42 protein-coding genes and 2 pseudogenes are annotated in these 50,141 nt (G+C 65.8%); 13 read left to right on the top strand and 31 right to left on the bottom strand.

Features of this window, described 5'->3' with window-relative positions; all coding sequences use genetic code 11:
• Both ACFXIV_RS41275 and ACFXIV_RS41270 read right to left on the bottom strand, forming a co-directional pair.
• Positions 1–869: cytochrome bc complex cytochrome b subunit (locus ACFXIV_RS41275; RefSeq protein WP_379402208.1), on the bottom strand; the 869-nt coding region annotated here is incomplete at its 3' end.
• Between the two features lie 158 nt (positions 870–1,027).
• Positions 1,028–1,285: an FAD-dependent monooxygenase gene (locus ACFXIV_RS41270; RefSeq protein WP_379402209.1), complete on the bottom strand. Its 258-nt coding sequence runs from the start codon at positions 1,283–1,285 to the stop codon at positions 1,028–1,030.
• Positions 1,286–1,585: 300 nt separating this feature from the next.
• Between ACFXIV_RS41270 and ACFXIV_RS41265 the strand changes: the two genes are divergently transcribed.
• The gene (locus ACFXIV_RS41265) at positions 1,586–2,005 is read left to right on the top strand and encodes a hypothetical protein (RefSeq protein WP_379402210.1); all 420 of its coding nucleotides are present in this window, start codon (positions 1,586–1,588) and stop codon (positions 2,003–2,005) included.
• Here ACFXIV_RS41265 and ACFXIV_RS41260 read toward each other — a convergent pair.
• From ACFXIV_RS41260 to ACFXIV_RS41250, 3 genes are all read right to left on the bottom strand, one after another.
• Positions 1,996–2,433, bottom strand: coding sequence for a hypothetical protein (locus ACFXIV_RS41260; RefSeq protein WP_379402211.1), 438 nt, complete (start codon positions 2,431–2,433; stop codon positions 1,996–1,998). The genes ACFXIV_RS41265 and ACFXIV_RS41260 overlap by 10 nt on opposite strands.
• 353 nt (positions 2,434–2,786) lie before the next feature.
• Complete coding sequence (locus tag ACFXIV_RS41255; RefSeq protein ID WP_379402212.1) at positions 2,787–3,251, bottom strand: hypothetical protein; 465 nt, start codon at positions 3,249–3,251, stop codon at positions 2,787–2,789.
• Positions 3,252–3,268: 17 nt separating this feature from the next.
• A complete protein-coding gene (locus tag ACFXIV_RS41250; protein ID WP_379402213.1) occupies positions 3,269–3,970 on the bottom strand; it encodes a hypothetical protein in 702 nt (233 codons plus the stop codon).
• A gap of 485 nt (positions 3,971–4,455) precedes the next feature.
• On the opposite strand from ACFXIV_RS41250, the gene ACFXIV_RS41245 reads away from it, so the two are divergent.
• On the top strand, positions 4,456–4,677 hold the full coding sequence (locus ACFXIV_RS41245) for a hypothetical protein (protein WP_379402214.1): 222 nt from the start codon (positions 4,456–4,458) through the stop codon (positions 4,675–4,677).
• A gap of 56 nt (positions 4,678–4,733) precedes the next feature.
• Here the strand turns inward: ACFXIV_RS41245 and ACFXIV_RS41240 are convergent, their stop codons facing one another.
• The 4 genes from ACFXIV_RS41240 to ACFXIV_RS41225 all read right to left on the bottom strand — a co-directional run bounded on the left by ACFXIV_RS41240 (position 4,734) and on the right by ACFXIV_RS41225 (position 10,651).
• The gene (locus tag ACFXIV_RS41240; protein WP_379402215.1) at positions 4,734–5,411 is read right to left on the bottom strand and encodes a hypothetical protein; all 678 of its coding nucleotides are present in this window, start codon (positions 5,409–5,411) and stop codon (positions 4,734–4,736) included.
• 329 nt (positions 5,412–5,740) lie between these two features.
• Positions 5,741–6,976: an MFS transporter gene (locus ACFXIV_RS41235; protein WP_379402216.1), complete on the bottom strand. Its 1,236-nt coding sequence runs from the start codon at positions 6,974–6,976 to the stop codon at positions 5,741–5,743.
• Positions 6,973–8,241, bottom strand: coding sequence for a DUF3089 domain-containing protein (locus tag ACFXIV_RS41230; RefSeq protein ID WP_379402217.1), 1,269 nt, complete (start codon positions 8,239–8,241; stop codon positions 6,973–6,975). The genes ACFXIV_RS41235 and ACFXIV_RS41230 overlap by 4 nt, the downstream gene beginning before the upstream one ends.
• A 22-nt stretch (positions 8,242–8,263) precedes the next feature.
• Complete coding sequence (locus ACFXIV_RS41225) at positions 8,264–10,651, bottom strand: alpha-L-rhamnosidase N-terminal domain-containing protein (protein WP_379402218.1); 2,388 nt, start codon at positions 10,649–10,651, stop codon at positions 8,264–8,266.
• Between the two features lie 57 nt (positions 10,652–10,708).
• Here ACFXIV_RS41225 and ACFXIV_RS41220 point away from each other — a divergent pair, with 57 nt between their 5' ends.
• Complete coding sequence (locus ACFXIV_RS41220) at positions 10,709–11,338, top strand: TetR/AcrR family transcriptional regulator (RefSeq protein ID WP_379402219.1); 630 nt, start codon at positions 10,709–10,711, stop codon at positions 11,336–11,338.
• A 586-nt stretch (positions 11,339–11,924) separates the two neighbouring features.
• On the opposite strand, the gene ACFXIV_RS41215 is transcribed toward ACFXIV_RS41220, so the two are convergent.
• Genes ACFXIV_RS41215 through ACFXIV_RS41180 form a run of 8 tightly spaced genes read right to left on the bottom strand, consistent with a single transcriptional unit; the run spans position 11,925 to position 19,541 of the window.
• Entirely contained in the window at positions 11,925–12,623 is a 699-nt protein-coding gene (locus tag ACFXIV_RS41215; protein ID WP_379402220.1) for a hypothetical protein, read from the bottom strand.
• A 20-nt stretch (positions 12,624–12,643) separates the two neighbouring features.
• Positions 12,644–14,014, bottom strand: coding sequence for an MmgE/PrpD family protein (locus tag ACFXIV_RS41210; RefSeq protein ID WP_379402221.1), 1,371 nt, complete (start codon positions 14,012–14,014; stop codon positions 12,644–12,646).
• Positions 14,004–14,846, bottom strand: a complete 843-nt coding sequence (locus ACFXIV_RS41205) for a cyclase family protein (protein ID WP_379402222.1) — start codon at positions 14,844–14,846, stop codon at positions 14,004–14,006. The genes ACFXIV_RS41210 and ACFXIV_RS41205 overlap by 11 nt, the downstream gene beginning before the upstream one ends.
• The gene (locus ACFXIV_RS41200) at positions 14,843–15,874 is read right to left on the bottom strand and encodes an ABC transporter substrate-binding protein (RefSeq protein WP_379402223.1); all 1,032 of its coding nucleotides are present in this window, start codon (positions 15,872–15,874) and stop codon (positions 14,843–14,845) included. The genes ACFXIV_RS41205 and ACFXIV_RS41200 overlap by 4 nt, the downstream gene beginning before the upstream one ends.
• 10 nt (positions 15,875–15,884) lie before the next feature.
• On the bottom strand, positions 15,885–16,718 hold the full coding sequence (locus ACFXIV_RS41195; RefSeq protein ID WP_379402224.1) for an ABC transporter permease: 834 nt from the start codon (positions 16,716–16,718) through the stop codon (positions 15,885–15,887).
• Entirely contained in the window at positions 16,715–17,524 is an 810-nt protein-coding gene (locus ACFXIV_RS41190; protein ID WP_379402225.1) for an ABC transporter ATP-binding protein, read from the bottom strand. The genes ACFXIV_RS41195 and ACFXIV_RS41190 overlap by 4 nt, the downstream gene beginning before the upstream one ends.
• Positions 17,525–17,526: 2 nt before the next feature.
• Positions 17,527–18,384 carry an HpcH/HpaI aldolase/citrate lyase family protein gene (locus ACFXIV_RS41185; RefSeq protein ID WP_379402226.1) on the bottom strand — a complete coding sequence of 286 codons (858 nt, stop codon included), beginning with the start codon at positions 18,382–18,384 and terminating at the stop codon, positions 17,527–17,529.
• Positions 18,381–19,541 carry a CaiB/BaiF CoA transferase family protein gene (locus ACFXIV_RS41180; protein WP_379402227.1) on the bottom strand — a complete coding sequence of 387 codons (1,161 nt, stop codon included), beginning with the start codon at positions 19,539–19,541 and terminating at the stop codon, positions 18,381–18,383. The genes ACFXIV_RS41185 and ACFXIV_RS41180 overlap by 4 nt, the downstream gene beginning before the upstream one ends.
• Before the next feature lie 199 nt (positions 19,542–19,740).
• Between ACFXIV_RS41180 and ACFXIV_RS41175 the strand changes: the two genes are divergently transcribed.
• From ACFXIV_RS41175 to ACFXIV_RS41135, 9 genes and pseudogenes are all read left to right on the top strand, one after another.
• Complete coding sequence (locus ACFXIV_RS41175; protein WP_379421432.1) at positions 19,741–20,424, top strand: GntR family transcriptional regulator; 684 nt, start codon at positions 19,741–19,743, stop codon at positions 20,422–20,424.
• 213 nt (positions 20,425–20,637) lie between these two features.
• On the top strand, positions 20,638–23,910 hold the full coding sequence (locus tag ACFXIV_RS41170; protein ID WP_379402229.1) for a protein kinase: 3,273 nt from the start codon (positions 20,638–20,640) through the stop codon (positions 23,908–23,910).
• 99 nt (positions 23,911–24,009) lie between these two features.
• Positions 24,010–24,216 (top strand): annotated as a pseudogene (locus ACFXIV_RS41165) (transposase); the annotation flags it as partial.
• Positions 24,217–25,131: 915 nt separating this feature from the next.
• Positions 25,132–25,845, top strand: coding sequence for a VIT1/CCC1 transporter family protein (locus ACFXIV_RS41160; RefSeq protein ID WP_379402315.1), 714 nt, complete (start codon positions 25,132–25,134; stop codon positions 25,843–25,845).
• Between the two features lie 318 nt (positions 25,846–26,163).
• A pseudogene (locus tag ACFXIV_RS41155) lies at positions 26,164–26,262 on the top strand (peroxiredoxin); the annotation flags it as partial.
• A 135-nt stretch (positions 26,263–26,397) separates the two neighbouring features.
• Complete coding sequence (locus ACFXIV_RS41150) at positions 26,398–26,598, top strand: hypothetical protein (RefSeq protein ID WP_379402319.1); 201 nt, start codon at positions 26,398–26,400, stop codon at positions 26,596–26,598.
• A gap of 531 nt (positions 26,599–27,129) precedes the next feature.
• Entirely contained in the window at positions 27,130–29,448 is a 2,319-nt protein-coding gene (locus tag ACFXIV_RS41145) for a nitric-oxide reductase large subunit (protein WP_379402316.1), read from the top strand.
• A gap of 2 nt (positions 29,449–29,450) precedes the next feature.
• Complete coding sequence (locus tag ACFXIV_RS41140; RefSeq protein WP_379402230.1) at positions 29,451–30,005, top strand: hypothetical protein; 555 nt, start codon at positions 29,451–29,453, stop codon at positions 30,003–30,005.
• Positions 30,005–30,766, top strand: a complete 762-nt coding sequence (locus tag ACFXIV_RS41135; RefSeq protein WP_379402231.1) for a slipin family protein — start codon at positions 30,005–30,007, stop codon at positions 30,764–30,766. The genes ACFXIV_RS41140 and ACFXIV_RS41135 overlap by 1 nt, the downstream gene beginning before the upstream one ends.
• A gap of 547 nt (positions 30,767–31,313) precedes the next feature.
• Here ACFXIV_RS41135 and ACFXIV_RS41130 read toward each other — a convergent pair.
• The 4 genes from ACFXIV_RS41130 to katG form a co-directional block, all read right to left on the bottom strand.
• Complete coding sequence (locus tag ACFXIV_RS41130; RefSeq protein WP_379402232.1) at positions 31,314–32,741, bottom strand: amidase; 1,428 nt, start codon at positions 32,739–32,741, stop codon at positions 31,314–31,316.
• Complete coding sequence (locus ACFXIV_RS41125; RefSeq protein WP_379402233.1) at positions 32,738–33,592, bottom strand: GntR family transcriptional regulator; 855 nt, start codon at positions 33,590–33,592, stop codon at positions 32,738–32,740. Before ACFXIV_RS41125 ends, ACFXIV_RS41130 begins: the two co-directional genes overlap by 4 nt.
• 133 nt (positions 33,593–33,725) lie before the next feature.
• Positions 33,726–33,926, bottom strand: a complete 201-nt coding sequence (locus tag ACFXIV_RS41120) for a hypothetical protein (protein WP_379402234.1) — start codon at positions 33,924–33,926, stop codon at positions 33,726–33,728.
• 323 nt (positions 33,927–34,249) lie between these two features.
• Complete coding sequence (katG, locus tag ACFXIV_RS41115; RefSeq protein WP_379402235.1) at positions 34,250–36,478, bottom strand: catalase/peroxidase HPI; 2,229 nt, start codon at positions 36,476–36,478, stop codon at positions 34,250–34,252.
• A 224-nt stretch (positions 36,479–36,702) separates the two neighbouring features.
• On the opposite strand from katG, the gene ACFXIV_RS41110 reads away from it, so the two are divergent.
• Positions 36,703–38,463, top strand: coding sequence for a sigma-54-dependent Fis family transcriptional regulator (locus ACFXIV_RS41110; protein WP_379402236.1), 1,761 nt, complete (start codon positions 36,703–36,705; stop codon positions 38,461–38,463).
• A 252-nt stretch (positions 38,464–38,715) separates the two neighbouring features.
• On the opposite strand, the gene ACFXIV_RS41105 is transcribed toward ACFXIV_RS41110, so the two are convergent.
• From ACFXIV_RS41105 to ACFXIV_RS41060, 10 genes are all read right to left on the bottom strand, one after another.
• Positions 38,716–40,071, bottom strand: a complete 1,356-nt coding sequence (locus ACFXIV_RS41105) for an FAD-binding oxidoreductase (protein WP_379402238.1) — start codon at positions 40,069–40,071, stop codon at positions 38,716–38,718.
• A gap of 55 nt (positions 40,072–40,126) precedes the next feature.
• Positions 40,127–40,453: a putative quinol monooxygenase gene (locus tag ACFXIV_RS41100; RefSeq protein WP_379402239.1), complete on the bottom strand. Its 327-nt coding sequence runs from the start codon at positions 40,451–40,453 to the stop codon at positions 40,127–40,129.
• Between the two features lie 82 nt (positions 40,454–40,535).
• Positions 40,536–42,185 (bottom strand): chaperonin GroEL, encoded by a 1,650-nt coding sequence (gene groL / locus ACFXIV_RS41095; protein ID WP_379402240.1) that lies wholly within the window; start codon positions 42,183–42,185, stop codon positions 40,536–40,538.
• A gap of 37 nt (positions 42,186–42,222) precedes the next feature.
• Entirely contained in the window at positions 42,223–43,248 is a 1,026-nt protein-coding gene (locus ACFXIV_RS41090) for an NAD(P)-dependent alcohol dehydrogenase (RefSeq protein ID WP_379402241.1), read from the bottom strand.
• Positions 43,245–43,991: an iron-sulfur cluster assembly protein gene (locus ACFXIV_RS41085; RefSeq protein ID WP_379402242.1), complete on the bottom strand. Its 747-nt coding sequence runs from the start codon at positions 43,989–43,991 to the stop codon at positions 43,245–43,247. Before ACFXIV_RS41085 ends, ACFXIV_RS41090 begins: the two co-directional genes overlap by 4 nt.
• Positions 43,992–43,993: 2 nt before the next feature.
• On the bottom strand, positions 43,994–45,019 hold the full coding sequence (locus tag ACFXIV_RS41080; RefSeq protein ID WP_379402243.1) for an amidohydrolase family protein: 1,026 nt from the start codon (positions 45,017–45,019) through the stop codon (positions 43,994–43,996).
• 99 nt (positions 45,020–45,118) lie between these two features.
• Complete coding sequence (gene mimD / locus ACFXIV_RS41075; protein WP_364617787.1) at positions 45,119–45,454, bottom strand: propane 2-monooxygenase effector subunit MimD; 336 nt, start codon at positions 45,452–45,454, stop codon at positions 45,119–45,121.
• 5 nt (positions 45,455–45,459) lie between these two features.
• Positions 45,460–46,566 carry an aromatic/alkene monooxygenase hydroxylase subunit beta gene (locus ACFXIV_RS41070; protein WP_379402244.1) on the bottom strand — a complete coding sequence of 369 codons (1,107 nt, stop codon included), beginning with the start codon at positions 46,564–46,566 and terminating at the stop codon, positions 45,460–45,462.
• 46 nt (positions 46,567–46,612) lie between these two features.
• A complete protein-coding gene (locus ACFXIV_RS41065; RefSeq protein ID WP_379402245.1) occupies positions 46,613–47,662 on the bottom strand; it encodes a 2Fe-2S iron-sulfur cluster-binding protein in 1,050 nt (349 codons plus the stop codon).
• Between the two features lie 76 nt (positions 47,663–47,738).
• Positions 47,739–49,370: a methane monooxygenase gene (locus ACFXIV_RS41060; protein ID WP_379402246.1), complete on the bottom strand. Its 1,632-nt coding sequence runs from the start codon at positions 49,368–49,370 to the stop codon at positions 47,739–47,741.
• Positions 49,371–50,141: the final 771 nt, after the last annotated feature.

The following is a 50,141-nucleotide window of genomic DNA, read 5'->3' as shown; positions in this document are numbered from 1 at the left end:
TTGTAGGGACCCAGGTTCCAGATCGGGTTGATCTGGAAGACGCCACCCATGATGGCGACGACGCCCAGGGTGAAGGCGAAGAACGCACCCTGGTCCAGGGAGAACACCGGCACAATGCGCGCTCCGACGCTTCGATCTTCGGTCCGCGCAGGTCCCGGGAACTGGGTGTGCTTCTGGTACCAAACCAGCCCAAGATGCGCAGCAATGAGCGCCAGGATGATCCCGGGCATGAGTAGGACGTGAATGACGTACAAGCGTGGAATGACGATCTCGCCCGGGAAGTCTCCCCCGAATATCATCCAGTGCATCCAGGTGCCGATGACAGGAAGGGAAATAAGGATGCCAGAGAAGGCGGCCCGCAGACCGGTACCCGAGAGCAGGTCGTCCGGCAGCGAGTAGCCGAAGAAGCCCTCGAACATAGCCAGAATGAGCAGCAGCGAGCCGATCACCCAGTTGGCCTCACGCGGCTTGCGGAAAGCGCCGGTGAAGAAGATGCGGAACAGGTGGATGATGATCGACGACGCGAACAGCAGCGCCGCCCAGTGGTGCACCTGGCGCACGAACAGACCGCCGCGCACCTCGAAGGAGATGTTCAGCGCGGTCTCGTAGGCCCGCGACATGGTGACACCGCGCAGGGGCTGGTAGGCACCCTGGTAGACGGTCTCCGACATCGACGGGTCGAAGTACAGCGTCAGGTAGATACCCGACAGCAGCAGGATGATGAACGCGTACAGCGCGATCTCACCGAGCAGGAACGACCAGTGGGTCGGGAAGACCTTGTTCATTGCCCCGCGTACCATCGCAGCGGGGCGAAAACGCTCATCAACCTCGTTTGCGAGATTGCCTAACTGATCTGGCTTTGTACGCATTGCAGCGTCCTTATTTCTCAGGAAACTGGATTAATCAGGCCGGCGACTGCGGTGCGCGCGAGACGAGTGGATTCAAGACGCTTGACTACACTGCGACATACTGCAAGTGCAGGTCTGGTCCGCCGATGAACCATCCATCCGTACTGGTAAGACTTGCGCTACATGTCCCGTACTCGCCTGCTCCGCTTGGTTTGATACTCGTGAAGTGCACCGACGATTTCTGGCGAATTATTCAAGGTTCGCACGAGTGTAATAGCGTCCCAGATTGCCATCGGGGCACCCTGCCCGAGGTCTGGGCACATAGCGTGTGCCGCATCGCCAGTAAGAGCAACCCGTCTCGTAACCCACGTCGGTAGGATTACCTCCTCGATATCTCTGGAGCATCCGGAGGCATCTACTCTTCGCGGTATCGCCACCGTCGCCCCTCTTCGAGTCAGACCAAATTGCTACACTCTGAGCAGTTATTGCTACAGTTGTAGATGCCTCTGCTGATCCTGTCAAGAGCCGATACGGTCAACACCTGGAACGCGCGACGCGCCGCAGTGGGCAAGTGGCTGAGCTGGTGCCGCGAGCAGGGCTGAGATGCGCCGGCCGTTCCCGCCTCGGCGGGCCGGTCGACCCCGCCGGACTCCGACACCGCGGTTCGCTCGTGCACCGCGATCGACCGGCTCATCGCCCGCCGCGACACACGCACCCGGGAGAAGACGCTGTGGCGGATGCTGTATGAAACCTGCGCTCGCGCAGACGAACTGCTTCAAGTCAACATCGAAGACCTGGCCGGGCGTTGCTGCCCGGTGAAGTCCAAAGGTGCGACACCACGGACCCACCGTCGCGGCGCCACCCACCACGAACACGTCCTGGGGACCGTGCACTGGGACGCCGGCACCGCCCGACTGCTGCCGAGGCCGATGAAGGACTGCAGCGCCGGGCAACTGTTCGTCACCCACCGCCGTCGCAGGCCCGGCAAACTGGTCGGGCGCTGTGAACCGCACCAGGCGCACTGCGCACTCTCGGACTTCCGGGGAAAACGTGCTTGGCTTCTTGTTGATCTCTCGATCAAGCGTTCGCCGCACGAGACTTCAAGCGGGATCCTCTTCATAACATCCGTCTCGTGCCGCAGGCAAGTTCAGCGTTGAGTCTTCTTCAAATAGAAATCCAGATACTTCTTCGGAAATCCCTGAAAGGCACGCCGCGATCCAATCGCGTACGCCTTGCCGAACCAGTCGAATGCCCCATCCATGTCACCGAGCTCATAATTTGCTGCCCCAAGTTGCATCATGGACGCCGTGTCGTCTTCCCTGGGGCGGGCCATGTAGGACATCCCGGCCCATTTCCTGGCGTCGGCATAGTCTTTCGATTTCATGCTGTTGTTGAACAAGCAGATCGGTATCCACTGGCCGAACAGACTCCATTCGTGCTTCGGGGCCGGCAACCGGTCCCATGCTTCGATATAGATCTTGCGCGCCTCCGCGGCCTCGCCGCGTTCGTCAAGTGCGTTGGCACATTCAACCGTCCTAATCAACTCTTGTGCCAGTTCGGGGCTTTCCGCCATCAAATCTCTCATCTGCAATCCTTGAAAAATCAATAGTCGGTCGCCTCGTAAGGACTATGGATACTCGGGCGCCCGCGAGGGACCTATGAAATGAAGTGGGTCCTCGCAATTCAGAGGAAGCAAAGCGCCAGCAGACCGGTTGTGTGAGAATTGGTCCAACACGCCCGGCGTATGCAATCCGACCGTTTGTAGCAGACGTGCGGCGGCGCCGATCAAATACAGGGCAAGACGGGCCTTCAATGCTTGCCGGAACATGATTCTCCCCGATCGGAGGCTGCCGCGCCGATCATATCGGCACCGGTAGGGCGGAGCTTTGTTCCGACATAGTTGCGGCGAACCATTCGTTCGCACCCCATGGCCAAACCTCACTCTTTTCGATCATATGTTATCTTGACTTTCTGATAGTCGGATTCCCTCATTTCCACCACCCTCTCCCAATCTTCCGGAGTATCCGCAAGCCAGACCGGATTACTCCAGCCCTGCCCTGCGACATCGTAAGAAATGCGAAGATAGCTATTGCCGGAATTGGACCGCAGCCCCATCCTTTTTCCAAACGTAAAAACAAGCACTTCGGCATCGATCAACGGAAGCGATTCATCGGGGTGAATATCGAAAAGCAGGCTGCCTTCAATCTGGATGGCAAGCGCCTTATTAACAGCACCGTCGGATCTAAAGGTCAGGGCGAAGCTTCCCTCTTCAACATAATGTTCCCTGAAAATCAAAAGCCCAGAACCCAGGTAGGCAGAAAGATTCGACAACAGGAATCCTCCAATCTCACTCATTTCGTCGAAATCCGGCACGCGGGACTTCCCGAATAATGAAATATCCATCTCCGAGAATTATCTTTCTAGGCGTGGATTCGTCGCGCGATGGCCGGTTTCATTCGGCCGGTGGCCGATCTCGGGATGCGCTTAAGAATGCCGTCACGGTCGCGCATCGCGTCGACCTTTTCGCCGCAGGTTCCGCCACATGATTGTGCCGACACTGACGCAGAGGTCGCCGATTTGTAGTGGACACTCCAGGAATTCAGTTGGCCCGCTTCGGCTGCTGTTCGCCCGCAGCCTGCGCAGATTGCGTGCTCGTAGCCGCCGCGGTGGATGATGGGGCGGTCGTATTGATCGCAGGCGTAGCAGTGAACGCGTGAGGTGCGATTGACCGGTAGTCCGTCCTCGGTGGTCGGGCTGATATCGCATCCGTGACATGTGGTGATGTAGTCGGGATCCAGCCCCGCGGCGGCGCGTTCATTCAACCCGCAGGCGCAGATGACTTTGCCGGTGTCGGGGTGGGGCTGGAAGTCGTGGACGTGGCTGCGGTGGGGATCGCGGCTCATGATGATGGCGATGAGTGCGGTGTGCCTGGCATGGGCGATCGCCGCGGTGTGTCGCCATTGCTTGGCCTGCACCACCAATCGCACGATGCGCTCCGGGTCGCTCGACTCGAGTGCTTCCTGTTCGGCGGTGACGGCGCGCTTGGTGGCAGCGGAGGCGGTCTCGAGAACGCTGTGAAGGCCGCGCTCCTGGCGCACGGGGGTGAGGTCGATGTGCGCCATTCGTTCGGTGAATTCGGCTACCGAGGAGGCGATTTCGGCATCGTGGTTCGGCGCTGGCGTCTTGGTCATCCGGTGCTTCCTGAGCGGCGTTCGTTGGCGGGGCGCGATGCCGCGCCCCGCCGTAGGTGGGTTAGAGCGGGCTGGGTCAGTCGGAGACTTCGGCGCGGATGGTTCGCCTAACGTCGTCTTCGGGGAAGGCGGTCAGGGCCTGGATCTGGTGGTCGCGGTCGCGGGCAGTGATCTTACTCGCCCGGTGAACGAACAGGCTGTGCACGATCCGCGTCAGTCGCCCGCATGCGCCGCCACGATGGCGGGAACCGGTGTGCTGGAACGGTCTCCGGGCAGGTAGACGTCGATGCGCAGCGTTTGTCCACCCGGTGCGGCGTAGGTTTCCACACGGTCGAGCGCGGGCAGGCGGCGGCGCGACCGCCCCGCATGCCGCGATCAATGCCATCAGCCCGGACGGCACCTCCACCAATGTCAGCGTGCAGCGCGAGGACGTCACGCTGCCGGTGTTCGCGATGTACTCGCGCTGCTGCACCTTCCACACCGGCCGCGCGCACGTCCGCCCTGCCATTCCGGCGGTTCTGGACCTCGTTGCCACCGGCAGGTTCGATCCCTCGATCATTACCACCCGCGCTGCGGCCTGGGATGACTCCATCGATGCCCTGCTCGACACACCGATGAAACTGGTGGTGACCTGCTGACTTCCAACCGACGCGCCGGGCGCCCGGCTACTCCGGTACCCGTCCGCTGCCGCGATTCACTCGCCGGGATCGACCAGGCACAGAATCGTCGGATCGGGTTTCGGGTAGACGACCGCGTTGTGGGCGTCGGTCGCGTCGCCGCACGCGGTGGGGTCGGTGGGGCCCTTGATGATTCGGCCGATCTTGAAATAGGTCAGTTGCGCCTGGTGCCCACTCTGCGCCGCGGCAGTGCCGCAGTCGACCGGCTGTGCCGAGTTGTCGAGGCTGTTCTGGGCCACGCATTCGCCCTCGCGCACCTGCAATTCCAGGCACAGGGTGGTGTTGCGCATGCCGCCGATGGAGCGCACGGTGTCGTAATCGGTGCCGGGACACGAGCCGCCACCCGGATCCTTCAGCACCACACCGACGCGGTAGATCGTCGTCGGGTCGTCACAGGACACTGTCGTCACGTCGACCATGGCGGGCCCGCCGCTGACCTTCACACAGTCACCGGCGGACACCTTCCGTAGCGGATCACGGCCACTGTCTCGAACATGTCCATGATCGGTGACGTGCTGCCAGCCGTACACGACGGTAATCGACAGCGCCACGCCGACCAGACCGCCGACCCCACCCAGCCACCTCCGGTGTCGCCTGGGTGGCTGCGGCGGCCACGGGGGCGGATAGCCAGTGACGGGCTGCTGCGTCGCAGGCCCATAGCCCTGCGGCGCGCGATGATCGGACGAACTGGTCATGAAAAGCCTTCCTGCTCAATGATTGTGGATTTGCCTGAGCGCGACCGGAATCCGTCGCGAAACCTGCGCTCGCATCATGAGTTTTACTTACCACTAGGTAAAATTCAAGGCCTTCAGGCCGGTGAAACATAGGCGGGAGCTGCCTGAACACTTGCTCGACAGTGCCGGCCTCGAAGCCGCTCCCCCGGGTCGCGAGGTCGTGAACCTCCAGACCTGAACTCCTAAGCACCCTCGGCGGCGAAGCCACCGGACAGCTGCGCGCCACGCTGACCCGCCCCTGGCCGGACAGCCGACAGTGACGATCCCGTCGAGCCCGGCGAGGGATTCGATTACGGAGCGTCGGATTCCAGACGGGCGTCGATGGATTCGATGCTCTCGCCCCGGCCGCGCGGGCGGAAGGTCACACCCACGAGGCCGGACATCGCGGTGACGACCACCATCATGGCCACCAGGACAGCGAAGCCGCGGTGCAGCAGGGTCGGCACGAAGACCAGCATCATGGCGGAAGCGATGCGGGCGAGACCGAAGCTGAGGCCGATCGCCGTGCTGCGCAATCGGGTTGGGAAACTCTCCTGGCACCACAGCTTGTAGTGCGCCTCACCGGCCAGGGTGTTGCCGATGCCGTAGACGATGAACGCGGCGACGAGCGTGGGTGCGCCGGTGTCCACCACGAGCAGCGCAGCCCAGGACAAGGTTTGTGTGACCGCGCCCGCGACGAAAACCGGTGTCCGGGCCCTGGTATCCATCAGCGGCATCATCGCCAACACCGTGACCGCGATGAGTGGGACCACCAGCAGCGAGGCCTTCAGCGCTCTGGACGAGTCGAGATGGCCCACGGTCTCGAGTGCGTAGAGGCCGAAGGATCCGTAGAAATTGGTGCCGAGGGTGACGGTGACATAGAAGACGAGCAAAAAGATACTGCTGCGCCTCAGATTCGGCGCGAGCAGCTCCCGGGGGCTGCTGTCCGACGGTTGCCAACGCAGGGATTCGACCATGCGCCGCCGCAGCTGCCAAGTGATCAGCGCGAGCGCAAGCAGGTGCGCGAAGATCGCGCGGGGCAGCTGATCGCCGAGCCGGGAACCGCACAATTCCAGCCCGATCACGGCCAAAGGTCCCAGTGCCCACAGTAATTGGGTGAAGGTCACCAGCCGCCCCCGCTCCGACGCCGGAGCATTCTCGCCGACCAGCGCCAGCGCCGCGGGCACATCCGCGCCGATTGCCAGGCCCACGGTCACCACGCCGACGAACAACATGACCGGGTGGACGGCCAGCACCAGCCACAGCAGCCCGACAATGTACACCAACAGGTCCGCGGCGTAGACCCGTTTGCGGCCGTAGCGGTCGCCGATACGCCCACCAGCGATGGATCCGAGACCGATACAGACGGTCAGCGCGGCGGAAAGAAAACCCAACTGCCACTCCGACATTCGAAAACTCGACTGCCAATGCGAAAGCGCCGCGGACACGGCGATGATGGTGCCGGCATCCAGATAGGACGCCATACCCGCCAAGGCCGCCAGCGACCAGGGCCGCGCCACGGCGACGTGAGCGGTCGTCGCGGTCATCGGCGAGCGCGCCAGGTGGCGAACTGCAGATCCAGGACGGCTGCCAGATCACCCAGCGCGACACTGTAATCGGCCACGTGCAGGCCAAGTTGCATGTCGCCGACAGTGCCGAGGACGGCATCGAGATCGCCGCCGATCTCCAGCCACGCGGCTGAGCCGTCACTACCCGGACCGTAGCGGCAGGTGGCCGTCAGCACGCCGGGATAGCGGGTGAAACCCGTTGCGGTGCTCGGCACCCGGTAGTCGCGCAGCACCACCGTCAGATGCCCGGCGGGCGCAATATCGCTGCCCTGCAGCAGATTCCGTGTCGGCATGACCGTGTCGAGTAGGGTGCGCGCGGCCGGATCGGCAGCGTGGCGCAGCGCGGCCGGATCGACGCAGGCGATGCGGTGGCCGGGGGCCACGCTCCAGGCCAGGCTCTTCGACCCCGGCTCATGCCCCGCAGCGTAGGCGGAATACGCGATGACGCATCCGGCTGGAACGGGTGCGCTCGCGCCGCACAGCGGCAGGTGCTGGAAGGTGGAGTCCGGGTCCGCGCCGCCGCCCGTTGGACGATCGTCGGGCACCTGCACCTTTCCGCCCAATAGCACAGCACTGACCAGCTGTGCAGTGGTGTCGGGCCGCCCGTCAATCCGGTCGCGAATCAACTGTTCCAGCGCCACGCTGCCTTGCGAATGGCCGAGCAGGATCACCCCGCGCCGGTCGCCACCCGGCCCGATATTGTCGTGGGCCCAGTAGTCGTCCCACGCCGCGAGCACGTCGGCGAATCCGGGTCCAGCGTAGCCGTCGGAGCCGGTGACAACATGCTGAGCCAGCTGCGGCAGTGTGTCCTGCCGGTAGAGCGGGGCGAACATACGGCAGCGACCGAGCAGCGGCCCCACCTGTGCGAGCAACACCGCGAGTTCCTCGGCCCGAGGCTGCGGCCGATCTCCGCGCACAGGGTTGGGCACCAGGTCCACCGTGGGATAGACGTAGAAACAGTCCACACCCGGAAGTGCTGAGGCGGTAGCGGTTTCGTCATCGAGGTCGCTGTGACCGACAGTGGTGACGGACAGTGCGGCTCGGCTGCCATCCGGATAACGTGCCAGCCCGGGCTGGGCCCCTGGCATGCCGTCGACATCCTGGTCGCAGGGATCGAGTGCCATGCCAGGTTTGCACAACCAAACCGTCCCGGTCATGGTGTCGGGTGGGACGGCCACGGCCATCCCCGATACCGAGCCGACCGCGAGCGCGGCCGCCGTGATCATACGGATCACGTGTTTCATCGGATACTCCAGAAGATTGATTTCAGAAGCGCGCGGTGATCTTTCCGGCAGCGTGCGGGGTCGCCGTACCCGACCTGCCGACGATCTCCACCGGAACCGGCGAGTCGACCACGACACGGTCACCGTCTATCTCCACCGACACGACGCCATACGGCGTCGGCGCGGCGCCCGCCGCCGCGGTCAGCACGCCCGGGCGCGGCGCGATGCGGACCCGCGTGAATCCGGGTTCGGCCGGAGTGATCCCGAGGGTGTAGCAGACCAGATCCCGGGTGGGCGTGGACGACCACCCGTGACAGTAGGATCCGCCTTCCCAGCACTCCCGGAACGCGGTCGGGGCATCGGCGCGCAGGCGATCCCAGTCCAGGCACAGTTCCGCGATCCGGTCGGCCGCACCCAATCGTGCGATGGCATCGTGCACGACATAGCGGAAGAACGGCTGCGCCCCGACCACCGAACGCTCTGTGTCCCAATCGGGTTCGGGTCGCACGGACACCGGCTGACCGGCGCTGGGACCCAGTGCGTCGCCACCGTGATCGGCCAGTGGGCTGGCGGTGAACATGGCCGATCGGTCCAGCAGCAGCCGCAAGATCTCTGGCTTGCGTTCGGGCGGGACGAGATCCGCGCAGACCGCCGCAGCCGCGACGTGCTCGCTCACCGATGTGCCACGGCGGCCATCGGCCAGATTGTCGCGATAGGCACGCCGCGCCGGGTCCCAGAAGGACTCGAACCCGCGGAGCAGGCGATGCTGGAAGGCGGCCGCCCAGGTGGCCCGGCCATGATCACCGACCCAGCGCGCCATCTCGGCGAAATCCCGTAATCCCCGCGCCAGCAGCGCATTCAGTGCCGCGCTCGCGCCCGATACCTGCACCGGCGACCAGTCGATGAGGACCCACCCGGGCACCTCCTCCACGAGACCGGCAGGACCGCAATAGGGCTCGAAATAGCGCAGAATCCCTTCGGCGGTGGACAACAGACCGCCGACCAGTTCCCGATCGCCGGTGTAGCGAAACAGGTTGTGCACGGAGCGAATCCAATGCAGCGACCAGTCCGGAATCGTCGGCACCTGCGTGGTCGCGAAATCACCGGCTACCACCATGGGCAGCAGGCCGTCTGCGCGCGGCTGCGCCGCCAGCTGCGGGTTCCATCGAGCCAGCCGCCAATCCTGGTTGGCGATCAGATCGACGGACTGATGCACCACGGCATCCCCGGTCCAGGACCGCTGTTCCCTTGTCGGGCAGTCGATGTAGGCATCGTGCGAGGTCAGGTCCACGGTGCGCAGACCCGTGCGGTAGACGGCGTCGAGACGTGGGTCACTGGAGTCGAACGGGGCGACCGGGTCCCGAGGGCGCAGTAGTTCACGGATCCGGAGCGCGACCGGCGTCGTCGCGCCCTCCAGTGCGAGAACAAGGTAGCGTCCGCCGACCGAGTCAGCCGAAAGATAGGTGTCAGCCGAGCCGCGGGCCACGTACCGGAAAACTGGAGCACTGTCGAGCGCGGCCACTGTGGGCACCTCGATCAGAGCGCCGTCGATGACCTGACCGCGGGCTGCCTCGAAATGCAGTTCCAGCCTGCCGCTGACGATCATCGCGAAATCGGCGATCAGCAGCGCGCGATCGCCGGCCGCCCCGCCCAGGGCCGCGACCAGGGCGGCGCGTGGATCATCGCCGGAAGGCGGGGCCGCCCTCTTGTCCATGACTGTCGCGGTGCGAATTTCACCGGTCAGAGCCGGAATAGGTCTGGGCCGCAGGACACCCCACGGCTCGGTGGGCGGCCGCGTCCCACCGCGCGGGCCCACCACCGAGTATTCAGCCAGCACTCGCGCGTACGACCAGGACGAATCGTCGAAATCCGGTGCCATCCAACGTGGTTCGAGTAGCCGGGCATCGAGGATCTCGGGCAGCTGGGTCAGTAGCATGCCAGGCGGATGACCGGGGCGCCATGCGTCCCCGGGTGCGAACCGCCAAGAGGGGTCGGTCGCGATGATCTCCTCGTCGAGCCGGATCTCCGCCGCCATTGCGCCGCCACCCATCGTGAAGCTCGGTGGCGACGGCTCCCACCATGGCACCGGATATCCGTAGAAGCGGGCGAGTATCGCGACCGTGTTGCCGCCCTCGCGCAGTGTGTGGCGAATGTCGTATTCGTCGAAGCACAACTGGCGGGGCCCGTGCCGCACCGGCCCCGCACCGATGTCGATTCCGTTGACGTACAACCGATACCGGGAATCGGCGGTGATTCGCACCGTGGCCCGGGCGGGCACGCTCGCCAGCTCGAAGCCACGCCGGAACAGCACCCGCTGGTCGAAGCGACTCGGGTCCAGGGATCCGTACGGCTGCGCCCGACTGGCTCCACCCAGCGCCGGGCGATCGGACCAGATCCACTGTCCGACCCAAGTATCTCGCGTGGTCGCCACACCCAGAATTTTACTTACCACTCGGTAAAACTCAAGATGGTGTTGTAAGAAGAACCCATGAAGCCGCAGCCGACAGCGCCACGCCGACGAGGCCGCAAGGAGCGCGCCGACGGCCGTTCCCGCCGCGAAGAGCTGCTGCGCGCCGCGGCCACCCTTTTCGCCGAGCGCGGCTACCGCGACACCAGCCTCGCCGACGTGGCGATGCGCGTCGGCGTCACCCAGCAGGCCCTGCTCTATTACTTCGGCAGCAAGGTCGGCCTGCTGCATGCGGTGATCGACGCCCGCGACGACGAAAGTCTCCGATTCGCCGAGGAACTCGCCGCCGTGGGCGGCGTCCGCGCCCTGGACAAACTGCCCGACTTCGCCCGCCGCAATATCGCCGACCCCAACCTGGCGCGCCTGTTCGCCGTCCTGCTCGCCGAAAACCTCAACTCCGGCGACCTGGCCCACGACCACTTCGTCCAGCGCTACCGCAACCTGCGCGCCGTCGTCGCCGCACTCGTCGAACAGGGCCAGCGCACCGGGGAATTCTCCCCCGCCATCGACCCCGCCCTCAAAGCGACCGAAATAGTCGCCTTCATCGAGGGCGTCAATACCCAATGGCTACTCGACCCCGACTCGATCGACCTGCAAGCCGTCACCGACTCCTTCACCCGCGACCTGATCCGCACACTCACGGCCAATTAGCCTGTAGGGCAACCCCATTCGAGGCATTGAAAACCGGCCAAGACGATCAGCCCGGGCTCCGCGGCCCGCTCGACGCCGAGCGGGCCGCTCCCCTGGCCGTGACGCCTGGGCTGGTCGCTTCAGTCCAGCGGCCGGCCAAGATACCGCAACAGCCGGTGATGGCGGGGCCATCGGATGCCGCAGACAACTCCGGGCCGAATCCGCCCGGCCTCCGATAAGGATTCAGATCGATCGTTGCAGGATGTTCAGCAGTTCGTCGCAGAGCTTCTCGTCGATGCGGCCTCCTGACCCGTGGCGACGGCGAGATCCGCAGTGTGGACGACGACGTCGGTCAGGTCGAACAGATCGAGAAGGATCCCAGCACCTCCCCCGCGCCGTTGCGCAGTCGCGCCGTTGCGCTACACGCCCGCGGCCACGATGTTGCCGAGGTGCCGCGCCCGAACCGGCGGCTTCGTCGCACCCACGGAAAGACCGACACCATCGACGCCTACGACGCAGCACGCCGGCTGCTGGACGGATCCGGCGTCTTTGGAATGCGGTCACCGATTGGGACGCGTCCCGTGACCGAGGGTGAGTCCGCGCGCGGTCATTTCGCCGGGGCGGGTGGCGGTTGGTTGATGGTGGTGACGTACTGGGCTGCGGCCAGGATAGCGACCGGCGCTGTGACCAGGAGCTGGCCCGCGATCGTGCCGAGGGTGCCGACGGCCACGATGCCGCCGAGGCAGCCGATCGCGGCGGCGGGGAGGAAGCCGCCGAACAAGCCCACGATGGCGGCCGATGCGACTGTGGCCCCGGCGATTCCGCCGACAAGGCAGCCGACTGCGGCTCCGCCCAGGCCGCCGACCAGGGTGCCGATGGTCGCACCCATGCTGATGGTGTCGCGCAGGCGGTTCCAGGCGGCTTGCTCCCGGTCGTAGGCGTTCTTCCAGGGTGCCTGGTCCTCGAAGGGCAGGGCGACGGGAGCGTAGCGGGCGTACCGCAGGTCGAGCTGCGGTGTGAGTGTGGCGGTGTGGCCTGCGATGTCGGCGGCGATAGGAAAGACGAAATCGTCTATGCGGAACGATAATTCGGTTCCGGCCAAGACGGTGCCGTCGGCTGCCTCGATCTTGAAGAGCCCTTCTTCGGCGACCATCGATCCCGCGTCGGTGGTGATCACGGTCGAGTGCTCGGTCGTGGAGGCGGTGTAGGTGATCGCGTCGCGATCGGGTGGTGCGGCGGTCACCGAGCCGGCCCCCAGGGCCGTGGCCGCGACGAGCAACGTTGATGCCGTGGCTATTTTCCTCATCAGGTGTTCCTTTTCTATCGTCAGCCGAGTTGCTCGGCGAGGGTGGACAGGGCGGCGGCACAGGCCATGTCGTCGCCGGTGATGGTGTCCTGCAGGGCATTCCAGAGTGCCGTGGTGGCCGCCCCGAGCCGGGATGTGACGCAGTCGTCGAATTTCGTGCGCAGTTCGCGTGGTGAGAGCGGGTTGTCGGGACCGCCGCGGCCGGTGTCGACCTCGACCCGATACTGTCCGCCGTCGCCATCGGTGCCGACGGCCCTGCTCATCACCCGGTCCGGGAAGGCCGCCGTGGCGTACGGGTCGGCTTCGAAGCGGACTCGCGCGGCAGCAGCGAGAACGGCGTCGCCGGGCGGATTCTCGCCGTCGAAGTCGGCCAGTCCGACCCCGAGGCCGGAGCCGCCGAGCAGGGCGATCGCGACCACCACCGGGCCGGAGAACCGGGCGGCGTAGGCCGTGGGCGGAGCGTATTTGGCGGTTTCAGGGAAGGCGATGGTCCGCAGCACCGGCCCGGCCACCCCGATGCGCAGGGTGGCCCCGGGCTCAAGGCGAAATCCCTGCTGCCGCAACTGCAGTGCGGCGTCGATCGACGAGTGGGTGAAGCCGTTGGTGGGATACGGTTTCGTGGTCACCGACAGCACGCGCCACGCCCCGGCCGATTCCGGCGGCCCGCCCACGGTGGCTTCGCCGCCGAGGAACGCGTGCAGGAACCCGAAGCGGCCCTCGAGTGCAGTCGGCGGGGCGGTCGCGCCCGCGGCGGCCAGATCGGTCGCGAGAATGCCTGCGGCGGAGGCGAATCCGGCGTGCATGGGTTTGGTCTGGCCGCCGGTGCGGTTGCCCTCGAGAATCCCGCCGGACAGGGAGGCCGCCGCACCGATGGCGTGGGCGAGCTGTTCTGGCGGTAGCCCGCGCAGCAGACCGGCTGTTACCGCCGCCCCGATCGGCGTGCACACCGCCGTCGGATGGAAGCCCCGCTCGAACAGCACCGAATTTCCGTCCGCCACAGCAGTTTCACCCAGCCAGAGACTCACCTCCTCCCCTACCGCGATGGCGCGCAGCAGCTCTCGCGCGCCCGGCCGCGGCAGTTCGCGCGCAACAGCGATAGCCGTCGGCACGATCACGCAAGACGGATGGACCAGCGACGGCGTCTGGGCATTGTCGTAGTCCAGTGCGTGCGCGGCAGTACCCAGCACCAGGGCGAAACGACCGGCGTCGCCGCGATTTCGGGTTGCACGCCGCATGGATTCGACCGGCACTTCCGCCAGTCCGGCCACGGCGACGGCGACCGTGTCGACCAGATGCTCACTGGCGGCGGTCACGGCCGCATCCGGCACCTCGGATTTCGTGTAGGCGGCGTGCGCCCAGTCGGCGACCGCGCGGGACAGCTCAGCGGACACCGGCGGCCTCCCCGGGGATCAGCGCCAGCGGCCGGATGGGCGATCCGGTGGCACCGGTGATCCGCAGCGGCACAGCCACATACAGCACTTCGCGCACGCCGGCCGCGGCCAGTTCCTCGAAGGTCAGCACCTCCATGATGTGCACGCCGCGTTCCACGAGCAGCACCCCGTGCGCTGGCAGCGCCGCGTGCCCGACGCCGGGCAGGATCTGGTCGGTGGCGATAGTGTCACTGCACACCGCGCGAACCCCGGTATCCGCGAGATATTCCGCGGCCTCGGCGGTAATGCCCGGGACACCAGTCTCATGGCCGACGTAGGCGGCCGGATCGTGGTAGAGCTGCGGCCAGCCAGTACGAATGAGCGCGACCTCATCCGCTCCGGGCACGGTGTCGCTGAAGGCCGCGCGCAAATGGTCGGCGGTGATGCCGAAGCCGGGTTCGAGCCGGGGCACTCCCAGCAGTTTCGGGATATCGGCGAGCACGCCCCGGCACAGGAACGGTCGCACGGTGTCCACACCGTGCACCGTGAACGCGCCGCCGACACTGGCCGCATGGGCATCCACGCCGCCGAACATCTGACCGTCGATGGCCGCATGGCACAACGCGTCCAGGTGCGTGCCGACATGTCCGCCGGTGACGATGAGCTCGTTGGCCCCCGAGCCGCCCTGGGCGTTCACGCGGTCACCGTGCCGGCGCAGCAGCGCCATCCGGAAGCCCGGGTGGCTGGGCGAGCAGGGCATGCCGTTCTCGAGCGGCTGTCCCAGCTCGATGGTGCGCAGACCGCCGAGCAGGGCCTGCAGTCCGGTGAGGGAATCGGTTGTGGGGGTGGTCATTTCAGTTCCTCCGAGAAGCGGGTGTCGTAGGCCTTGGTGGCGTCGACGCTGGACTTGTTCAACACGGTGGCGACGAATCGGGCCGCCTTGTCGGCCTCGGCGGGGTCGATGGCCGCCGTGGGCGGGGTGGCCTTCACAATCGGCTCCCAGCTCAGGGTGAACTGCGGGTCGGTCATCTCCGGGAACCGGGGTCGCAGCAGCGCCGCCGCCAGATCGGGCTGCCCATGGATGAACGCGTCCGCCTGGTTCAGAGCGCGGGCGAAGCACCGCATCACCGCCTCCTTGCGGCCCATGGTCGCCGTGGACGTGGCGGCCACGCCGTAGAGCAGACCGTCCAGGTCGGGTGCGATACCGGAGGCCAGGCGCAGCATGACTCGGCCGTCACCGCGCTCGGCGGCCACCAACGAGGACGGCGGACCGATGATGTAGGCGTCGACCGAGCCATTGGCGAAGGCCGCCACCGTCTCCGCCGCACCGCCCGCTGCGACGACCTTCACGTCGGAGTCCGGGTTCAGGCCCGCGTGCTGCAGCAGGTACCGCAGCGTCTGGTCGGCCCCGGATCCGGCAGAGGTGACGGCCACTCGCAGCCCGCGCAGCGCGCGCACGGCGGTGTCGAGATCGGCGTTCGCGGGTGGCGCGTAGCGATTCTTCACACCGATATCAGCGGTGTTCCGGTCGGCGGTCGACGCGAAAGCCACCAGCGGTGCTCCCTTTTCGGCGGCGCTGAGGATGGCCGCGAAGGTGGTCAGCGCGACGTCGACGCTGCCGCCCGCCAGCGCCTGGATGGCCTCGGATCCGCCGCCCATTTCGACGGTTTCGACCCTCAGGCCCTGGCTTTCGAAGTAGCCCTTGTCCTGCGCGACGTACAGGGCCGCGTATTGCAGGTTGTTCGCGGTGGACTGTCCGATCTTCACGGTCTGCCCGGCGCAGTCAGTGACGGTGGGCCCGCGCCCGGCGCAGCCCGCGACCGCGGATCCGGTCAGTGCCAGTGCGGCCAGGACGGCCGCGATTCGGGTTCTGGTTGACATGGCTGATCTCTCATTTCCACCGGGAGCTCAGGCTCTCGGCGCGGCTCACCGCGATATTCAGCAGCAGTGCGACCACCACCAGTACGGCGATGGCGGCGAAGGTGCCTGCGGTGTCGAAGGTGTTGGCGGAGGTCTTGAGCAGATGCCCGAGGCCCTCGTTGGAGGCGGTGATCTCCGAGACCACCGCGCCGAGCAGCGAGTACGGCACGGCCAGCCGCAGTCCGGTCAGGATCCACGACATGGTGTGCGGCAGAATCACCTTCGTCAGCCGCTGCCGCCCGTTGGCACCCAGGACGGTGACGACTCCGAGCAGTTCGGAATCCGCGTCCCGGGCACCGGCGAAGGTGTTGTAGAAGACGAGGAAGAAGCACACCAGCGCAGTCATCACGACCTTGGCCTGCAGGCCGATGCCGAACCAGAGGATGAACAGCGGCGCCAGCGCGAGTTTGGGCAGGCTGTTGAGCGCGATGATGAACGGGTTGAGTACATCGCCGAGGAATCGGATGCGGCCCAACAGGAATCCGGCGACGATCCCGGCCGCGGAGCCCAGTAGCAGGCCGATGGCCATAGCGAGCAAGGTGGCTCGGGCATTGCCGGCGAGGGTGCCGTCGCGGGTCCATTCCAGCAGCCGTTCCCCGATGGCCTGGGGCGAGGAGACCCAAAACGGATCGATCACCGGGCCCGACAGGCCCTGCCAGGTGCCCAGGACCGCGACGACGATCAGGATCCGGGCGGTGTACACCACCAGGCGGTAGGTCAGTCGCTTGCGACGGTAGCGGGCGTCGGATTCGGCGTCGGCGCTCGGCGCGGGCGCGATGGTTCGAGCGGCGGCCAGGGTGCTCATGCCGGCACTCCCATTTCGACCTCGGGACTCAGTGCCGCCCATAGGGTTTCGTGCAGGCGGGCGTATTCCGGGTCGAAACGCGCGGTGCGGACGTCACGCGGGCGCGGCAGCGTGACCGGCGCATCGAGCAGGACACGGCTGGGTCGCGCGCTCATCACCAGGACCCGGTCGCCGAGCGCGATCGCCTCGCCCAGATCGTGGGTGATGAACAGCACCGTGGCCTCGGTGCGGGCCCGCAGCCCGAGCAGTTCACCCTGGAGCACGGTGCGCAATTGGCTGTCGAGCGCGCCGAACGGTTCGTCGGCGAGGATGACTTCCGGCTCGTACACCAGGGTGCGGGCGAGAGTAACGCGTTTGCGCATGCCGCCCGAGAGCTGACGCGGGTAGGCGTCCCCGAAGCCGGTCAGCCCGACCAGGTCGAGCACTTCGTCTGTGCGCCTGTCGGTTTCGGCCCTGCCGATACCGCGCAACTCCAGGGGCAGGCGCACGTTGGCGCGCACGGTGCGCCAGGGCAGCAGATTGTCCTTCTGGGTGACGTAGCCGACGCGGGTATTGGCTCCCGCCACCGGTTTTCCGTCGTAGCGGACCTGGCCGCGGCTGGGTTCGAGAAGGCCCGCAACCATATTGAGCAGCGTGGACTTGCCGCAGCCGCTGGGGCCGACGACGCAGCAGAACTGTCCCCGCGGAATCGACAGCGACAGTCCGTCGATGGCCCGGAAGGAGCGTCCGGCGCCCCGGAATGTCATGGCGACATCGGTGAATTCGATCAATGCCGGAGACCGGTCCGGCTCGGGGTGGTCACTCATGATCACGACCTTGTGCATTGGAGTGGTGGATACGGTTCGGCCCATTCGAGGGTCAGCCGCGCCGCGGCGACGACCGGCTGGTCGACGAAGGTGCCGTCGCCCAGGGCGAAGCCGCCCGATCGGGCGTCCGCCGCGGCGACGATGCGCCGCGCCTGGTCGATCTCGGCGGGCGTGGGTTGGAATGCCTCGGCGATGACGGGCAGTTGGGCGGGATGGATGGCTGAGCGGCCTCGCATACCCAATCGGCGGCCGCGCAGACAGGACTCACGCAGTCCCGCAGCATCTTTCACGTTTCCGAAGACAGCCATCCCCGGTGCCGGCAACTGCGCGGCCGCAGCGGCTACGACGATTCGGCTGCGTGCCCAGGCCAGCCCTTCTTCCTCGAAGGTGCCGAGCTCGGCCTGCAGGTCTCCCTCCCCCAACGAGATCGCGGCGACGCCGGGTGCCGAGGCGATGCGGTAGGCGTTCTCGACGCCGATAGCGGTTTCGATCAGGCAGTGGAATCCGGACTGCGATCCCCCCGCGCGGGCGATGCGGGCGGCAGCTTCGATATCGGCGGGCGATTCGACCAGCGGCAGCCGGATGCCGTCGAGTGCAGGCGATCCCGCGATGGCGTCGAGATCACGCCGACCTGTCTCGGTGTGGACATTGTTGATCCGCACGTGAATTCGTGTTTCCCGCGCCTCCTGATCGGCCGCCGCGAGGAATTCGGCCACGCACGCGCGGGCCTGGGTCTTGCGCGACTCGGCGACCGCGTCCTGCAGGTCCAGCACTACCACCGCGGCGCCGGAGGCCATGGCCTTGACCATCCGGTCGGGCCGGTCGCCGGGTACATACAGCCAGGTGCCCGGGTATCTCATGCCACCACACCGGCTTCGCGCCAGGTGCGGATCTGCTCGTCGGAGAAGCCGAGCGAGCCCAGCACCGCGTCGGTGTCCGCGCCCGGCGCCCGCCCGGCCCAGCGGATCGCGCCCGGGGTCTGGGAGAGCCGGAACAGCACATTCTGCATGGCCACCGTGCCGAGGTCGGGATCAGGCAGTCGCACAATGGTTTCCAGCGCCTTGTACTGCGGGTCGCCGAAGATGTCGGCGATGTCGTACACCGGGGAGATCGCGGCCTGGGCCTCGGTGAAGGCCTGGATCACCGCCGCAGCGTCGCGGTCGGCGATCCAGGCGGCCACCGCGCCGTCGACCTCGTCGACGTGCTGGACGCGGCCGTACCCGCTGGCGAACCACGGCTGCTCCACCAGATCCGGGCGGCCCACCAGGGTCATCACGCGTTCGGCGATGGACTGCGCGCTGGTCGACACCGCCAGCCAGCGGCCGTCGCGTGTGCGGTAGATATTGCGGGGGGCATTGTTGTCCGACCGGTTCCCGGTGCGGCGCGGCACCGTGCCGAGCGCATCGTAGGTGGTGATCTGCGCGCCCAGCATCATGAGAATGGGTTCGATGATGGCCAGGTCCACCACCTGGCCCCGGCCGGTGCTCTCCCGCTGAGCCAGCGCCACCATGATCGCGAAAGCCGTTGCCAACCCCGCGATTCCGTCGGCGAGTGCCAGCGGCGGCAGGGTCGGCGGCCCGTCGGGCTCACCGGTCATGGCGGCGAATCCGCTCATGGCCTCGGCCAGGGTGCCGAATCCGGGCTCGTGCGAGCGCGGCCCGAACTGGCCGAAGGCGGTGACACGGGAGATCACCAGCCTCGGATTGATCTCGTGCAGCACCTCCGGTCCGAGGTTCCAACGCTCCAGGGTGCCGGGCCGGAAGTTCTCGATCAGGACATCGGCGTCGGCGAGCAGGGCTCGCGCGATGGCCTGCCCCTCCGCCGCCGACAGATCCACGCCGATCGGACGCTTGTTGCGGCCCAACTGTTTCCAGACCAGGCCCACCCCATTCTTGCTCGCACCGTGGCCTCGGCTGGGATCCCCGCGCCGCGGGTGTTCGATCTTGACGACGTCGGCGCCGAAGTCCGCCAGCATCGTTGCCGCCAGTGGCCCGGCGAACAGGGTCGCCGCGTCCACCACCTTCAGTTTCCGTGACTCAGGACACATCATGTCACTAACTTATAAGTTATAAAATGAACCGTCAAGGGGTCGCCGCGGGCACTACGATCAGGACAGACAGCGGCATGAGAACAGGAGGCTCGATTCGATGGCACGGCGCAGCGCGAACGCCACAACTGGAACGGCGTCAACCGCCAACGGGTCCACCGGACCCGACATGACCTACGCCACCGTCAAGCCACCCGGCAGCCGCGCGGGCTACGTGCAAGAGATGTTGCGGTCGGAAATCCTCAGCGGCGCAATGCCTCCCGGCACGCCGATCCTGCAGGACAAGGTCGCCGAGCGGCTCGGCGTCTCCATCACCCCGGTGCGCGAGGCCCTGCGCAATCTCGAATCGGTCGGATTGGTCGTCTACGAACCGAATTTCGGCGCCAAGGTCGCCGAACACGCCGCCGGTGAGATGGAAGAACTCTACCTGCTGCGTGCCACCGTCGAGGGCCTGGCGGCCCGCCTGGCGGCTACCTCCATCTCCCCCGCCGAGCTGGCCCGCCTCCACGACAGCCACCGGGAACTGCGAGCCGCCCTGCAACTCGGCGACGCCGGCCGTATGTCCGCCGCCAGTCGCGAGTTCCACGCCCAGATCGCTCGCACCGGGGGCCGCTCCATCATCGCCCGCCACCTGCAATGGATCTGGGAAAGCCACCCCATCCCCATCGAGCAATCGGTCTGGTCGAACCTGAAAGTCGCCGAGCAGGCAGTGGAATCCCACGCCCGGCTAATAGCCTTACTCGAAGCCGGGGACGCTGCAGGCGCCGAAGAACATATGGTGCAACAAGTCCGGCTCGCAGCTTCAGCCCGCCTGGCCTCAATGCACCAGCGCGCGAACCGGGCAGCAATCTGAGCACCGAGCGAAGAACCGCGATCCCGGCGTGAGTTCGGTATGGCGATCGTTGCGTGACCGGGATGCGCCCCTCACACGCCCAACTCGCCCACGCTGCTGGCCCGACGAGCCTCCTCAGCAACCAACACGACCCGCTCGGGGAGTGGGCGATTGCAGGCAGATACGCCCTGGTAGGCGGGGTAGTCTCTTGCTGGGGTGGATTGCGGGTGACTGATGGTGGACTCTGATCCATTGAAGACGCAACGTGATCTTGGTGCTGATGTGGTCACGGAGTTGAGTGCTGTCGGGTTGGAGGACGCGGAGGAGATCGGGCGGGGCGGTTTCGGCGTGGTGTACCGCTGCACCCAGCACGGGCTGGATCGCACCGTGGCGGTCAAGGTCCTGACCTGCGAGCTCGATGAGAATCGGGAGCGTTTCTTTCGTGAGCAACGGGCGATGGGCCGGCTGACGGGCCACCCGAATATCGTCGGGGTGCTCGAGGTCGGCGAAACCGAGACCGGTCGGCCGTACCTGGTGATGCCGTACCACCCGCAGGGTTCGCTGGACGCGCGGATCCGCCGCGATGGCCCGGTATCGGTGGAGGAAGTACTCCACCTGGGGGTGAAGATGGCGGGTGCGTTGGAAACGGCGCATTGTGCAGGTGTTCTGCACCGGGACGTCAAACCGGCGAACATTCTGCTCACCGACTACGGTGAGCCGGCGTTGACGGACTTCGGTATTGCTCATCTTGCTGGGGGTTTCCGGACGGCGACCGGTGCGGTTTCTGGTTCTCCGGCGTTCACCGCGCCCGAGGTGCTCAGCGGGGATTCACCCAGCAACGGCTCGGATGTATACGGGCTGGGTGCCACGTTGTTTTGTGCGCTGACCGGTCACGCGGCGTTCGAGCGCCGCAGCGGTGAGCAGGTGGTGGCGCAGTTTCTTCGGATCACGACCCAGCCGATACCGGATCTGCGCGAGCGTGGAATGCCAGACGACGTGTGTGCAGTCATCGAGGCGGCGATGTCTCGTGAGGCCCGAGACCGCCCTTCGGCCGCAGAGTTCGGCGAGCAGTTGCAGCGGATTCAACAAGCGCACGGTTGTGGGGTCGATCAGATGGCGCTGCGAACCGAACCGGGCGGCGAGCAAGCATCGCCGGCGGCGGTACCCGCAGGGGGGACCAACATACCCGGCCGCAGCGGCGTTGTGCTGCGCAGGGATGCGGGGAACTTGCCGCGGGAGTTGACCAGTTTTGTGGATCGGCGTAGCCAGGTCTCGGAAGTGAAGAACGTGCTGTCGGGGTCGTGTCTGGTGACCCTGACCGGGATCGGTGGGGTTGGTAAGTCCCGGCTGGCGCTACGGGTGGCCCATAGATTGCAACGGAATATCGCCGACGGCGTCTGGCTGGTCGAGTTGGGTGAGTTGCGCGATTCGTCGTTGCTGGTCGATGTCATAGCCGGCGCCTTCGGTGTGCGGCAGCAGGTTGGCAGACCGATGCTCGAGGTGCTGGTTGAATTCCTGTCCACCCGCGAGGTGTTGTTGGTGCTCGACAACTGCGAGCACGTGATCGAGGCGGTCGCGCAACTGGTCGAGTCGCTACTTCGGGCGTGCCCGCAGCTGCGGATTCTGGCCACGAGTCGCGAGGCCGTCGGCATCGGCGGGGAATCGGTGCTGCCAGTACCGCCGCTACGCTTCCCGGACCGGGGAAGTGGGCTAACCCTGCGTCAAGCGGCCGGATACGACGCGGTGACGCTGTTCGCGGAGCGAGCCGTCGCGGCGGTGCAAGGATTCCAGCTGTCCGAGGACAACCAGGTCAGCGTGGCCGAGATCTGCGCGCGGCTCGACGGGTTGCCGTTGGCGATCGAGCTGGCGGCGGCGCGGCTGCGCACGATGTCTGCCGAGCAGATCCTGGTGAGGTTGACCGACCGGTTTGCCATGTTGACCCGCGGCAGTCGGGGTGCGCCCACACGCCAGCAAACACTGGCGTGGTGCATCGGCTGGAGCTATGACCTGTGCACACCGGCCGAACAGCGACTGTGGGGTCGGCTGTCGGTATTCGCTGGAAGTTTCGAGCTCGATGCCGCCGAGGACGTGTGCGGCAGCGACCAGAGCGAGCCGGAGTTCCTCGATGCGTTATCCGCGCTGGTCGACAAGTCAATCCTGATCCGTGAGGAATCGGGTGCCGCAGTGCGCTTCCGGCAGCTCGAGACCGTGCAGGAATACGGCAAGCAGAAGATCAAGCAGGCCGGCGAGTACGCAGAACTGTGCCGGCGTCACCGGGACTGGTACGAGCGGCTAGCACTCGAAGCAGAGGCGGACTGGATCAGTCCGCGCCAGCTCGAGTGGATCGCCCGGATCGCGCGTGAACTACCGAACCTGCGAAAGGCGATGGAGCTCAGCCGAACTCAGAAGCATGCAGCCGGATTGCGCACCGCCGCCGCCCTACATAGTTTCTGGGCTGCGGGTGGACGATTCAGCGAGGGACGCCGCTGGTGCGACCGCACGCTTGCCAGTGCATCCGACGCCGCGGCGGCCGACCGAGCCAAGGCCCTCTGCATGAGCAGCGTGTTCGCCACGCATCTGGGGGACCTTCCGGCCGCAACCGGGCGCGTGGCCGAACTTCGCGCCCTTACCGAGCAGACGTCCGACCAGACGATTGCTGCCCTGCTCGCCTACACCGACGGGTACACCGCTCTCAGCAGTGGCGATCTGGCTCGCGCCGGCACCCAGTTGAACGACGCCGTCGAAGCATTCAGCGCCCGCGGTGAGATCTTGTTCCAATTGAAGGCACTGAATTTACTTGGCTGGACTTATATATTGCAGCGGGATATGCCAGATGTCATCGCCTGCCTCGGGAAAGCACTGACCGTCTCGAATACCCACGGCGAGACGTATTTTCGGACGCTGGCCCTGCGGACCATGGCATTTGCCGTCTGGCAGATGGGTGACCGCGAGCGGGCGGAGCAGCTATTCGAGGAGGCTCTTCGGTTGGCTCGACGGGTGGTCGATCCGTACGTCACCGGTCATGCTTTAGAGATACTGGCCTGGATCGCGGCCGAGAAGCATGATGCCCAGCGCGCGGCCATGCTGTTGGGCGCCGCGCACGGGCTCCTTCACTCGGTCGGCGACTCCGGCATCACGCAGTCTCCCCAATTGCTTGCTTACCGTGAGGAATGCGAGCGCCGCAGCCGCGACGTACTCGGCAGGCGAGGATTCGAGTCCGCCCACCAGGAGGGTGCCGCGATGAGTTTCGAGGCGGCCGTCGACTTCGCGCTGGGTGAGCATCATCCAGCCGAGACACCAGCGGATCGCGGAGCGGCGAGTTTGACCAAGCGGGAGCGCCAAATAGCCGACCTCGTCGCTGAGGGGTTGACCAACAAGGCAATCGCTAGCCGGCTGGTGATTTCGCAGCGCACCGCAGCAGGGCACGTCGAGCACATCCTCGCCAAATTGGGATTCACATCTCGTGCACAGATCGCAGCCTGGGCTGCCGAGCATCCCCGCGACTAGGTTCTGCCTCGAAGTGATGTATGGGGTGGCACCACTGCGTGGTGCCACCCCACCCCATCACAGTGTTCAGCGAAAGCTGTTGCCTGCATTGGCATATGGGTGAGATCTCCGGTATTTCGGGTTAGCGACCAAGCAAACCTGAATACAGCCGGAGACCTCGTGACCAGCGTAGCGGTGGCGGGGCGAGCGGACCTGACCGATGCCCAGTGGGCGCGGTTGGAGCCGCTGTTGCCCTGCGGTAAGAAGGCGGGACGCCCGTCGAAGTGGACGAAACGGCAGCTCATCGACGGGATTCGGTGGCGCACCCGAGTCGGTACGCGCGGATCTCGCTGTCGCGCTTGTCGATCCGGTCCAGATAGCGTTCGAACCGGACATCGAACTGGACTGGGAGATGTACGGATCACTGCCCGGCGGCATCCGCCGCGCGCACCGTACTGGCCGGTGTCCACCGATCGCCGCGGCGATGGCACTCCATGCCCCACCTCCGCCGCGAAACGCATTGCTGGCAGTTCCGTCACCGGAACTCGAGCAGGCCCCGAGGGAATGACTGACGATCTGGACCTGTTCCTCTCTCCCGGACCCCTCGCCTCTGAATTTGAGCGAAGCCAATTTCGGTGGCCTGCGCTACCCCAACCAGATCGCCGACAGCCGCAACGCGCTGCCGAACAGCCCTGGCGTGCACGTGCAGGCGCCCGCAGCACCTGCTCCACAGCCACCTGCCTCGGCCATTCCGCCGCCGAGAACGACCTGTCCGAGGCCGAGGCCTGGCAGACCGCACTAGGGCCTGCCCCGCGCGGTTCTCGCGGATCACGTTCCGAACAGCGCCTCGACGACGGCGTCCTCGAACGTGAATTCACCCTCGGCGAGATCGCCGGCATCCTGTGGCGCGGTGGCTACGCCGCGCCCGAGCTGGCGCGACTGGCGATGCTACACAACAACTGCATGGGCGGAGCAACCGATGCCAAGCCTTCGTCGACGGACCAGACAAAGTCCCGCCTACCGATCCCGATGCCGATCCCAGTGCAGCGGAACGCAGTCGGCCATGACAGGGGCTGTGGTCCTCACCGGCGGTGCCCTCTTCCTCCACAGACCCGTTGTCGCCAGGACGGGGACTTCGGCCATCCCCTCGGAGTCGTTGTGCCCTGTCAGCGAGGCCCACAGATGGGAACGATCAACGGACAGGTCGGCCGATCGATCCCAGAAATCCGAAGGACACTGAGCATGACTTTCCTCGAGATGGTGAACCCGCATGCCGAACGGCATCGTGGCGAGCACGCGGGCTGGCTGCGGGCCGCGGTCCTCGGCGCCAACGACGGACTGGTGTCGACCGCGAGCCTCATGGTCGGTGTGGCGGCCAGTGGCGCGGCGGCGGGCGCAGTGCTCACCGCAGGGCTGGCCGGACTCGCGGCCGGGTCGATGGCCATGGCCGCGGGCGAATATGTCTCGGTCAGTTCACAAGTCGACGTCGAACGCGGGGATCGGGCCAAGGAAGAACTCGAACTGGCCACCGACCCGGAAGCCGAACTGGCCGAACTGGCCGGCATCTACCGCGCCCGCGGCCTGCCCGCGGAACTCGCTGCGCAGGTCGCCGCCGCACTGCACGACAACGATCCGCTCGATGCCCACCTGCGGGACGAACTCGGGCACACCGAGATCACCGCCGCCCGCCCGCTGCAGGCCGCGATGGCCTCGGCCACCAGCTTCTTCATCGGCGGACTGCTCCCGCTACTGGGCTTGATCGCACCCACCAGCGCCACCCGGCTACTGCTCATCGTGATCGTCACCGTGCTCGGACTAGCCATCGCGGGGATTCTCGGGGCACGAGTCGCCGGAACCAGCGTCCTTGGCCCGGCTCTGCGAGTTGTCATCGGCGGCAGCCTCGCGATGGCGATCACGGCACTCGTTGGCCAACTCGTCCACGTCGCCGGTATCTGACCGGACCGACGACCCCGCTGAACCTGCCGACCCCGCGGGCACGTCGACGAATTACGAACGGCCCTACCACCAGTCGGGGTGACAACGCAGGCTGGGAGACCCAGCCGTCTGTCAACAGATCGTGAGAGGGTGGGGAAACGGTGAGGTCGCCTGGTCCAGGTAGGAAACAGTGCGCCGGAGACTACCGGGAGACCCGAAAACTCATCGACTGTTGATTACCCGGGAGGTGCGGCCCGCCGGGTGTGAGCGCGGGCCGAGTTCGGTCGGGCCGCCACGCCGATGACCGGGACCTGTTCGGCTTCTACAGACACGACGGACGACGTGCGGGTCACCTTTCCACTGGTCGAGGACCTCACGATGGCGGTCGCGCGGCGCCACGGGATGATCATGCCGGGTGAGGATTCCACCAAACCCATTTCGCGACAGTCCTGGCCGACTACTACTTCGAGGGCGAGTACTGACCCAACAGGCCGACGACGTCGAGGTGAGAGTCTGGCGAGTTCATCAACGGCTGTCGCTGCAGGGCGTGGCCGGAGTGCTCCGGCGGCGCGCGTGGTGGTCGCGGCGCGCAATGCGCACGTGGCCGATGTGCCCGCCGCGGTGCTGGCCACAGTGGGGCAGCCGACGCCCTCGCGGGAGACGGTGGTCGCGCTGATCGAGATCCTCGACTCCGTGGGATTCCGGCGGGGCGAGTCGGCGACCGCCGTCATCGCGCGAGTCGACGTATTGCTCGCCGAGAAGCTGAGCGTGTGAAGAGGGCCGCCGGTTGCCGGATAGCCGGGATCGCACGGTGCGGCGTTGCGGATCGTATTTGCGCTGGCATCAAGGGATTTCGCTGACGCTTCTGTCACAGGGCATCTTCGGTGCGCCGGAGAAGCCAGTCGGCGGTATCGGCCCATTCCCGCCGACTCGCAGCGTTACCGCCGTCGGGCTCCTGGTCCTCCTGCTCGGCGAGGCCGCGCTGGGGGTGCGCCCGGTCGCCCAGGCGGTGGCGGTCTCGCGCAGCTCGGCGAGTGCGCCGCGGACGTCGATCCCGCGCAGCGATCGCGTGCTGATGACGAAGGTGCCCGAACCCTGCCGGGTCTCGATGAGCCCGGTTGGAGGTCGGGCTCCGTGACCGCGTCACCCGCGGGAAGACCCGGGGAAATCGTCTGTTCGTGCGACACGCTGGAGAGTTGCCGTGTGTAGTGCAGCTATACCTCCATGATCGACGGGGCGCCGATGGCGCAAGCTTCTGCGATCAGCGATTTCTCATCGAACGGAGGATCGAGGGTGAGCAGCGACATGGTGAGCAGCGGCACGAAGCGGCAATTGCTCGTCGGCAAGGGATGGATCCAGGCATGTGTGCTGGTCGCGCTGTTCGGGTTCTTGGTGATGGGATTGCTGGCGTACCGGACCTATTCCGGTTCGGCCCCGATTCCCGAACGCGTGCAGTCGCCGACCGGGCAGACGCTGTTCACCGCCGACGATGTCAATCACGGCCAGAAGATTTTCCTGGCGGCGGGTCTCATGCAGTACGGGTCGATACTCGGGCACGGGGCGTGGCTGGGACCGGATTACACCGCCGATTACCTACGCCGGTCGGCGGATTTCGCGCTGGAGCAGTTGGGGAACGACGATCGGGCGCGGGCGCGGGTGCTCGCCGATTTCCAGGCCAACCGCTACGACGAGAAGACCGGTGTGCTGGTCTACAGCACTGAGCAGGCGCAGGCGTTCGGGCGTCTGGTCGACCATTACGCAGACGTGTTCGGCCGCACGGGTACCGGGCTGGGACTGCGGCCGGAGCTGCTCACAGATCGGGCGCAGATCCACGATCTGACCGCGTTCTTCTCGTGGACGGCGTGGATGTCGGCTGCGCATCGGCCGGGTCACGACTACTCCTATACCAATTCTTGGCCGGCGGAACCGCGCGTCGGCAATAGCCCTACCGCGAACGTGGTGGTGTGGAGCGTCATCTCGCTCATCGCACTGCTGGGCGGGATCGGACTGTTGTTCGCCGCCTTCGGCCGCTGGGGCAACCGGCTCGGGTGGAAGGGCCGGGAGGCGGCCACCTTGTCGTTCCGGGCGCCCGGCGAGGTGGCGCTGACCCCCGGGCAGCGCTCCACCCGATGGTATTTCGCGATCATGGTGATCCTGTTCGGCGCGCAGAGCCTGCTCGGCGCCGCCACCGAACACTATCGCGCCGACGTGACCAGCTTCTTCGGCCTCGATCTGGCGAAGATCCTGCCCTACAACCTGACTCGCACCTGGCATCTGCAGCTGGCGCTGTTCTGGGTGGTGGCGGCGTTCCTCGCCGCGGGAATCTTCCTGGCGCCCTTGATCGCCCGGCGCGAGCCGCGCGGGCAGGGCCGGTTGTCCTACATCCTGCTCGGGGCGGTGGCGATTGTCGTGTTCGGCAGCCTGATCTGTGAAGCGCTGAGCATCCACGGCAAGGTGTCGTACGGCAACTTCTTCGCCGCACAGCAATTCACCTTCCTCGACCTGGCCCGCGTCTGGCAGATCCTGCTGGTGTCCGGGCTGGCGATCTGGGTGGGGATCCTGTGGCGCGGGTTGCGCGGGCGGCTGGCAGACGAGCACAAGGGCAATATGCCGTGGCTGTTCTTCCTCTCCGCGCTCGCCATTCCGGTGGTCTACGCGGTCGGGTTACTGGCGAGGCCGGGCGACAACTTCACCCACACCGAGTTCTGGCGGTTCTGGGTGGTGCATCTGTGGGTGGAGGACTTCCTGGAACTGTTCACCACCGTCATGGTCGCCTATATGTTCGTCCTGCTCGGGGTGGTGCGCGAGCGGGTCGGCATGATCGTCATCTATCTCGACATCATTCTGTATTCCGCGGGCGGGGTGATCGGCACCATGCATCACCTGTACTTCAACGGAACTCCGGTCGAGCACATGGCACTGGGTGCGGTGTTCTCCGCGCTGGAGGTGGTCCCGCTGACCTTCCTCACCGTGGAGGCGTGGAGCTTCCTGCAACTGGGGTCCAAGCAGGAGTCGCGGTCGGCCGCGGAGTTCCCCCACCGGTGGGCGGTCATGTTCCTGGTCGCGGTCGGATTCTGGAACTTCCTGGGCGCGGGCATCTTCGGGTTCCTGATCAACCTGCCGATCGTGTCCTATTACGAGATCGGCACCGCGCTCACCGCCAACCACTCACACGCGGCGATGATGGGCGTCTACGGCATGCTCGCCTGCGCGTTCGCGCTGTTCTGTGTGCGCTATATGATCCCGGCCGATAAATGGCCGGACAGGCTGGCGAAAATCTCGTTCTGGTCGTTGAACATCGGGCTGGCGTGGATGGTGTTCGCCACCCTGCTGCCGATCGGAATCCTGCAGCTGTACAAGGCCGTCGACAGCGGATACTACGAGGCGCGCGAGCTGAACTACATTCAAAGCCACGCGAATTCGGTGCTGGAATGGCTGCGCATGCCGGGCGACATCGTGTTCATCGTCGGTGGTATCGCGCCGCTGGCGTGGATCATGTGGCTGGCCGTGAAATACCGCGGAACGGGCGCAACGCCACCGCCGGAGGCCACGAGGATCACCACCGACTATCGGGAGGTGCCCGCCGACGAACTGGTAGCACTGACCGGCAGCGGGAGCGAGTGATAGTGGTGCACCCAGCGGTCGAGACGCAGCTGATGGGCGGGTACGCGGTGCTGCTCATCGCCACCGCGTTCGGCCTGGATCTGCTGGCGCGGCAGATCCATCGGCGCTCCGATCGGCACCGCAACGCCGGATTCCGGTACCTTCCCGAGCACGATTACTGGGTGTGCCCGGCGAATGAGCCGTTGTGGCCGCACAGCATCGACGACCGGGCCCGCCTGATCCGCTATCGGGCGCGTCCGTCGGTGTGCAACGCTTGCCCGGACAAGCGCGACTGCACCGACTCCGCGGCGGGGCGGGAGATCACCAAGGCCGTCGACCCCTGGCCGCATTCGGAGGCCGGTCGTTTCCATCGGGGGATCGCGTTGGTGCTGATCGTGGCAGCCGCCACGTTCCTGATCATCGCGGCGGCCCTACATCCCACGTCCGCGGATCTGATTGTGCTGGCACCGATCACGCTCGGCTGGGTGTGCGCCGCCGGTGTTCTGACCGCCCATTTTCGGCACACGCCCGCCGACTTCCCCACCGGAGTTCCGGTGGACGAAAGGAGTTCCCAGTGATGATGATCGGCGTCGCCGCGGCCGTCGCCGCCGCCCTGCTGCTCCCGGTGTCGAGCCTGCGGATCCTGCGCGAATACGAGCGGGCCGTGGTGTTCCGGCTGGGCCGGCTGCGCCCGCTGCGTGGTCCGGGCTTGGTGGCGTTGATCCCCCTCGTCGATCGCATGGTGCGTGTCGACCTGCGCACCATCACACTCACCATCCCGCCGCAGGAGGCCATCAGCCGCGACAACGTGCCGGTCCGGGTCAACGCCGTCGCGTACTTTCGCGTCGTCGACCCGGTCCGCAGCGTGGTCGAGGTGGAGAACCACGCGGTCGCCACCTCCCAGATCGCGCAAACCACATTGCGTTCCGTGTTCGGCCGCGAGGACCTCGACACCCTGCTGTCCGAGCGCGACCAGATCAACACCAACCTGCAGAAGATCATCGATGAGCAGACCGAACCATGGGGCGTGAAGGTCGCGCTGGTCGAGATCAAGGACGTCGAGATCCCTGAGGCCATGCAGCGCGCCATCGCCCGGCAGGCGGAGGCCGAACGCGAACGCCGTGCCCGCATCATCCACTCCCGCGGCGAGGTCGAGGCCGCCAAAAACACCCGCGATGCAGCACAACTGCTGGCCGCGACCCCGGCAGGCCTCCAACTACGCTACCTGCAGGCACTCGGGGAGCTGGGAGCCGAAGGCCGTTCCACCGTCGTCTTCCCGATGCCCGTCGACCTCACAGAACCACTCAAACGCGCGCTGCGTTCCGAAACACTCCAATGAGGTGCGGCTTCACATGCCCGACTGGCGGAAGCAGACTCGATCGACGTCAGCGTGTGGTTCGCGGACCTGGTGGCCGGTCCAGAGACCGAGCCGGTGGATCCGGCCGAGAGCGATCGCCCTCGCATGCGGTTCGGTCGCGCTAGCGGTGATCCGGTCATGGCGGACCACCCTGCGTGCGATCGTCGCTGTCGTCACCAAGCTCGCGTCATGGCCGGCGTTGACTGGCTAGCCCAAGTACCGCAACACCGCCCCGGCCGCGAATCGACACCCCTGATCAAACCCCGGCCGGTCACAACCGGAGGTTCGATCGGTTCATCGGAGCCACAGCCCAGGCCGTGGAACACCCGCTGATACGCCAGCGTGATGCCCCGGACAGCTTGGCGAGATCGGACGCCGCGCTAAGCCGGGGGGTGTTCGATCAGGAGGCCGTACATCGGGTCGGCGTATCGGGCGTCGGGGATCTTGTGGAGAGTGTCGGACAGATCGGAGACCAGGCGCTGAAGGGTCTCGACTGCCTCATTTTCCTTCGGGTCTTCGGACCATGTTGTCATTGTCGGGCTTTCGTGAGGGCGGTGGGGACGGCGAGGTGGTGGGCGGTGCGGCGTTGGTAGGCGTCGCCGGCGCGGAGGACGAGGGATTCGTCGAAATGCTTGCCCGTGATCGACATCGAGAGAGGAGTGCCGGTGCTGGACAGCCCGATCGGGAGGGCGAGGGTTGGGTTGCCGAGCGGGTTCCAGTAGGGAGTGTGCAGGGAAGCCAGCACATCGAGTGGCTGGAGTTGGTCGATGGTGTCCAGGCGGGGTGCGCCGAGATGGCCGGTGGGGGTGATGATCAGGTCCACGCGGTCCAGCAGGTCGGCTACCCGATGCTGAGCTATTCGCCGGACCCGTTGGGCCTGAACGTAATCCGCGGCGGTGACGGCTCCGCCGGCGGCGAGGACGATGCGGGTGCCGCGGCCGTAGTCGGTCCACCGCTCGAGCAGGTCGCGGCGATGGTAAGCGTGCGCCTCGGCCAGCATGACCACGATGTCGATGGCTATCACTTCGGGATACATGGGGACTTGGACCGGCAAGATGGTCGCGCCCGCCGCGCGGAGTGTGTCGAGGGCTGCCGTGAACAGTGACGGCTGCTCGGGATCGATACCGGCGGCGGCGTAGCGGTCGAGATTGTCCACACCGATGGTGACGTCGTGCAGATCGCCGGTGAGCGCGGCCGGATAGTCCGGAATCGGTGCCCGCGCGCTGTACGGGTCGGAGGGATCGGGGCCCGCCAGGACGGAGAGCAGCAGGGCACAGTCTGCGGCGGTGCGGGCCATCGGGCCGACGTGGTCCAGGGTGTGGCCGAGCGGCACGACACCGGATTTCGGGACACGGCCGAATGTCGGCTTCAGACCGGTGATTCCATTGAACGCGGCGGGAATTCGGATACTGCCCGCAGTGTCGGTGCCCACCGCGCCGAGGAACATTCCCGCCGCGATGCCGCTGCCCGAGCCCGAACTCGAGCCACCCGCCCAGCATTCCGGATCCCACGGGGTGCGCGGGACCGGAAATGGCTTGTCCGGGTCCGGGATTCCGATCGCGAACTCCATTGTCGTGGTCTTGCCCATGACGATGCCGCCGGCGGCCTCCAGGCGGTGGACGGCGATGCTGCACCCGACGCTGTTCGCCCAGTCGGGATCGAGGACGAGGCTCTGGGCGGTGGTCGGCCCGTGCGGATGGGCCAGAATGTCCTTGACGCCCAACGGGATTCCATCCAAAGGCGACAACGGGCCGCCCGTCGCGATTTTGGCGTCGACGCGTTCGGCGTGTTCTCGTGCCAGGTCGTCGAATCGGCTGAGGAACACGCCGACCTCGCTGTCGTGGCGCTCGGCCTGGGCGATGGCCTGCTCGACCAATTCCACGGCGCTGACCTCATGGTTCCGCAAGCCCGCGGCGGCATCGGTAAGGCTCTGCATGGCCGGTGCGACGGTGCTCATTGCTGCTCCTCGAAACGTCCGACGGTCAGGGTCCTGGTCAGATCGATGCGCATGACCCGGTCGATACGCAATTGGAGATCGCTGCAACAGGTTCCGAGCGCATAGTCGACGATCTCGCCGTCCCGGTTGCGAATCGACTGCTCCAGCAACATGACCGGCTCCCCCGGCATTACATGCAGCAGCGCGGCCGCGTAGTCATCGGCGCGTGCGGCCTGCATGCCGATGTCGAAGGTGTCGAGGGCGACGCCGCCGTGATGCAGCAGCGAATAGAAGTCATCGACGAAGGCGACCTGGTCGACTCGGGCCGCCTCGGGTGAGCGCAGGTAGTTGGTGAAGATGGCCAGCGGGCGATCATCCACCAAGAGCACGTATTCGACGCACAGGCAGTCATCGCCGGGTTCCACCCCGGTGAGCCGATCGGTGATCACCTTCGGGGCAGGAATCCACGCCCAGTGCAGCAGCCGCGGCGCGATCCGGCCGAGCTCCAGATGCTGCTCGAGCGAATGTCCTGCGGGTGGAAGCGCGCCGCGCACAACGTATTCCGATCGGATCGGCACCGTGCCCATGCCTCGGCGGCGCTCGATCAACCCGGCCCGCCGTAGCAGGTCCAGCGCTTCGCGGACCACATCCCGCGACGCCTGGTATTCGGTCATGAGCTCGGGTTCGGCGGGCAGCCTGCCGCCGCCGAAGGCCCCGGCGCGCAGCGCGGCGCGGAGGGCATCGTGCAGGCGGCGGGCCAGCAGATGTGATGCGGAGGGAAGCACCTCGCGAAACTGGTCGCGGAACCTCGAGTGCCCGTCGCGGAATTCGTCCCGACCGGCTCGGAGGGATGGTTGTGCACTGAACTGCATGACCGCAGTGTGCATCCGGACGGTATTACGCGACATGAAATTTGGTTAACGTCCAGTTACGCGGTCCGCGAAACCCTGGCCGTGCTCTTGACCTGCTCTTTCGTGCACCGATGCCATAGGTTTCGCGGCTCGCTCAGCCGTGCGCGGCCTTGGGAGCTTGGTCCGGAAGGTGTTGCGCGGATCCGCTTCCGGCCATCGCGTCGCGGACGATTCGGTCGACGGCCTCGGCGGTCCGGGCCAGGTCGGCGTCGGCGGTGCGGGCGCAGCGGCGCACGGCCGCCCAATGAGCCCGACCAGCCTCTTCATTGTTGACCCGCAGTGCATCCTCGAACAATTCGGTTGCCCGGGACCGTTCCCCTTGCTGCCAGGTCGATAGCCGGACAGGTGTCTTATATTCGCGAATACATCTGCGTCGCAGGCAGATTCAGTCTACAAGTGCGTAAGAATCGCGCGCCATCGGTCCAGTGCCCGGCTCAGACGGCGAGTCACTGGGGTAGCACGCACACCGCTGGTACACCAGACGGCGCCGAGGAAGATCAATAGTTCGATGACTCCGACAGGAATTGGTTGAGGCACGGAGGGATCGATGCTTTCGAGACGCCGGTGTCCCGCCGATCGAACAGAACTGCGGGACACCGGGTTTGCGGGAAGAACGGGTCAGACGAGGTCGAACCGGTCCAGGTCCATGACCTTGGTCCAAGCACTGACGAAGTCGTCGACGAACTTCCGCTGGTTGTCGTCTTGGGCATAGACCTCGGCGACGGCACGCAACTGGGAATTGGAGCCGAAGACGAGATCGACCCGGGTGCCAGTCCAGACGACAGCGCCGGTGGTGCGGTCGATGCCCTCGTAGACGCCATCCTCGGTATCAGAGGACCGCCATTCGATCGCCATGTCCAACAGGTTGACGAAGAAGTCGTTCGTCAAGGTACCGGGGTCGGTGGTGAGCATGCCGAGTCGGGAGCCCTGGTGGTTGACTCCGAGCACACGCAGGCCACCGATCAGGACGGTCAGTTCCGGGACGGACAGGGTGAGCAGGTTCGCTCTGTCGATCAGCAGGTACTCGGTCGGCAGGTGGTCGCCCTTACCCAGGTAGTTGCGGAACCCGTCGGCGGAAGGCTCGAGCGCGGCGAAGGACTCCACATCGGTCTGCTCCTGGGTAGCGTCGGTGCGTCCTGGGGTGAACGGCACCTCGACGGCGAATCCGCCGACGCGGGCTGCGTGCTGCACCGCGACCGAGCCGGCCAGCACCACCAGATCCGCGAACGAGATCCTGATATCGCCGGACTGCGCGGCATTGAACGACCGCTGGATGTCCTCCAGCACCTCGATGACGTGTGCGAGCTCGTCGGGTTGGTTGACCTCCCACCCGGCTTGCGGCTGCAAACGAATGCGGCCGCCGTTGGCGCCACCGCGCTTGTCACTGCCGCGAAACGACGAGGTCGCTGCCCATGCGATGGAGACCAGCTGTGCCACAGTCAGTTCCGACGCCAGGATGCGATCCTTCAAATCGGCGATCTCGGCCGGGCCGACGAGAGCGTGATCGAGCTCCGGGATCGGGTCCTGCCACAGCAGGGTCTCCGCTGGTACCTCGGGTCCGAGATAGCGGACCTTGGGGCCCATATCGCGGTGGGTCAGCTTGTACCAGGCCTTGGCGAACTCCTCGGCCAGTTCTTCCGGGTGTTCGAGCCAGCGGTGGGTGATCTGCTCGTAGATCGGATCGAACCGCAGCGACAGATCGGTGGTCAGCATAACCGGGGTGTGGGTCTTGCCCTCGATATGGGCGTCCGGCACGGTGCCCGCTCCCGCGCCGTCCTTTGGAATCCACTGGTGCGCACCGGCGGGTGACTTGGTCAGTTCCCACTCGTAGCCAAAGAGGGTCTCCAGGAACGAGTTGTCCCATGTGGTGGGCGTGGGCGTCCAGGTGCCTTCGAGGCCACTGGTAATCGCGTCCTGGCCGACACCGGTGCCGAATTCGCTCTTCCAGCCCAAGCCCTGCTGCTCGAGCGGTGCGGCCTCGGGCTCGGGGCCGACATTGTCGGCCGGGCCCGCACCATGGGTCTTGCCGAAGGTGTGGCCACCCACGATCAGCGCCGCGGTCTCCACATCGTTCATCGCCATGCGACGGAAGGTCTCACGGATATCGACGGCCGCCAGCAGCGGATCCGGATTGCCGTTGGGCCCTTCGGGGTTCACATAGATAAGCCCCATCTGCACTGCCGCGAGCGGGGTCTGGAGGGCCCGCTCACCGGTGTATCGGCCGTCAGCGAGCCACTCACGCTCCGGGCCCCAGTACACGTCCTCCTCAGGTTCCCATCGGTCGACGCGGCCGCCACCGAAGCCGAAGGTATGGAAGCCCATGCCCTCGAGCGCGACATTGCCGGCGTAGACGATCAGGTCGGCCCATGACAATTTGTTGCCGTATTTCCTCTTCACCGGCCACAGCAACCGCCGCGCCTTGTCCAGGGAGGCGTTGTCGGGCCACGAGTTCAAGGGAGCGAAGCGCTGCATGCCCGCACCGGCTCCACCGCGGCCGTCACTGATACGGTAGGTACCCGCCGCGTGCCAGGCCATACGGACGAAGAACGGGCCGTAGTGACCGAAATCGGCCGGCCACCAGTCCTGCGAGGTGTGCATGACCTCGACGATGTCGGCCTTCACCTCGGCCAGGTCGAGGGTCTCGAACTCGGCGGCGTAGTCGTAGTCCGAGTCCATGGGATTGGATGCGGGCGGATTCTTCTGCAGGATCTTCAGATTGAGCTGATTCGGCCACCAGTCGCGATTGCTTCCCCCCACGGTCGGGTACTTCAGACGGCCGGATGTCACGGGGCAACCCGCGGTCGGTGCGGTATTGGCGTCGCCGATGGGCGGATGGTCCTGCGGCACAACGATTCCTTTCGGAGCGGATGACTCTGGTGTCGATCACGGGATTGCTCGCGATCCGCCGGATAGCGCGGGCCGCAGCGGCGAAGCCTGACCGCAGCCCGCGCCGGAAACCGGCTCACGACATGCTGGCGGGTGAGCCCGGCAATTCACGTCTCAGATTGAGATCTCCATCACATGGCTATGGCGTAGCGTTCATTTCGGCGAATGAATGAAGAGGTAGTCAGATGGTGAGCAACGACGACACCAGCACTCTGCTCCTACGGGCACGAGACAGATTTCTGAGTTCCGGGGCGGTAGACGATCGGCTCGTTTCTGGCACCGTTCGTGATTCTTGGCAACGCTCCCGCGAGCTGCGCATTCACCCCGATCGCGTCGATCTTCCGTTCGTCCGGGCACCGAGCCTCGATTCGCCGCTGGTCACCGCGGCGGAACCCGTGATCCACCGACTGGGCGACGACCTGGCCAGCCAAGCCGTCAGCGTGATCCTGACCTCATCCGACGGGCTGGTCCTGCATCGTATCGCCGCCGACAGCGCCATCCTCGACGCACTCGATGAAGTTCAACTGGCCTGCGGCTACAGCTACGCGGAGAAGTTCGTCGGCACCAATGGCATCGGCACCGCGGTCGAGACCGGACGGCCGACCTTCATTCGAGGGGGCGAGCATTATCTCGGTACCCTCAGTCAGCTCGCCTGCGCGGGCTCCCCGATCCGCGACCCCTTGTCCGGCCGCGTGGTCGGGATCCTGGATCTCACGTGCTGGGTGAGTCAATCCGATCCGATGCTGGTAGCACTCGCCAATACGGCCAGTGCGCAGATCGAAGATCGGCTGCGCGCCCAAGCGAGCGAGGGGGAGGCGGCGCTGCTGGACGCCTACCTGCGGCAATGCCGCCGCTACCCCGCCGGTGTGCTCGCCGTCGGCGGCGACATCGTCCTGATGAACCGCTACCTGCGCCAATCGCTGGATCCGCTCGATCAGCACGCCATCTTCGAGCACGCCGTCGACCTGCAACGGGTGCTGGCGACGACGACTGGTGCGGTCCTGCCCAGCGGACAGTTCGCCAAAATCACTGTCGCGGAACGAATCCGGCTGCGCAGTGGCCGTATCGATATCGTCGCCCATGTCACGTTGACCGACAGCACCCGCAGCAGCGCGCGCCTGGCGTCGCGCCGCCCCACCATTCCCGGACTAGCCGGTCGCAGCAACTCCTGGCGACGCAGCTGCCAACAAGTCGAACGGTGCTGCGCCGATCGCAACTGGGTGGTGCTCGACGGCGAGCCGGGATCCGGCCGCGCCAAGCTCGCCGAGATGGTCGCCCATCACGTCCGACCGGACAAGACGGTCCGAGTGCTGCGCACAGGTCGGCATCTGTCCCCCGAGGGGGTTCTCACACTGCTGGAAAATGAAGTCGCCAGTGACGATTTCGACATCGTTTTGGCGGATATCGATCAGCTGCCCGTCGATACCGTCGAACCGATGTCAAGTCTGTTGCAGGCATGCGTGGGTCGCGGCTGGATCGCGGCCACAATGAGCTCGGCGGAGCCGTCACCGCAGGTGGAGGCACAGCTGCTGCCCTTGTTCATGCACACCGTGCCGGTTCCGGCGCTGCGGCACCGTATCGAGGATCTCGACGATCTGGTGCCGCATCTACTGCGCGAACTGAGCAAAGGTTCCGACGTCGAGTTGTCCCCTGCGGCGCATCGGCAGTTGACGAAACTGGCCTGGCCCGGCAACGTCTCCCAGCTGCGCCACGTACTCGCCGATACCCTCACCCGGCAGCGCTCGGGCATCATCACGCCCGACAAGCTACCACCCGAGTGTCATGCGCTGGCGCGGCGCACACTGACGCCCATGGAAGCGCTCGAACGCGACGCGATCGTCCGGAGTCTGCAGGACCGCAATGGCGACAAACAGGCGGCCGCGGCCGATCTCGGCATTTCCCGGGCGACGATGTATCGCAAGATCCGGCAATTCGGCATTTCCTAGACGCGGTGTCGCACCGAACGAGCAATTCTCGTTTCGAGACGGATAATTCGGCGCTGCGGCCAAAAATAGTTGTAGGACATACGCAGTCGTCGAAACAACCGTCCCGGCTTCCGTTTCGCCACCCGAGGTGAGGACCATAATTGTCCTCGCCGCTCCGTCAAAGACGCCGGAGTGGTTCACAGGGGCGTGGACCTTGATACGAGCGATTCTCACCCGGGGCGGTTGGTTCGCAGGGCCGACATAACTCGCGAATTATATTGCGCGACCGGGATTCAGGATCCCGGCCGGATCGAATACAGCCTTCACGCCATTCATCAATCCCAGCTCCACCGATCCGACCATCGGTTCGAGGTAGCGGCGCTTGAGGTCGCCAACACCGTGCTCGCCGGTGATGGACCCGCCCAGGTCCAGGCAGCGGCGGATCATGTCGTCGAAGGCGTGCTGGGCGCGTACCGCGGCGGCGGTGTCGTGGGGGTCGAAGACGATGGTGGGGTGAAGATTGCCATCGCCGGCGTGCCCGAAGGTTCCGATCAGGAGGCAGTGCCGGTCCGCGATCTCCGCGATGGCGTCGAGCATGTCCGGCAGCCGGGGCACGGGTATCGCGAGATCGTCGAGCAGGGTGCTGCCGCGGCGTTCGAGGGCGGTGAGCGCGAGGTGGCGAGCCTGCATGAGACCGTCACTTTCGACTGGGTCGTTCGTCAGGTGGACTTCGGTGGCGCCGACGATGCGGCACGCCTGCGCACAGCGCTCGGCCTCCGCCTCGGCCGCGTCGCCGTCACATTGGATCAGCAGCAGGGCGCCGGCATCGTCCATACCCATGCGCGTCATCTGGTTTACCGCGGAAATCGTTGTGCTGTCCATGAATTCGCACAGGCTCGGATCTGCCGTGGCGCGAATACCCAGCACGGCGGCGATCGCCTGCCCCGGATCGGGGAAGACCGCCGCGACGGTGACGGCCCGCGCGGGTCGGGCGCGCAGCCGCATGGTCGCCTCCACGATGACGGCCAGGGTGCCCTCGGATCCGACGAGCAGTCGGGTGAGGTCGAGGCCGGCGACATTCTTCCGAGTCGCCGCGCCGGTGTGAATGATGCGACCGTCGGCGAGAACCGCCTTGATGCGGGCGACATGGTCGCCGGTGACACCGTACTTCGCACAGCACGCGCCACCGGCATTCGTCGCCAGATTTCCGCCGATGGTGGAGAACGCGCGGCTGCTCGGGTCCGGGACGTACCACAGTCCGCGCTCCGCGGCGGCGGCCGCGAGATCGCCGTTGACGACGCCGCATTCGACGGTGGCAGTGCGCGCCCGCTCGTCGATTTCCAGGATCCGGTTGAGTTTCTCGGTGCTCAGCACGACGCAGCCGTCGACCGCGTTGGCGCCGCCCGCCAGACCGGTACCCGCGCCCCGGGTGACGACCGGGACATGGTAGCGATACGCGGTGTGCAGGGTGGTGACGACCTCGTCGACGGTGCGGGCGCGGACGACGGCGACCGGGCTGCCCGCGGGCGACAGCAACGATTGATCACGGGTGTAGCCCATCATCAGGTCACGATCGGTCAGCACCGAATCGCCCATTGCTGCCGCCAATTCCGTCACGACACCGGTCATCGCCACGGTCGTTCGCCTCGGCTCGCGTCGGCGCCGATCTCCGTGTGGAGTCGCGTCACGCGGAAATCTCCAGCTCTCCCATCCGTGACCATTCGGTTCCGGGCACGTCGGTGTGGATGATGCGCGGCGTTTCGGCCAGCGCCGGGCGCATGGCTTCCAGGCCGCGGCGGAAGTGCTCGGACTTCACGTGCTCGACGCCGGCTGCGCCGTCCCGGAAGGCCTCCACGAGAACGTATTCGGCACGATTGTCGGTGCCGCGGCTCCATTCGAACCACAGATTGCCCGGCTCCGACCGTGTGCCACGGGTGAATTCACCGGTGATGTCGAGCCAATCGTTCTGGAGTTCCTCGCGGACCTTGAATTTCACCACGATGAAGATCATTGGGATTCCTTAGGTTTCGGGGCGGCACGAAGAGCACCGCCCTCCCGTGGCGGGAGGAAGCGGTGCTTCGTGTGTGGGTGGGTCAGTAGATATTGGAGGGGCGAACCATGCCCTCGGCGAGGTCGCCGAAGCCGGGGGCGAGAATGGCACCGGGGTTGCCGACGATCTCCTCCACAACCGCGGTCTCGGTCGTGATGAGCAGTGCCGCAATGGAAGCGGCACTTTCGAGGGCCGCGCGAGTGACCTTGAAGGGGTCGATCACCCCGTAGTCGAACATATCGCCGTAGGTGCCGGTGAGCGCGTTGAAACCCTGGCCGAGAGGCAGGTCCGCGACCACTAGGACCACCTCGTCACCATCGAATCCGGCATTGATGGCGATCCAGCGCAGCGGTTCGGCGAGCGCGCGGCGCACGACATCGCGGCCGATGGCTTCGTCGCCGGGCAGGTCGAGTTCGGCCAGGGCCCGATGCGATTGGGCCAGGGCGGTGCCGCCGCCGGAAACGATGCCGGCTTCCACCGCGGCGCGGGTCGCGGCGAGCGCGTCCTCGACACGGAGCATGCGTTCCTTGAGTTCGACGCTCGTCGCGCCGCCGACGCTGATCACCGCGACCCGGCCGGTGAGCCGAGCGATGCGTAGTTCGAGGCTGTCGCGATCGGCGTCGATCTTGGCCCGCTCGAGCTGCGCCTCGAGCTGCACGATCCGGGCATCGAGCAGACGCGGCTCCCCGCGACCACCGACAATTGTCGTCTCGTTTTCGGTCACGGTGATGCGATCACAGGAGCCCAGGTGCTCACGGGTCACCTCGGACAGTTCGATCCCGGTGTCCTTGGCGATGACGTGACCGCCCAGCGCGACCGCGAGATCCTCGAGCTCGGCGACCCGCCGGTGGCCGAAGCCGGGGGCACGGACCACCACGGACTGCATGGTCTTGTGCATATTGCCGCCGACCAGCAGTTGCAGGGCGGGACCGTCGACGTCCTCGGCCAGCACCACCAGCGGCCGGTCCGCGCGTTTGGCCACCTCGATGCTCGGCATGATGTCCTGCACCTGGGTGATCTTCTTGTTGGTCAGCAGGATCAGCGGATCGGCGTGGACCGCTTCCATCCGTTCCGGGTCGGTGACCATGTAGCCGGAGATGTACCCGTGGTCGAACTGGATGCCGTCGACGATCCCGACCGACAGTCCGAGGGTCTCGCTCTCCTCGGTGGTGACAACCCCGGACTTGCCGACATAGTCGACCGCCGTGGCGATGGCCCGGCCGATCGTCTCGTCGTCACTGGCCGCGAGAGTGGCGATGCGCCGCAGATCGCTTTCGCCACCCACCTCGGACACCTGTTCCCGCAGCGCCTCGACCACTGCCGATACCGCCTGCTCGATGCCGCGGCGCACCCGCATCGGGTTCGCGCCCGCATCGACCGCACGCAGTCCCTCGCGGACCATCGCCTGGGCCAGCACGGTCGCTGTTGTCGTGCCATCACCCACCACGCCGTTGGTCTTCATCGCGACTTCCTTGACCAACTGCGCGCCCATATTCGCGAAAGGTTCGCGCAATTGGATCTCGCGGGCGATGGTCACGCCGTCGTTGGTGATCGTCGGCGGCCCGGTCAGCTTCTCGAGCACCGCATTGCGCCCCTTCGGGCCGAGGGTCACCTTGACCGCGTCGGCGAGCGCGTTGACTCCCTGCTCGAGCCGCGATCGCGCGTCCTTGCTGTAGCGCAGCTCCTTGGCCATGGCTGGTACTTCCTTACATTTCGATGGTGGATGGGGGTCAGGGAACGAGAATCGCGCGACCGCGGACGCGTCCGGCGTCGAGATCGTCGAGCGCCTGCTGGAAGTTCTCGAGCGCGTATTTCGTCGTGTGCAGGGTGACCTTGCCCTGGGCTGCGAGAGTCATCAGTTCGTGCAGGTCGTTGTACGAGCCGACCAGATTCCCGATGAAATTGATCTCGGTGGAGATCACATCGATCGTTGGGACGTCGATGTTCTCGCCGTAGCCGACGACGTAGTAATTACCGGCGCGGCGCAGCATCGCAATCCCTTCCCTGGTCGCCCCGCCCTCGCCGACGAAGTCGACGACGGCTTCGGCGCCGTGACCGCCGGTCAGGTCCAGCACCTGTTGGATATGGGTGCCGTCGGCGACGATGCCGTGATCGGCGCCGACCTGCCGAGCCAGCTCGACCGCGGCCGGATTGCGGTCCAGCACAACAACGGTGACGCCGGAGATCGCCTTCAGCACCTGAATGCCGATGTGTCCCAACCCGCCCGCGCCGATCACGACGCAGAAATCACCGGGCCGGGTCGCCCGGGCGACCTTGGCCACCGCGTGGTAGGCGGTCAGGCCCGCGTCGGCCAGCGCCGCGACGTCCGCCGGTTCCAGCGAATCGTCGATGCGGACGACACTGCGGGCGGTGGTGCGCAAATATTCCGCGTAGCCACCATTGACGTCGATGCCGGGGAACTTGCTGTTCTCGCAGTGCACATCATCGCCGAAACGGCAGGCCCGGCAGAGTCCGCACGTGATCAGCGGATGCAGAATCACCTTGTCGCCCACCGCGACGTTGGTGACCGAATCACCCACGGCGTGAACCCATCCGGCGTTCTCGTGGCCGATCGTGTACGGCAGCTCGACCCCACTCTTCTGCGCCCACTGCCCCTCGAGGATGTGCAGATCGGTGCGGCATACGCCCGCACCGCCGATGTGCACGATCACATCGAGCGGCCCCTCAATGGTGGGCTCGGGAATGTCGGTGAGCTGCAGCTTGGTGTGGTATCCCACCACCTGCACGGCTTTCATCGCGGACTCCTGGTCGTTCTGAGATCGATGATTCGGGTTGTGGCGTCGGCGGATTCGCCGTCGCCGTATCGGGTGGCGAGCAGGCCGCGGCAGAAGTGGGAGTTGCCCTCCATCGAGATCCGCACGGACCTGGCGAATCTCAGGCGGAGCGGGATCGCGTCGGGCGAGACGCGCTTGCCGTCGTCGTCCACCAGCACCGGGCTCGCCGGGCACAGACTCAGCCCGATGCTGTAGCGGCGGCGCAGCAGCGCCGCCTTCTCCTTGCCCGGTGCGAGGTCGGAGAGGGTGAGACGGTAGATCTCGTTGGCGCCCATGGGGTTGTGCTTCACGTGCGCTTCGAGGCACCGTTCCATCGCCGCCGCGTGCGCCTTCGAGCGGAAGGTCCTACGGAGTTCGAGCAGGCTCTCTTCCGCCTCCACACCGAAGGTCCCCAGATATCCGGCGTCGGCAGCGAGCCCCGCGTTGATCTTGTCGCTGTCGTGGTGATCGTCGAGCAGCACCCGCACCGCGCCGATACCCTCGACTTCACGGAGCGCGTCGAGCGCGTCGGAGGCCATCAGGTAGGCGAAGTTGGGCGAGCAGAACGCGGTGGGAAGGCGAAGATGAACGGTGACCCCGTCGTCGGCGAGGGTGATCGAGCGGACGAAGCCCAGATCGGTGATCGGCTCGTCCAGTTCGGGATCCACGACCGTCGACAGCGCCTGCAGCACAGCCGATTCCGTGCAGACGGCGATGGCGGTCATGACTACACCGTCTCCCGTATCCGGGGCTGGGAGGCAGGCGACTCGGCCACTCGCAGCTCGGCGGGGACTTCGAGGTCGTACAGCGCCGCGGCGTTGAGCCCGAGGATCTTTTTCTTCTGTTCCACGGTGATCGGCGGGTATTCGCCCAGCATGTCCTCGGGGATCTGGAAATCGACGAATTGCTCGATCAGCCACTTCGGCGTCCACAGCGCGTAGTCGCTGCCGAACAGGATCCGGTCCTCGTCGAGCCAGTAGAGCAGTTCACCGATGATCTGGGCGAAATACCTTGGGCGCGTGTGGATGAACGGCAACGCCACCGCCAGTCCGCCGTAGACGTTGGACTCCTGGGTCGCGATCCAGCAGAAGTCCTCGAGCCGCGGCAGCCCCACGTGCTCGACGATGAAACGAAGGTCGAGGTAATCGGTGGCGACCTTGTCGATGTCGGAGACATCGAAGGCATCACGGTCGAGTGGGCGGATGGTCGGGCCCTTGTGAACGTGAATGTTGGTGATACCCAGCTCGATGCATTCCTCGAGGTAGCGACGTGACCACGGGTCGTCGAGCTTGTATCCGCGGGAGTCACCGTGCCATTCGGCGGTGTAGAGCTTGACGCCCTTCAGATTCATTCGCTCGGCGTCCTTGCGGAGCTGCTCGAGGCCGGCCTCCCCGTACCGCGGGTCGTAGGCGTGGTTGTAGGTGAGCTTGCCGGGGTGCTTGCCGACCAGAGCCAACGCTTCCTCGGTCTGCCCGAACCCGTTGCGGTAGAAGTCGCTCAGCAGGGTGGCCTGGAAGATGGCGTGGTCGACGTAGCCGTCGACGAAGAGGTCGCGCTCGAGACGGTCGGGGCCGTAGTAGGTGTAGGTGTCGTAGTCCCAGAGGTATTCCTCCGGACTGAGGTTCTTGTGATAGTCGTAGAAGCAGTCGATGAACTGCTTCCCGTGCACGTTCTTGTGATTCGACTCGCGGCCGTCCCAGAGGTGAACGTGGCCGTCCACGATGAAGTACTTGTCGCCGTTCTTCTCGTACATGCTTGCTACTCCGATATTCGAGATGTGGGCTGGTGCGGCGCCGTCGACCACGAGTGATCCGGTGACGGCGCCGGCACACGGTTTACTGCGGGTGCTGCTTCAGTGCGCGGTGAGGTCGAATCCGATGTACTCGGCGGCGTCCTCGGGGCTGGCGAAAAGCAGTGTCTTGTCGTCGAGATGGACCATCCGCCCGTAGTGGGTGGAACTGATCTCCTCGAAAGTGGAGCCGTCGAACTCCTCGCCCAGGGCGTCGCTGAGTTCGGCGTAGTCGAAGTCGAGCAGGCGCTGACCGTCGACCCGGATCATCGACGGATACTCGGTCAGTTCCACACCGTCCTTGCCACCCATCACCTCTGCGACGACGCGGCCGATGGGTGTGTTCATCAGGGTCACACCGCACATGTTCGAGAACTCGGTGGACGATCCGAATTGCATGCTGCTCACTGGTCCAACTCCTTGGGGATATCCAGCCCGAGATCCTCGAGCAGGGAAGCGAACTTGTCCTTGGCGGTTTCGAAGCTGGTCGCGAAGGTGACCGCCTTGTCGGCCGGCTGCGACCAGATGGGCTGCAGCGCGCGGGCCGCGTCGAGGCAGCGCGGCACCCAGGTCTGCAGCCAGGTGCCGAACAGCTCCTTGTTCGTCTCCCCGTACTCGGGGTCGCGGGTCAGCAACCGGAACAGGTTGCGGGAGTATGTGAGATCGCGGTCGTAGTCGTGCTCGCCGGTGCCCACGATGGTGGGCGTGATGTAGTCGCCGTTCCCGGCGGCGATCTGCATGACCAGTTCACTGCGGAACAACGAACCGATCAGCTGCTCGAAGACGATGTTCGCGGCGAACAGCAGCTCACACCAGTCCGGCACCGCGGTCAGCCGTTCCACCACCTCACGGGTGGGCTGCCACTCGGGCGCGGACTGCCACACCTGCTTGTGGGCGGCGCCGTCGAAGTCGGCGCTCGCCTCCGACAGATCCAGGTTGAACAGCGCCAGGTCCTGCGCGAATCGCATCTTGTGCGCCGCGTTCACCGCGACGGCGGTATTGATCATGTTGGTGGGGCAGGAGCGCTGGATGGAGGTGAACACATGCAGTGCCAGACCGTTTTCCGCATGCATCCACGCGCCCAGGTTGCGGGCGATGAACGTCAGCCACGGCAGGTTCCAGGCGTCGTAGACGCGAGCGCGCTTCGCATTCGACAGACACAGGTCGACCTGGTGGACGACCTTGGAGTTGTTGCGGTAGATGGTCTGGTCCCATTCCTCGTTAGGGTCGAGGAAGGCATGCCAGTTCGACGATTTCGCGACGGTCCACTCCTGCGGGTAGCCGCCCGGACCGTCGGCGAAGCCGTAGATCCAGCCCTGCGTGAGATGGCGCTCGGGGTCTGGTTGTACGTCGACCGTCACGTCCTCGTACATCGTGGAACGCAGTTTGGCAGGTTTGTAGTAGTTGTACGTGCGGCTTCGGGAGCTGGGGAACTCGAGCGCGCCGGCTTCGGAGTCGGTGAACTCGATTGTGGGGAAGCTGCGTTGCTTGTTCCCGGTGGTTGCGGTCATCTCGTTTCTCAGTTCTTGTCGGTGCAGGAGGAGCTGGTTCCCGCGGTTACTGATCGAAGGCAGGGCTGGTGAACTTGTCGTAGAAGATCTGGTCCTTGGGGGTATTGCCGGCCTCGAGCAGTTCGAGGGCGGCATCGACCATCGGCGGTGGTCCGCACAGATAGACCTCGGCCTTGCCGAGAGCGGGTTCCCGGCGCGCGACGACGTCGGTGACATTCCCTGCTTCGACAACGACCGCGTCCGAAACCTGGTGCGGATCCAGCGATTCCGAGAGGCAGGCCACGAACGTGAAATCCGTCAGATGTGCTCCGAGCCGGAGGATCTCGTCGAGATAGAACAGATCCGCCGGGGTGCGGGCCCCGTAATAGAAGTGCATCTGCCGGGTATTGCCCGTCTCACTCATGTGCCGTAGCAGCGAGAGAATCGGGGCCATCCCCGCCCCGCCTCCGATGAAAACCAACGGCAGGACGTGGCCCTCTTTGAGGGTGAAAGACCCGTATGGGCCGGTCAATCCGATCTCGTCGCCCACCGAGATCCCGTCCTCGAGCAACCCGGCGAACTTGCCGCCCGGGTATTTCTTGATGAGGAATTCGACCTCCTCCGGTGTTGACTGTGTCGTCGCCATTGAGAAGGACCGGTGTTCCTCGGTTCCGGGGATCCGAAGATCGGAGTACTGGCCCGGCTTGAACTCGTAGGCCGCCGGTTCGACGAGCCGCAGCCGCAGCGAGACGATGTCCTTGGTCATCAGCTCGATCGCGACCACCTGCGTGCGCACATCCTGGATGGCGATACCGCTGAGGAGCTCGTCCTCGTCGAAGTTGAGCAGTTCGATGGTGCAGTCACTGAAAGCATGTGAGCGACAGAGCAATACGAAGCCCTCCTCCACCTCGGCGTCGTTACACGCGAAGGTCGAGTAGTTCTCCATCTGGATCTCGCCGTCGAGGACGTAGGACTTGCAGGCCGAGCACCGCCCCTCGCGGCAGCCGTGCATGAGGTGAATTCCTTGCCGGAACGCGGCATCGAGAATGTTCTCCTCTTCGCCGACTTCCATCTCGATGTCGACGGGCTCGAAGTTGATACGGTGCTTGTCGGCCACGGGCGTGTCTCCTGGGCTCGGGAATCGGTGGTGAGGCGGTGGGTGGCGCCACGTCGGCGCCACCCACCGGGCCGGATCAGGCCGGGACGGCGCCCGCGCGGTACGCGGCGATGTGCGCCTCGCGTTCGGCGTCGGACATCTGGTTCAGCAGCACGTTCGGGCTGTTGAAGGTGTTGCCGCGCACATCGTCGAGGGTCCACAGCTTCTTCGGATCGTCCAGATGCAGGTGCGGCTGGCCCACAAGGGTTTTGCCGTCGTCACGGACGTAGCCGAGATCGGAGACGATGTCGGCCAGGTCTTTTCCGTGGTGCAAGGTTTCCCACTCACGGAATCCGGTGAGCCGACCCATATTCGGGGTCGGGCGGCCCTCGTACTCGCCGCGGAAGGCGACAGCGTCGGTCCAGTAGCAGGTTTCCGAGCAGTAGGTCCGCCACTGGTCGTCGACCTTCTCCACCACCATGTCCTCACGGATGAGTGCAGGCACCATGCAGGTCCAGCAGCGATGCGGATACTGGTATCCGACCTCCTCGAAGGCGATCGGCTTGTTCCGGCCGGGGTAGGCGAGACGGTTGTACTCCTCCCACCACTTGCCGTACTTCGAGTACCAACCCGGGTACTTGTGCTCGAACCACTCGAAGTCCTTGTCGGTCATCGCATCGATGCGCCAGTAGTTGACCGGCCAGCCGGTGGCGAAGAACCGGGCCACCTCGTGCACGTAGCCCTTGTCGACAATGCGTTTCCAGGCTTCCTCGACCAGATCGTGAGGAATGGTCAGGCCGTACTTCTCGAGCGGGATCAGGTAGCTGCGGTAGTAGTCGTCGTAGATCCAGCGCCGCCACATCTCGGCGTAGCTCTCGCGATCCTTGCGGCGGTCCTTCGTGCCGTACTCGATGAAGGTACCGATCGCCGCGTCGACCACACAGTGGTTGTTCCACCACGCGTAGCGCAGATCCCGTTCCAGCAGTGGGCGATTGCGTTCATCGGCCAGCGCCATCAGCAGGATCGAGTAGCCGTTGGAGATGTGGCGGGACTCGTCGGACTGCACCGAGTGGAACACCGTCGGCAGCAGATAGTCGCCGTTGGCCGCGGCCTCGTCGGGCATGGCCACGAAAAGCGTGTTGGTGAAGGCGGTTTCGGCCACCACGGTCAGATAGATGTTCGCGGCGGTGATCGCGTCGCCGGTGATGAACCCTTCACCGAACTGGCGGCCGATGGTGCCCGCATAGTTGTTCGCGAACGCCTTCTCCGTCATGTCGAACCCGGCGGGATCGATGTAGTTGTTCATGTACAGCTTCTTGAGGTTCATCTGAATCGTCGAATGACGAACCTCGTCGATCATCTGCACGGCCAACCCGTTGTGGATCTCGGGATTCGGCACGGCGTCGATCGCCATCGGCATCGCTCGCGCGGCCGAGATCTCCGGGAACGGGATGATCGACAGGAACAGCTTCTGCCACTCCAGCCACCGCTGCTGCACCTGCCGGAACATATTGCCGCGGATCGCGCCGTCCATAGCGCCGTAGACACGGTTGTCCTTCTCTTCCTCCATCGGGAAGTAGGACCGCATGATCTGCTTGAGCGGGTCTTTCTTCGGGGCCTTCTCAAAGGTGTAGTCGGTCCCGAACCGCGTCGCCGGCGTCGCGAAGGTCGGTTCCCATGACAGCTCGGTGATCTTCGCATGCGCCTTCGTCAGGCTTTGCCTACTCAATGTTCGCCTCCTGGATCAACTGCCGACGGTGTGTCGGCGGTGGGGCCGTTGCCCGATCCATTGGAGCCGCAGAACGGTCTCGTGGGCGTCTCAGTGTGAGACGGGCATCACATCCGAGGACCTCGGACTGTCCCCCATGGACACGAAGATTCGCAGAGGTGCTCAATTGCGATTCCCTCATATTTGGAGGCCGGACCACAAAGGGAAAGGCCAGATGGTGGAGAAGAGACCAAAGTCCCGACATGCCTGGGAGATTCATGTACATACCGTCTTGGTCGCCAGCGTCTGCCGACTTCCGCGTTTCCCGGCTGGGCGATCGTGGCGGCGATTACCACCCTGAGGTGGGTCGAACGCAACTTTGGTCACTCAGTCGCGAAAGCCTATGCAGGACACGTCCATACACAGCCACGGGGCAACCACCATTTACACCAGAGCAGGGATCGAAGAAGTCGCCGAAGCCCTCGCCGCGATGACCGGCGAACCACACCCCCCGGCCATCGAAGCGCTGCTCACCTGGCACCACGCCGACCAATCTCCGCCCCTACCATGAGAAGCGCCTATGCAACTGCACTGATACGAGCACCCGGCGGCCACGATGTCGGCCCCGGGCAGACCGGGAAATGAACGGCCGTGGGGGGGCCCCCCCCCCCCCCCCCGCCGCCCCCCCCCCCCCCCCCCCCCCCCCCCCCCCCCCGGGGGGGGGGGGGGGGCCCCCCGTGTTGTGTCCCGGGGGCGGGGTTGTGGGTTAGGTGCGGCGGTTGCCCAAAATCG

Origin of the sequence: Nocardia sp. NPDC059236 (assembly GCF_042754085.1) — a bacterium.
Classification (GTDB): Bacteria; Actinomycetota; Actinomycetes; order Mycobacteriales; family Mycobacteriaceae; genus Nocardia.
The sequence above is the reverse complement of the archived record's forward strand: the minus strand, read 5'-3'. Positions and strand labels throughout refer to the sequence as shown.

Coding starts and splice junctions, on each gene's coding strand:
- ACFXIV_RS41265 (WP_379402210.1), top strand. CDS start 1,586: ATGCTGTATGAAACCTGCGCTCGCGCAGACGAACTGCTTCAAGTCAAC.
- ACFXIV_RS41260 (WP_379402211.1), bottom strand. CDS start 2,433: ATGAGAGATTTGATGGCGGAAAGCCCCGAACTGGCACAAGAGTTGATT.
- ACFXIV_RS41255 (WP_379402212.1), bottom strand. CDS start 3,251: ATGGATATTTCATTATTCGGGAAGTCCCGCGTGCCGGATTTCGACGAA.
- ACFXIV_RS41250 (WP_379402213.1), bottom strand. CDS start 3,970: ATGGCGCACATCGACCTCACCCCCGTGCGCCAGGAGCGCGGCCTTCAC.
- ACFXIV_RS41240 (WP_379402215.1), bottom strand. CDS start 5,411: ATGACCAGTTCGTCCGATCATCGCGCGCCGCAGGGCTATGGGCCTGCG.
- ACFXIV_RS41235 (WP_379402216.1), bottom strand. CDS start 6,976: ATGACCGCGACGACCGCTCACGTCGCCGTGGCGCGGCCCTGGTCGCTG.
- ACFXIV_RS41230 (WP_379402217.1), bottom strand. CDS start 8,241: ATGAAACACGTGATCCGTATGATCACGGCGGCCGCGCTCGCGGTCGGC.
- ACFXIV_RS41220 (WP_379402219.1), top strand. CDS start 10,709: ATGAAGCCGCAGCCGACAGCGCCACGCCGACGAGGCCGCAAGGAGCGC.
- ACFXIV_RS41215 (WP_379402220.1), bottom strand. CDS start 12,623: ATGAGGAAAATAGCCACGGCATCAACGTTGCTCGTCGCGGCCACGGCC.
- ACFXIV_RS41205 (WP_379402222.1), bottom strand. CDS start 14,846: ATGACCACCCCCACAACCGATTCCCTCACCGGACTGCAGGCCCTGCTC.
- ACFXIV_RS41200 (WP_379402223.1), bottom strand. CDS start 15,874: ATGTCAACCAGAACCCGAATCGCGGCCGTCCTGGCCGCACTGGCACTG.
- ACFXIV_RS41195 (WP_379402224.1), bottom strand. CDS start 16,718: ATGAGCACCCTGGCCGCCGCTCGAACCATCGCGCCCGCGCCGAGCGCC.
- ACFXIV_RS41190 (WP_379402225.1), bottom strand. CDS start 17,524: ATGAGTGACCACCCCGAGCCGGACCGGTCTCCGGCATTGATCGAATTC.
- ACFXIV_RS41185 (WP_379402226.1), bottom strand. CDS start 18,384: ATGAGATACCCGGGCACCTGGCTGTATGTACCCGGCGACCGGCCCGAC.
- ACFXIV_RS41175 (WP_379421432.1), top strand. CDS start 19,741: ATGACCTACGCCACCGTCAAGCCACCCGGCAGCCGCGCGGGCTACGTG.
- ACFXIV_RS41170 (WP_379402229.1), top strand. CDS start 20,638: ATGGTGGACTCTGATCCATTGAAGACGCAACGTGATCTTGGTGCTGAT.
- ACFXIV_RS41160 (WP_379402315.1), top strand. CDS start 25,132: ATGACTTTCCTCGAGATGGTGAACCCGCATGCCGAACGGCATCGTGGC.
- ACFXIV_RS41145 (WP_379402316.1), top strand. CDS start 27,130: ATGGTGAGCAGCGGCACGAAGCGGCAATTGCTCGTCGGCAAGGGATGG.
- ACFXIV_RS41135 (WP_379402231.1), top strand. CDS start 30,005: ATGATGATCGGCGTCGCCGCGGCCGTCGCCGCCGCCCTGCTGCTCCCG.
- ACFXIV_RS41130 (WP_379402232.1), bottom strand. CDS start 32,741: ATGAGCACCGTCGCACCGGCCATGCAGAGCCTTACCGATGCCGCCGCG.
- ACFXIV_RS41125 (WP_379402233.1), bottom strand. CDS start 33,592: ATGCAGTTCAGTGCACAACCATCCCTCCGAGCCGGTCGGGACGAATTC.
- ACFXIV_RS41110 (WP_379402236.1), top strand. CDS start 36,703: ATGGTGAGCAACGACGACACCAGCACTCTGCTCCTACGGGCACGAGAC.
- ACFXIV_RS41105 (WP_379402238.1), bottom strand. CDS start 40,071: ATGACCGGTGTCGTGACGGAATTGGCGGCAGCAATGGGCGATTCGGTG.
- ACFXIV_RS41100 (WP_379402239.1), bottom strand. CDS start 40,453: ATGATCTTCATCGTGGTGAAATTCAAGGTCCGCGAGGAACTCCAGAAC.
- groL (WP_379402240.1), bottom strand. CDS start 42,185: ATGGCCAAGGAGCTGCGCTACAGCAAGGACGCGCGATCGCGGCTCGAG.
- ACFXIV_RS41090 (WP_379402241.1), bottom strand. CDS start 43,248: ATGAAAGCCGTGCAGGTGGTGGGATACCACACCAAGCTGCAGCTCACC.
- ACFXIV_RS41085 (WP_379402242.1), bottom strand. CDS start 43,991: ATGACCGCCATCGCCGTCTGCACGGAATCGGCTGTGCTGCAGGCGCTG.
- ACFXIV_RS41080 (WP_379402243.1), bottom strand. CDS start 45,019: ATGTACGAGAAGAACGGCGACAAGTACTTCATCGTGGACGGCCACGTT.
- mimD (WP_364617787.1), bottom strand. CDS start 45,454: ATGCAATTCGGATCGTCCACCGAGTTCTCGAACATGTGCGGTGTGACC.
- ACFXIV_RS41070 (WP_379402244.1), bottom strand. CDS start 46,566: ATGACCGCAACCACCGGGAACAAGCAACGCAGCTTCCCCACAATCGAG.